The sequence below is a fragment of the Nonomuraea sp. NPDC050478 genome (assembly GCF_044458265.1).
Lineage (GTDB): Bacteria > Actinomycetota > Actinomycetes > Streptosporangiales > Streptosporangiaceae > Nonomuraea > Nonomuraea ferruginea.
On the sequence record NZ_JBITHT010000009.1, the window covers coordinates 284,074 to 339,289 of the forward strand.

The following is a 55,216-nucleotide window of genomic DNA, read 5'->3' on the forward strand; positions in this document are numbered from 1 at the left end:
CCACCTCCGCCGCCGCGGCGGCGGTGAACGGCGCGACGAACACCGACACCCGGCGCAGCAGCGCCCGGTCGGCCGGCTCCAGCAGCGCGTGGCTCCAGTCCAGCGCCCCCCGCACCGAACGATGCCGCTCGTCGGCGCGGGAGCCGCCCGTCAGCATCCGCAGCGGGTGGGACAGGGCGGCGGCGATGCCGTCCAGCCCGAGCGTGGAACACCGGGCGGCGGCCAGCTCGATCGCCAGCGCCATCCCGTCCAGCCGCTCGCAGACGGAGGCGATCTGGTCGCGCAGCGCGGGATCCAGCGGCCGGCCCGCCGCCGCGGCCCGCTCCATGAACAGCGCGACCGCGTCGGACCCTCCGTCGGCGGACAGCGACAGCGGCGGAACCGTGTACACGCGTTCGAACGGCACCATGAGCCGGGCTCTGCTGGTCGCCAGCACCGTCACACGGGGGCACGCCGCCAGCAGCCGCTCGGTGAACAGCGCCACCCCGTCCAGCACGTGCTCGCAGTTGTCCAGCACCAGCAGCGCGTGGCGGTCGGCCAGCGCGGCGGCCACCGACTCGGTCAGGTCGCGGCCGGGCTCCTCGCCGAGGCCGACGGCCCCGGCGACGGCGGTGGCGACCAGGCCGGGATCGGTGACCGGGACCAGGTCGGCGAACCACACGCCGTCGGCGTACTCGCCGGCCGCCCGCGCGGCCACGGCCAGCGACAGCCGGGTCTTGCCGACTCCGCCGGGACCGACCGCGGTCACCTGGCGGTTCGTCTTGATCAGCTCGGCCAGCTCGGCCCGCTCGCTCGCCCGTCCGACGAACGAGGTCAGCGGGGCCGGCAGGACCGGCGCCGGCGACGGGGCGGCGCCGGCCGGTTCTGGCGCGCGCCGGGCGAGCGCCCGGCGGTCCGGCACCTCCAGCTTGCGCAGCAGCGAGGAGACGTGACTCTCCACCGTGCGCACCGAGATGCACAGCCGTGCCGCGATCTCGGCGTTGCTGAGATGGGCCCCGACCAGGTCCAGCACCTCGGCTTCCCGAGCCGAGATATCCACTTCTGTCGCCACTGTCCCAGTTTGGCGCATCCGCTCCGTGCGTGGTCCGTGCCGTCGATCCGTGGCCGGATTCCGTGGTGAGCACGGATGTGGACCGGCCGGGCCGGGCGGCAGGCTTTACCCAGCGACGAACCACGAGGAGCGACCATGACCATCTCCATCAAGACCGTGCTGCACCCGGTGACCGACCTGGCCAAGGCCAAGGCCGTGTACGCGGCCCTGCTCGGCGTCGAGCCGCAGACCGACTCGTCCTACTACGTCGGCTTCGAGGCCGGGGGCCAGCACATCGGGCTGGTGCCCGGCGGCGGGCCGCAGGGCATGACCTCGCCGGTGGCGTACTGGCACGTGCCCGACATCGAGGCGAAGGTGGCCGAGATGACGGCCGCGGGGGCCACCGTGCGGGAGGCCGCGCACGAGGTCGGCGCCGGCCGCCTGGTGGCCACCGTCACCGACCCCGACGGCAACGTCCTCGGACTGATCCAGGACCGATGAGCCCCCTGATCGACCACGACCCCGACTCTCCCAAAGGAACCGCCATGACCTCCTTCGCATCCGTCACCCTGGAAGTCCCCGACCCCGCCGCCGCGGACGCCTTCTACCGGGCCTTCGGCCTCGACCCGTACGTGCACGTCCGCGCCTCCGACGCGCCGGCGACCGGCTTCCGCGGCTTCGCGCTGTCACTCGTGGCGGCCCAGCCGGGCGACGTCGACGCCCTCATCGGCGCCGCGCTCGACGCCGGCGCCACGACGCTGAAGCCGGCCGCGAAGGGGTTCTGGGGCTACGGCGGCGTCGTACGCGCCCCGGACGGGACGATCTGCAAGATCGCGACCTCGAAGAAGAAGGACACCGGCCCCGCCGCCCGGCGCATCGAGCAGGTCGCCCTCCTGCTGGGGGTGGCGGACGTCAAGGCGAGCAAGCGGTTCTACGTCGAGCGCGGCCTGGCCGTGGCCAAGAGCTTCGGCGGCAAGTACGTCGAGTTCGACACCCCGTCGTCGGCCGTCACGCTGGCGCTCTACCCGCGCCGCGCGCTGGCCAAGGACACCGGAGTCGCCCAGGAGGGCGCCGGGTCGCACCGGCTCGTGATCGGCGGCGACGCCGGGCCCTTCACCGACCCGGACGGGTTCGTCTGGGAGCCCGCAGCCGTCTGAGCCGTTCCGCACATCTTCGAAAGATTCGAAAGAGAGGTCCTGTCATGAGCAGCACGTACGAGGGATTCACGGCCGAGGAGCGGGCCGCGATGAAGGAGCACGCCACCGAGCGGAAGAAGGCGGCACGGCGCGGCACGCGCGCGGACAAGGCGGCGGAAGCGGCGCGAGACGTTCTCGCCAAGATCGCCGAGATGCCGGACCAGGACCGGATCATGGCCGAGCGCGTGCACGCCGCCGTCATGGCCGGCGCTCCGGCCCTGGCGCCGAGGCTCTGGTACGGCATGCCCGCCTACGCGCTGGACGGCAAGATCGTCTGCCACTTCCAGCCCTCGGGGAAGTTCAAGACCCGCTACGCGACGCTCGGGTTCAGCGACCGGGCGAACCTGGACGACGGCCCCATGTGGCCGGTCGCGTTCGCCCTGACCGAGGTGACGCCCGAGGTCGAGGCGCGGATCAGCGCACTGGTGAAGCAGGCGGCGAGCTGAGGCCCGGCGCACGGGGACGGTCAGTCTCCGATGTCGGTGGTCACCTTCCCGGGATCGGGCGCCTTGATGGACACCTTGGCGCCCCACCCGGTGAAGCGGCTGTCGATCACGATCGTCTTGCCTTCGTGCTGGTTGGTGTCGAACACGCCCGTGGCCGCGTACGACGACTTCACCCTGCTCACGAGCCCGGCCGAGGTCAGCGTGAGCGTGTAGGAGACCTTCGTGTCGTTGTGCATGCGCAGCGGGATCGACGCGTCGAACCAGCGTGACACCTTCTCCAGCTCCTTGAAGGTGATCTTCCCGGTGAGGCTGCTCCCGCGCAGTCTGCCCTTCTTGACCAGCGCCGCGAGGGTCTTCGGCTCGGCCGGGTTGATGACCTGCCCGTAGAAGCCGCTGCCGCCGCCGAGGATGGCGTTGCCCTTGAGCCAGGTCTTGCCCTCCGGGAAGCGGCCTTCCCACATGCCGCCCGAGGTGTAGCTGACCTTGCCGACGCTGATCGTACGCTCGCGGGGGCGGGTCGGGGAGGTCGCGGTGATGTCGGAGGCCGCCACGCCCTTGGCGTTGAACTGGAAGGTCCCCTTGCGGCTCTGGATCTTCTTCTTGCCGCCGCCGGAGAGCGTGGTCGTCTCGGTGAACCGCACGCCGTGGCCGGCGGTGAGCTTGCTCTTGAGCGCGCGTACGGGGTCCTTGGGGGCGGCCTGAGCGGGCGCGCCCGCCGCCAGCAGGCAGCCGCAGGCCACCAGTGCGGTGATCGTGGTCTTCTTCACGATCGGTGATCTTGCCGCGGGCGGATCACGGCCGAGGATCGGTGGACGATCGGAAGGGCAACGGCCCGCGCCGTCAGGTCTCTCACGGACACCCCTCGCCCCCGCGAACACGTCGAACCGGTCGATCCCCCCTCTCAGTCGGACTGCGGTGAGACATGGGACGCCGTGCGATTGTTCGGGTGGACCTCCCGGATCGGCGGGGTCGCCACCACTCTGTCCCTTGCTCCAGGGCGGACGGATCTTCTCCTGCCGGACGAGAGGAGCGTGGGCGGACGTGCAGGAGAGCCGGTGCGGGGGGTGGTCATGGAGAGTCTCCTTGCCGGAGAAGCCGCGATGCGATGAGATGCCTGCCGGCCGGAGATCGGCCCGCCGCCACGAGGGGCGGTGCCTGAGCCGCTCAATCCGGCCGGCAGGCGGCACGTGGGTGACCTCACGCCAGGGCTGAGGCTCGATCGTCTGCGGCTGTCGCCTACTGTGCGATGACCGATCCGCCCTCGTTCTCCCAGCGAGCGGGGCTGTCGCCGGTCCCCGCGCGGAACGCGGGATCGGGTGGCGGGCCCGCCCGGGTGAGAATGTCGTCGGTGGTCAGGCCGGCGATGTCCCGGGCGGTGAGCTTGAGCGTGGTCTCGGCGGCGTCGGGGGCGGTGTCGGGCGGGATGATCAGCAGGACGATCGGCTCGCCGGCGGCGAGGACAAGAGTGATCACCCGCGGGTCGGTGTGGCGGAACCAGCCGACGCGGACCTGCCGCCCACGGGCGAGGATGCGGCGTGGAATGCCCTGCCAGGCGTCATGGTGCAGGCCTATCCTCAGCGTGGTCCGGCCCAGTCGCTGGTCGGCGGCGGCGATGAGTTCGGGCAGTTCGGCGGCGGCGTCGCGGGAGTGGGGCCACCAGGCTCCGTCCACGACGGCTCGGCGATCCAGCACGGGGTGAAGGCTGAGTCGTAGCGCGGAATCGAAGCGAGGGATCGCGGAGGAGGCGGTGCTGAGGGGTGCGGATTGAGGAGTCAGTGTCGGCATCATGGTCGGCTGACCTGTCCAGGCCCTGGTGAAGGGGCCGGTATTGGTTCGCCGGGGGCGACGCAGACCTGAATGCCGACGCTCGAAATGTCCTCGGTGTCTCCACACTACCTCATGACCTCTTCAGCGGGGCGGGGCAGGCGCAGCGGCCCCTCACACGGCGTGCCCCCATCCACGGCAGCCGAGCCCACAGATGCGGCCACTCGATCGCAGCCGGATCAGTCGACATCGTGACACGCCTTCGGCGTAGAGACCCAGCCAGGACGACAAGCATTGCGATCTTCAGGCGGCCGGGTGGAGCTATTCACTCTGCAAAATTCCCGGATCGAAGCTGGGAAGCGCGCCTGTCTCCCCCCGGTGGGGAAGTCTCCATGCATGGATTCACGCCAGGAACGCCTGCTGCGGTTAGTCCCTCCGACCTTGGCCAGGATGGCCGCGTGGTGCGCGTGTCTGATCGTCATCGGCATCGTGGCCAACTATGTGTTCGGCTTCGTGGCGACGATGCGCCTCATCGCCCTGCCCGTGGCGATCGCGCTGCTCCTGACCGCGCTGCTCTTCCCGCTCACCCGGCAACTGCGGATGTCGGGCCTGCGGTCGATCTACGCCACCTGGATCACCATGATCGTCGCGTTCGCGGTGCTGAGCGGGACGGGCTGGATCATCGGCGTCCGGGCCAACCAGGAGTTCCCCGGGCTGGTGACACAGGTCAGGCAGACGGCGAAGTCGGTGGAGGAGTGGCTCTACACCGGCCCTCTGGGACTGGAGCCCATCCAGCTCAGCGGCTTGGTGGACGAGATCGCCAAGCTGATCAGCGAGCGGCAGCAGCAGATCACCACGACGGTTCTCGCCGGCACCGTGGTGGTGGTGGAAGTGCTGGCCTCGATCGTGCTCCTGCTGTTCGTGACGTTCTTCCTGCTCAAGGACGGTGACCAGATCTGGTCCTGGTTCCTCAAGGGGTTCGGCCGGATGGCGCCGCGGGTCGACCGCGCCGGGCGGACCGCCTGGGCCACGCTGTCCCACTACGTGCAGGGCACGGTGGCCGTGGCCGCGGTGCACGGCGTGCTCATGGGCCTGGTGCTGGCCATCATGGGCGTCCCGCTCTGGGCGGCGCTCGCCGTGCTGATCTTCCTGGCCAGCTTCATCCCGATCGTCGGCATCCTCTTCGCCGGCGCGGTCGCGACGCTGGTCACGCTCGGCGCCAAAGGCCCGATCTACGCGCTGATCTTCATCGGCATCCTGATCGTCGAGCAGCAACTGGAGAACCACGTGCTCCAGCCGCTGATCGTCGGCCGGGTGCTGCACTTCCACCCGCTGGCGATCATCATCGTGCTGGCCGTCGGCGGCATCCTGGCCGGGATCGCGGGCGCGGTCGTGGCCGTGCCGATCACGGCCATCCTCTACAGGGCCGTGCCCGAGCTCTTCAAGGAAGATCCGATCCCCCTCCCGCCGTCTCCGAAACCACCGACCCAACCCGTGCCTCCCGGGAAGGACTGAGGGCGATCGTCCGCTCGGCCGGTGTTCTCACCTGGAGATGAGCAGGGCGCGGATTGCTGCTTTCCGCCTGGCCGGGGCTGTTGGACGATCACATCACCACACCTGACCGTTCTCTCAGCCAGGTTTCCCGTACCCCCGCCGGCAGGAGCCAGCATGAACACCGCAGACCCGGCCGGCGAGCTCTCACCCAGCACGGCTGTCGGCCGACTTTTACGGATCACGCCGCTCGCCGATCACGTGGGCCTGCGGATCGAGGGCGAACTCGACCGCGCCACGCTGCCCGCCCTGTCCTCCGCGCTGGACTCGATGGCGAGCCGCGGCAGCTTCTCGGTCGATCTCAGTGGCCTGGTGTTCTGCGACGTCGGCGGGTTACGCGCCCTGGTCACCGCCGCGGCCGGTCTCCGGAGCGGCCACACCCTGACCTTGCGGTCGCCCTCCCCGCAGGTACGACGCCTGCTCGAGCTCACCGGCCGGCCCCGGACGACCGGCTTTCGCCTGCAGGTGCCGTCGCGCCGCTGCCCGGCCCGCCCGCGCCGGGCACGGGCCCGATAGACGCCTCGCCGATGTGCCGGTGACCACCTTCTGGTGATCACGGTACGAGATGAGCTCTTCTCTCTTTCACGATTGTCCGGAAGGGAGGACCGGACTTGAATGTGAACCCGAAGGAGTGATGGCGTCCATGTCAGACGATCGTGTTCCGGTGCGGCGGACCCCAGCCACCGTCTCGTGAGAGTGGCGCTGCTGGGACCGGTCGCCTGGCGTACGCCTCCGCGTCATTACGGCCCGTGGGAGCAGGTCACGAGCCTGCTCGCCGAGGGCCTCGCCGCCGCCGGTGTCGACGTGACGCTCTTCGCCACGCTGGACTCCGTCACTTCTGGATCCCTGGACGGGGTCTGCCCGCGCGGGTACGCCGACGATCGATCGCTCGACGGGCGGGTGTGGGAGGCGATGCATGTCGCGCACGCGTTGAGCCGTTCGCATGAGTTCGATCTCGTCCACAACCATCTCGACTGGCTGCCGCTGGCCTTCGCCGATCATTGCCGGGCTCCGTTGCTCACCACGGTTCACGGATTCTCCGGAAAGGGGATACTCCCGGCCTACGCCCATGCCCGGTCCACCTACGTGTCCATCTCGGACGCGGACCGTGCCCCCGAACTGGACTACGTCGCCACGGTGCACCACGGCATCGATTTCGACGCGTTTCCCTTCGATCCGGTGGGCGGCCGGCGGCTGATCGCGTTCGGCCGCATCCATCCCGACAAGGGGACGCACACCGCCATCGAAATCGCCCGGCGGGCCGGCATGCCGCTGACCATCTGCGGGATCGTCCAGGACGAGCAGTACTTCGAGAAGCGGGTCGCTCCGGAGGTCGACGGAAGGCAGGTCAGGTTCCTCGGATCGGTGGGACCCGCGCAGCGTGGCGAGATCCTCGGCGGCGCCGCCGCCCTGCTGCATCCCATCGCGTTCGACGAGCCCTTCGGCCTGTCGGTGGTCGAGTCGATGGCCTGCGGCACGCCCGTCGTCGCCTACCGGCGCGGATCGATGACCGAAGTCGTGGACCAGGGGGTGACGGGTTTCCTGGTGGACTCCCTCGACGAGGCGGTCACCGCCCTGACCCGCGTCACCACGGTCGATCGCGCGGGCTGCCGCGCGCGGGCCGAACTCAGGTTCAGCGCCGATCGGATGGTGGCGGGCTACTTGGGTGTCTACCGCGAGATGCTGGGGGAAGGTTGAGCGAAGAACATTGTCAGGTGTACGAAGACCAGGCCATCGGCTGAGGGTCTCGGCAGCCGGGCCCCCGTATGTGGGCGGGCCCCCGGTGAAGGCTCCAAGGTTCCACCACACAGGCAGACGGGGGTAGCCGTCTTCACCGATCGAGCCGCATCGGCGTCCGCTCTGGTGCGGGCCGAGTGACCGAAAGGCATGGCAGTTGGCCTTCACATACGGCTTTCTCAGCACCCATCCGCCCACCCAGTGCGGGCTGGCGACCTTCAACTCCGCCCTGGCCGCCCATCTCACCAGCGGCGGTGAGCTGCTCGGCGGCATCGTCCGTGTCACCGCGGCAGGCGACGACGAACGACCGCAGCCCGGGGTCGTGCACACCTGGACCCCGGGCGGACCCGGCGGCTGGAAGGCGGCGGCCACCGCTCTGGAGAGATTCGACGTGGCCATCGTCCAACACGAGTACGGCATCTACCCCGGTCCGGACGGCCAGGACGTCCTGCCGCTGCTCCGTCGCCTCACCGTGCCGAGCATCGTGGTCCTGCACACCGTCCTGACCAGACCCACTCCGCGGCAGAAGGCCCTGCTCGAGGAGATCGGAGCCGCCGCCGGCGCGATCGTGACCATGACCGGCACCGCGCGTGACCGGTTGGCCGCCGGCTACCGGGTCGACACCGGCAAGGTGTTCGTCATCCCGCACGGAGCCGCCGACCACATGCGGGTCCCGGCCCAGTTCCGACCCCGTCCGCACCTGCTCACCTGGGGACTGCTCGGGCCGGGCAAAGGCATCGAGTGGGCGTTGCGCGCGCTCGCGCTTCTGAGGGGCCTCGACCCGTCGCCGATCTACACTATCGCCGGGAAGACCCACCCCAAAGTGCTGGAGCAGCAGGGCGAGGCCTATCGTGACGAGCTCCATGAGCTCGCCGCCCGGCTCGGGGTGTCTTCGGACGTCCGACATGATGCTCTCTATCGAGATCAGGACTCGCTGAGCCGGCTGGTCCGCTCAGCGGACGTGGTCGTCCTGCCCTACGACTCCGCGGAGCAGGTCACCTCCGGTGTCCTCATCGAGGCCGTGGCCGCGGGCGTGCCGGTCGTCGCCACCTCTTTCCCGCATGCCGTGGAACTGCTCACCGGCGGCCCAGGACTCCTCGTCCCACACGGTGACCCCACCGGGCTCGCCTCCGCCATACGCAGGGTCCTCATCCAGCCGGGGCTGGCCGACAGTCTCACCAGGCGTACCCGCGCCCTGATCCCGACCCTGCTGTGGCCCGCGGTCGCGGCCCGGTACGACGACCTCGTCCGCTCGCTCGTCGCCGAGCGGCCGGCCACAGCGGTCGCGGTGCTGCCGTGAGCACCGCCACCCCCGGCTTCAGGCACCTGATCCGGCTCAGCGACGACACCGGTCTGTTCGAGCATGCCCGGCACGCCCTCGTCCGCCGCCAACATGGCTACTGCACCGACGACGTCGCCCGCGGGCTGGTCGTCGCCACCCGCGAACCGCGCCCCGCCCACCGGCTGACCCGGCTGGCGGAGAGCTACCTGGCCTTCCTCACGCACGCTCAGGACCGTTCCGGGGCGTTCCACAACCGGCTCTCCTTCGACCGGCGCTGGGACGACCAGCCGGGCGTCGGCGACTGGTGGGGACGGGCGATGTGGGGTCTGGGCACCGCGGCGGCCCGCAGCCCTGTCCCGTGGATCCGGGACGAAGCGCTGCTCGCCTTCACTGCCGGCGCCGAACAGCGCTCCCCGCATCCGCGCGCGATGGCCTTCGCCGGGCTCGGCGCTGCCGAGGTCCTGCGGGCCGACTCGGACAGCAGCGTGGCCGCCGGCCTGCTGATGGACGCCGCGGAGGCGATCGGCGCTCCCTCGGAGAACCCCTCCTGGCCGTGGCCGCAGCCGCGCCTGACCTACGCCAACGCCGCTCTCGCCGAGGTGCTCATCGCCGTCGGCGAGCTGAGCGACGACCGGCTACGGCTCGCCACCGGCCTGCGCATGCTCACCTGGCTGTGGGATGTCCAGACGAGGCACGGCCGGCTCGCGGTCGTGCCCGCCGCCGGCTGGCGCCTGGACGCGCCGCGACCCCGCTTCGACCAGCAGCCGATCGAGGTGGCGGCACTCGCCGACGCCTGTGCCACCGCTGCCCGCGTGAGCGGCGACCAGGCGTGGCAGGAGAGGGTACGGCGGTCGGTGGCGTGGTTCCAGGGCGCCAACGACGCCGATGCTCTCATGTGGGATCCGGCGACCGGCGGAGGCTACGACGGCCTGACCGAGCACGGCCCGAACCTCAACCAGGGCGCGGAGTCGACCATCGCGCTGATCTCCACCATGCAGCATGCCAGGCGGCTCCCATGACCAGCGGAGACCTCGCCACACGGCTCGGCCCGACGCTCACTCCCGACCCGCGAAGAGTGATCATCAAATTCTTCGTGCCCGGCGAGGACGCCGCGCTCACCCGTACCCGGGCCGCAGCCCTGATCGACCGCGTCATGCTTCTTGACGACGACGAGACGACCGAGATGCTTCAGATGACACTGCGGCGATTCGGCGGTCGGCACCACGACCTCGAAGCGACGTTCGCCCATCACCACGACCTGGTCCGCCATCGCGTCCCGCGCGACGTCGACCTGTCCCCGCGGGCCCGCCTCCTCGTGGGCGCCTACTTCAGCCACGAGTACGCCGTGGAGGCCGCGGCGGTGTGCAATCCCTCGATGGTCCCCCATCCCGACCAGTCCGGTCTGCGCCCTGGACAGCTCCGCGTGGTGATCAGTCTGCGGCAGATCGGCGAAGGCCACCTGTCCTCCATCGGCTTCACCACGGCGCTGCTCGGCCCCGGCTCGGACCTGATCGTCTCCGATCGCTCCGGGACCCTGTCCATCGGGCGCCGGCACCGGACCCACCATCGGCGGGACCTGCTCGCCGCGGGGCTCTCCGACGAAGCCTGGGACAACGAGGTGACCGCCACCATGCTGGCGTCCCTGCCGGAACGCTTCGACGACGACGATTTCGAGCAGGTGCTCGGCCAGTTGCCGGTCGACCTGCTCACTCGTACCACCACCCAGCGGACCGTGGAGGAGATGCGCCGCGCGACGCGCCCCGACTCCGCCGTGGCTTTCCCCGCCGATCTCCCCCTCCACCGGCGGGTGCTCTGGCCGGGGACCGCGGCCGAGAGCAACGGCATGGAGGACGCCAGGTTCGTCCAGGTCGTCGGCGATGACGGCCGGCCGTCGTATCGCGCGACCTACACCGCGTACGACGGGCGGCACATCCGTTCCCACCTGATCGAAAGCGATGATCTGCGGCATTTCACATTCACCCCCATGCGCGGCCCCGCCGCCGTCAACAAGGGCATGGCGTTGTTCCCGCGATCGGTCGGGGAGCGCAGCCTGGCGCTGTGCCGTTCGGACGGCGAGACCATCGGTCTCACGACCCTCGACGGGCACAACAGATGGCAACGGCCGGTACCTCTGTACGTCCCCCGCCGCGGCTGGGAACTGATCCAGGTGGGCAACTGCGGATCCCCCATCGAGACCGGGTTCGGCTGGCTCGTTCTGATGCATGGCGTCGGCCCCATGCGCGACTACGCCATGGGCGCCTTCCTGCTCGACTCCGACGAGCCGCATCGGGTCATCGCCGAGCTCCCCGGCGCGCTTCTCGCCTCCGGCGACGGCGAACGTGACGGCTACGTGCCCAACGTCGTATATTCCTGCGGCGGCCTGCTGCATGACGACGCCGTGTGGCTGGCCTACGGAGCGAGCGACACGCGCATCGGATTCGCTCGCGTGCCGGTCGCCTCTCTCATCGGGGCGATGCGTCCACCGCGCTGACGCGTTCGGCCGGTGGCTGAATAGGGGGCGATCGACGCGCCGGCATCCTCAAGCCGATGCCGGCCCGCGGCGAGCCGCAGACGCCCACCACGCCGTCTCGATCACCGACGGCGCGCTGATGGCCGGCCGCGGCTACGACCCGGTCATGGGCGCCCGGCCGCTGCGCCGTACGATCCAGCGCGAGCTGGAAGACTCGGCTCCTCTACGGCGAGCTCCGTCCGGCCGATCGTCAAGGTCTCCGTCGACGGCCTCGGGCTGGTCTTCACCAGCGAGGACGCCCCCAGCGACCTGCGTCAGGACGCGGCGGCGCCCGTGTGAGACTCGCGCCTGAAGCCCCGGCGCCGCGATCATCCCGCTGATCGCCGCACTGACGAAGGCCATCAAGGTCGCGCAAGAACCCTGCCGGCATCAGCAGTCACTTCCGTAGGCGCGCGGGCTCTCTCCGCCGGGCTCAGGTCACATGGCGGGGCTGACCGGTTCGAGCCAGCCGAGCCGCTCGGCCAGGTGCTGGGCGCTGTCGATGACGGTGGCGATGTGCGGGGACGGGTTGTCCTGATGCCACAGCAGGGACCAGGGGTAGTGCGTGGTGGGTTCGGTCAGGGGCCGCCAGGTGGTGCCCGGCCGGTTGGAGGTGCGGAACGAGGAGGGGACGCAGTGCAGGCAGCGGTGCTGCAGGACGAGGTCGGCGGCGGCGCGGCTGCTCTGCACGGTGCCCTCGTAGATGGTGGGCGCGAACCCGGCCGAGCGGCACAGCGTGATGACGAACCGGTTGAGCTCAGGGGTCTGTGATTCCTCGCCGACCAGCAGGGGTTCGTCGGCGAGGGCGGCGACGGGGACACCGTCGAGCTCGGCGAAGCGATGGCCGTCGGGCACCAGCACGCCGAGCGGGTCGAGCCTGATCAGCTTGGAGGTCACCTCGGCCGGGACCTGCGAGGCGTGTCCGATGCCGATGTCGAGACGGCCGTCGGACAGTTGTCGGTACTGCTCGGGGGTGCCGGCCTCGACCTGGTGGATCGTGAGGTCGGGATGGGTGTGCTGGAGCTCGCGCAGGACCTGCGGCATGGTGTCGTAGCCGGCGTCGATGATGCCGGCGCGCAGCGTGGGCGCCGGCGTGACGGCGTTGCGCGCGGCGTGCCCGGCCCGGCCCACGTGATCGAGGATCTGGCGCGCCTCGACGAGGAAGGCCGCGCCCGCCGGGGTCAGGTCGACGTGGTGGGTGCTGCGGTCCAGGAGGCGCACGCCGAGCTCGCGTTCCAGCCGCTGGATCTGCTGGCTCAGCGCGGACTGCACGATGTGCTCGCGCGCGGCGGCCCGGCCGAAATGCAGCTCTTCGGCCAGTGTCACGAAATAGCGCAGCTGACGCATCTCCACGCCGGCCACCCCTTCCGTCCGGACGGTGCCCATGCGGGGCCGTCTCTCCCACTCTAGGCTCCACGTGATGGTGCGGAACCCTGTGAGGAGTGCCGGAGCAATCGAGGGATGCCCGTGACCGGTGGCGAAGCCGGCGCGCCCTTGGGACATTCATCGATCATCGGCCGTGTGACGGCCGGCCGACGCGACGGCGTTCAGTGCGCTCGTGATCGGGCCAGTGCACGTTGCTCGCCCAGCCGAGCCGCTCGAACAGGCCGATCACGGTGGCGGAGGGGTCGATCTGGCCACGATCGAGGCCGTGGCGGGCGCAGCTTGGCTCGCTGTGGTGGCCGTTGTGCCAGCTTTCGCCGAAGGACAGCAGCGCCAGCGGCCACAGGTTGGAGGAGCGGTCGTGGCGGCGGGTCTTGAAGGGCCTGGCGCCGATGACGTGGCACAGGGAGTTGACGCTCCAGGTGACGTGCTGGAGCAGCGCGACGCGGATGAGGCCGGCCCACAGGAAAGCGGTCAGGGCACCGTACAGGGTGCCGGTGATCGCCCATCCGGCCAGGAACGGCAGCGCCAGCGACAGCGCGCACAGCGCGGGAAAGGCGCGGGCCACCCGTCGCATGGCCAGATCGGCCAGCAGGTCCGGGGCGTACCGCTCGGCCGGGGTCCGGTCCTCGGCGAACAGCCAGCCCAGGTGGGCGTGGGCAAGCCCCCGAAGCTGCCCGCGCAGGCCCGAGCCGTACCGGTAAGGGGAGTGCGGGTCCCCCGGCCGGTCGGTGAAGGCGTGATGGCGGCGATGCACCGCCACCCAGTCGATCACGTTCCCCTGAAAGCCCATCGACCCGGCGACCGCCAGCACCACCCGCAGCCGCGGCGAGGCGATGAAGGAGGCATGGGTGAGCAACCGATGGAACCCGACCGTTACGCCCAGGCCGGTCAGCACGTACAGGACCGCGGCCAGCAGCAGATCGGTGAGCGTGACCCCCTGCCCCCATGCCAGGAAGATCGCGACGGCCAGCGCGACGAACGGCAGGACCACGATCGCCGCCGTGAGGCCGATATGTACCCACCCGGCCGGAACATGCTCTTTCGCCTCGGGGAACGGCGAGGTGCCGTCGTAGTCCTGACGGCATCCCGCCGCCTGCTCGGAAATCGTCATGATCTCTCGTCTCGTTCATACGTTTCGGCGGTGCACGTAGCACCAACGCCAGGTCGAGCTCGGTTCCAGGGCGGCGACGACCGGGTGGTCGGTCTCCTGGTAGTGGGCCTTGGCGTGGCCGCCCCGCGAGTCGTCGGAACAGGCGACCCATCCGCAGCTCAGGCACACCAGCAACCATGTCCAGGACTGTCCGAGTGCCAGGCACGCCCGGCACTCGGGTGGACCGTGCTCCACGACCGGACACCGATCGATGTGCTCGCAGCGCGGGATCTGGCCGTTCAGGCCCATGCGGCCGGGCGTGCTCGTTTCTCGTGCGTCCAGGGTCATGACGACCCCCTCACGATGACAGCGACGCAAGCTGCGCCGTCTGGTCTGTGACCAGTCAACGCGGTCGGCGAACCGATGGAAACGCGCAATCCCAGCTAGCCTCATCAGCTACGGCGATAGCGAGTCCCGGCCCGGTCAGCGTCCGATCTTGGAGACGGCGCCCGAACGCCGGGTCTGCCGCGCTACCCCTTGGCACGTACGAAACACGGATATCCGGCGATGTCCACCGCCGCCCGCCGCCGCCCGGCCGTCAGGTGAGAGCCGCGCCGTAGCGGTCGACGAGACCGGCCAGCCGGGAGACCTGTCCGGCCTCGGGCGACCAGCAGTAGAGGATGACCTCGTCCGCCCCGAGTTCCTCGAAGCCGCGCAGCGCCGTGCGGATCTGGTCCTCCGTGGTGAGCATGCCCTCGACCATCCAGTGGGAGGCCCCCACGATCGCGTAGCACTCGCTGATCGCCGCCTTGGCCGTGGCCACGGTCTCCGCCGAGCCGAAGGCCACGTTGAGCTGGCCGACGTTGCGCGGGCGCCCGGCCCGACCGGCCTGGGACCACTCCTTGTCCACGGCGCGGAAGAGGTCGCCGGCCCACGGCGGAGGAGCGGCGCACAGCAGCCCGTGGCCGAACCGGGCCACCCTGGCCAGCGCGGCCGGCGCGAACGCGCCGAAAAGGATCTCCGGGCCTCCGGGGGTCAGCGGCGCGGGCCCCACCGGCCCGAGCCCGCCCGCCGTGCGCTCGCCGGCCCACAACTGGCGCATCTCGGACAGCTGGTCGTCGAGCCGTCGTCCTCGCCCCTTGAGCGGCATTCCGGCCGCGGCGAAGTCATCGGTCCGGCTGCCGACCCCCATTCCCAGCGTGAACCTGCCCTGTGCGAGCCGATCGAGGGTGGCCACCTGCTTGGCCAGCAGGGCGGTGTCACGCAGCGGGCCGATCAGCACTTCGGTCTGGACGCGGATGCGGCGGGTGACGGCGGCGATGGCCGCCAGCATCACCAGCGGCTCGGGGTTGCGCCAGATGAAGCGGTCGAGCAGTCCCAGCGTGCTGAACGGTCCCGCGTCCGCCTGCCGGGCCCAGTCGAGCAGGAGGTCCGGTTCGTCACCCGGCAACCCTATTCCGATCTTCATCGGTGTCTCCTTCGCAAGTGCGCCTTCTTATCTGCGGCGATAGACTCGCTCTGGTTCTTCAGTCGCTGATCGAGAGCTGACACACATGACGGACGACCCCCGCGCGATCAGGCTGGACGAGTTCGTGCCCTACCCTCCCGACCGCGTGTGGCGGGCGTTCGTGGAGCCCCGGCTGGTGACGAAATGGCTGGGGCCGGAGGATTTCCAGCCGGTCGTCGGCCACCGGTTCACCATCGTGACGCAGGCCGTGCCGACGACGAAGTTCGACGGCGTGATCCACTGCCAGGTGCTGGCCATCGAGCCCGAGCGGATGCTGCGCATCAGCTGGGACGACCACGGCCCGAGCGGAGCGCGGTGCACGGCGACCTGGCGGCTGGTCGCCGAGGGCCACGGCACCCGCCTGTTCTTCGACCACGAGGGCTTCGACCCGGACGACGAGCTGCAGCAGCGAGCGCGCCGGATCATGGGCGGCGGCTGGCGCTCGTGGTTGTTCAGCCGGTTGGAGACGGTCCTCGCCGGCGACACGGCCGGGCAGGACGCGACCGGCGAAGGGCTCCCCTACCGCCCCCGCTGATCGGCCTCCTCCTCCACCACCGTGTCGCGCAGGAGCCTCAGCCGGTCCTGCCAGTAGACCTCGTACGGGTGCAGCCAGTTGGAGATCTCCTCCAGAGGCGCCCGGCACAGCGAGTAGTGGCGTTCCCTGCCCACTCTCCGCTCGGTCACCAGGCCGGCGTCGCGCAGCACCTTCAGGTGCTCCGACACACTCGGGCGGGCCATGTCGAAGTGCGCCGCGAGGTTGTTGACCGAATGCGGCCCGGCGAGCAGGAGCTGGAGTATGCGGCGCCTGACCGGGTTGGCCAGCGCCGGGAACACGTCGTCGAGCAGGGTGGGGACGCCGTCTGGCGTCGTCGTCTTCCCGCTCCGCGGCATGATGAGCAACCCTTGATCGCACTGTCGCCGGCGGCCCGGTATGCGCCGACCCGCCTACATTATCAGTAGGCGCTATCCTACCTGTCAATGCGGCCGGCGGGAGCGAGGACAGGACGGGCGCGCCGGGCCAGGCGAATCCTCCCGCCGGACCGCTCACCACGTCACCGGGAGCGCCTCGGGCCCTCGCACCAGCCGGTCGGCTTTCCAGACGATCTCCTCGGGCTCGACGGCGAGCCGCAGGCCCGGGACCCTGCGCAGCAGACCGCCGACGGCCGCCTCGATCTCCATCTTCGCCAGCGCCGCGCCCATGCACCGGTGCGGGCCGAACCCGAACGTCAGGTGCGGCTCCCGCTCGGCCTCGGCGTCGATCTCGTCCGGCTCGGTGAAGACCTCCGGGTCCCGGTTGGCCGCCGACAGCTGGGTGTACACGGCCTCGCCCTTGGCGATGAGGGTTCCGCCGACGACGACGTCCTCGGTGGCGACGCGGGCGAATCCGCCGGGGCTCTCCAGCGGGACGAAGCGCAGCAGCTCCTCGACGAGGCGGGGCAGCGGCGGACCATCGCCCCGCGCCAGCTCGGCGTAGAGGCCGTCGCGGAGCATGACGAACATCATGTCGGCGATCTCGTTGACGGTCGTCTCGTGACCGACCACGAGCAGGGTGACGCCGAACGTGATCAGCTCCTCCTCGCTCATCACCGCCTCGACGTCCCGCGCCCGTACCATGACGCTGAACAGGTCGGCCGCCGGCGCGACGCGGCGCTGCCCGACCAGCCACCGCAGGTATTCGGTGAGGCTCAGGAACGCCGCCTGGATCTCGTCCGGGGTGAACGCCGTGACCGACATGACGATGTCCGACCAGTCGCGGAACTTCTCCCGGTCGGCGAACGGAACGCCCAGGATCTCGCAGATCACCGAAACGGGCAGCGGCAGCGCGAGATCCCGCACGAGGTCCGCGGGCGGCCCCTGCCCGGTCATCCGGTCGAGCAGGCCGTCGACCTGCTCGTCGATCCACGGCCGCAGCTTCTCCACCCTGCGGGGCGTGAACGCGCGGGCGGCCACCTGGCGGACCCGCGTGTGGTCGGGCGGGTCCATGCTCATGATCATGCCGGGGTTCTGGACGATGTGCGGCTGCAGCCGGGGCAGGTCCATCGTCAGGGTGACCGCACGGCTGAACCTCGGGTCGGAGAGCACGAACTTGGTGTCCTCGTACCCGGTGACCAGCCACGCGTCCCCGCCGAAGGGCATGCGGACGCGGGCGACGCGCTCGGATTCCTGCAGCTTGCGGTACTTCCCGTCCAGCTCCAGCCCGGTGGTGGGGCCGAACGGGAATCGGTGCACGGTGCGCTCGTCCATCACGCGCTCCCGGCGGGCGTCGTCCCGGCCGGGGCCAGTTCCAGGATGGCCAGGCCGAAGGAGGTCGGGTGCGAGCCGGTGATGGTCAGCCCGGCCCGCGCGGCGAGCTCGTCGTACTGCGGGCGGCTGCGTTCCTTTCCTCCGCAGAACAGCAGCATCATCATGTCCAGCCGGGCCAGGCTCCGCTGGTCGCCCGCGCCGCCGACGACCGTCTCGACGACCAGGAGGCGGCCGGTGGGCCCGAGGGCTTCGGCGCCGCGCCGCAGCAACCGCACCACCTGGTCGTCGGGCCAGTTGTGCAGCACGTTCATCAGGACATAGGTGTCGGCGCCTGCGGGCCACGGGCCGAAGAAGTCCCCCTCGGCGAAGGCGATGCGGCCGGCGACCGGCGAGCCGGCCAGGTGGGCCCGTGCCGTGGCGACGCCCGCCGGCGTGTCGAACACCGTTCCGCGGGCTTGCGGGGAGATCTTCAGGATGGCCTGCAGCAGCAGCCCATGGCCGCCGCCCACGTCCACCACGTCTCCGCGGGTCCGCCAGTCGACGGCCGCGATGACGCTGTCCAGGGATATGCGGGTCTTGTGGGCCATCGCCTGCTCGAACGACGCCGCCAGCGGCGGGTGCTGGGCGAGGTCCGCCCAGACGTCCCTGCCGAAGATCCGCTCGTACACCGGCTCGCCGGTCCTGATCGCCTCCATCATGAGGGTGGGCGTCCGGTCGAGCCGGCACATCGCGCTGTCCATGCGCCACCAGTCGCGCATGCTGACGGGGCTGTCCTCCGTCATCAGCTCCGACAGCCGCGTCGGGCGGTACAGCTCGGAAGCCGCGTCGTACTCGAAGACACCCAGGGACGCGAGGTAGCGCAGCAGGCGGCGCACCGCTTCCTGATCCACCCTCTCGCCCGCGGCCTCGAGTCCTTTGAGTATCGCGTCAGCAGGGGCGCCGCCGGGCGCGACCAGGTCGGCCAGGCGCAGCGTCGCCGCCACGCGGACGGCCCAGGGCGCGACCGTGTCGGTCAGGGCCAGCATGGTGCCGAACGCGTCGTCGGCCTGGATGTCGGGCATGGCATCGGACACCTTTACTCCGTTCGGGAGCGCGCGGCGGTCAGTTGAGGAACTCGCGTGCCGGATTGGCACGGGGATAGGTGCGCATGTAGTCCAGGAACATCGCCAGGGTCTTGTCACGGGCGGTGAGCAGGCCGGGCTGGAAGTGGATGGTGTCGAAGATGTCGGAGTCATCGGAGTAGAACTGCATCTGCGCCTTGAACACCCGCTGCAGCGCTTCTTCCGCGGCTTCCTCAGTCTCCGACCCGTCCTTGCGGATCCCGTACACGAAGAACGAGTCCGTCCGGCCGGGAGCGGGCAGGCTGGGCGAGGTCATCCAGAAGTACCAGCGCCCGTTGAGCAACCCTGTCTGCAGGAACAGGTTGGGGCCGTGGATGTCGATCCGGACGTCGTACGCGGTGCCGTCGGGCAGCGAGCCCACGAGGTCGTAGCCGTGGCTGTGCTCGGTGCGCCGCACGGTGTCGGCGGGCGGCACCTTCAGGTCGAAGCCGTGCGGCAGGGACAGGTGCTGCAGGTCGAGGGTGTGGGCCGAGACCATCCAGGGCTCCATGGCCAGGTGCCCGAAGCGTCCGCGCCGGGCCCTGATCTCCTCCTCGGGGCAGGGCAGCCCGGGGATCCGGAAGATCGGTTCGGTGCCGTTGAAGGCCCACACGACGCCGAACCTCTCCTCGGTGGGGAACCTGAACAGCCGCGCGCCCTCGGGCACCGCGTCGCCGCTGCCGGTCCGGCGGCACACCCCCTGCTCGTCGTAGGTCCAGCCGTGGAAGCGGCATCTCAGCAGCCCGCCGGCGGCCGTCCCCACGCTGAGGTCGGCCCCGAGGTGCATGCAGTACGCGGACAGCACCGACGGCCGCCCTGACCGGTCGCGGAACGCCACCACGCGCCCGCCCAGGAACTCCGCGCCGACGACCGCGCCCGGCGTCAGATCCTCGGCCATGCAGATGGGGTACCAGCTCTGTGTGTAGAGTCCGTCGTCGCCTTCGTGGGGAAGGTGCGGGCTCGTCGGCCGGGGCACCGGGGCGTCGAGACTGGTCACGGTCACCTCCGCTGGGGGAATAACGCGGTGGCCCAAACGCTAGGTCAGGCCGGTCGCCGGTACTTCTTCGAGCCTGCGCAACGGCCGTCAGGTGCCGACCGTCGAGTCCAGCAGGCTTTCCTGCGCCGCCAGCAGCGGGGAGACGAAGACGATGGGGGGATCGCTCGGCCGGCGCGGGCGCAGGTCGATGACGATGCTGCTCTGGGTGACGTGCCCGCCTCTGACCTGTATGTGCCCGTACGAGCCGACCAGGCAGAGGCCGGGCACGTCGCTGGTCATCAGGTCCTCGACGTCGACGTCCGGCGGGAAGCTCATCGCCAGGGCCATGTAGGAGCCGTCGGGTCCGACCGCCAGATCGGCCTCGCTGGTGCCCCGCGCCATGGCGCAGGCCGCCGGCCAGCCCTGGGGGATGCCGGACTCGAAGAGCCCGATCAGCGCGAAGTCGCCCGGCCGCAGGTTGTTGAGCCGCACCCGGAGCGTCCGGGCCGGCTCCGGCTCCGGTGGCGGGGGCGCCGCGGCGTCGAGCACCGCTTCCCAGGACTGGTCGGCCATCTCGCTGATCAGCCGCCGGAACTTGCGCGGGGACACCCCGACGTGCCGCGCGAACTGGTGGGAGAACGTGCCGAGACTCGTGTACCCCACCTGCATGCAGATCGTGGTGATGTCCAGGTTCGTGACGGCGAGCAGCCGTTTCGCCTCGGCGATCCGCAGCGCCGCCAGGAACCGCGCGGGGGTGGTGGCGGTGATGCCGCGGAACACGCGCAGGAAGTGGAACGGGCTGAAGCACGCGGTCTGCGCCAGGTCGTCGAGCGAGTGGGTGCGTGACAGGTCACGCCGGATCTTGCTGAGGACCTGTTCGACGGCCCGGAGCCGATGATCGTCTGACATGCCGGGCTTGTCCGTTGCGCTGCTTCCGCGGATCCGCACGCTTACCTCCAGCTCCCAGTAGCATCCGCTGACGGGGTCGGGGTTGTCCACGCCGCCCGGCCGTCGTTCAGGCCGGCCTGGAGGGCTCCGGCCACATCGACGCCCAGCCGCCCTGGGCGCCGTGCGTCTCCCGCAGCAGATCCGGGATCTTGGCGACGTCGAAGACCCCCCAGTGCTCCACGATCTGCCTGCCGTCGAAGCGGAACGTGTTCGATCCGCCGATCGCGAAGGACCGGCCCGTGGCCGGGATGCCCATGAACTCGCCGGTGTGCGCGAAATGCAGCTCGATGGCCTGGGACAGGAACTCCCCCTCGCACACCGAGACCAGGACCTCCACCTTGGTCGTGGTCAGGGCGTCGGCGGCCTGGCCGAACCGGTGCGCGACGCCGTCGCGGCCGGGCGGATCCCACGGAGGCGCGAAGTGGTCCACGAACTCCGGGGCCAGCACCTCCTCTATCGCCGACAGATCCCTGGAGAAGAGGACGGCCCCGCGGAAACGCCGGACGACCTCTTCCCGTTCAGCCTTGACTGTCGCCAGTTCGTCGTTCACACGCCCTCCCAGGTCATGCGGTCGCCTCCAGCAGCTCGCCGTCGATGAGCCCGAGCTGCTCCAGGAGATGGACGGTGTCGGCGACCCCCCAGTGCTCGACCACCTTGCCGCCGACGATGCGCAGCTGGCCCATCAGGGCGCAGCGGACGGCCCGGCCGGTGGGTTCGATGTTCAGATAAGGGCCGGAATGGGTGGCCGAGACCGTGAGCCGGGTGCTGACGAGGTCACGCTCGGCGATCATCTCCTCGACGTGGATGTGGATGTCCGGGAACGCGGCGATGAAACGCTGCATCTCCCCGCCCACCTCACTGGCGGGCATGGCCCCGTCCCGCCCGTGGTGCACCATGTCGGGCGACCAGTACTGCATCATCTGCGAGACGTCGCGGACGTTCCACGCGTCGACGAGCTTCCCCACGACGGCCTTGTTCGCGGCGAGCTGGTCCGTATCGACGTGCACGGTTCCTCCCAGTCGGATGACACCTCCTTAGGCAAACACATCGACGTATGCCGGGTTTCTTCGAGATTGTCGTTCTGACGGGCTCGATTGACCCCGCCGTCAGGCGGCGGTGAGACTGAACGCGATTCAGCTCCCCCCGCCAGGAAGGTCGGAACCCGTCATGACGATCACGGACGACGTACGACACCGGCCCCGCTCCGAGCCGATCCCCTCCGAGGGCGAGGACGGGTTGTTCACCCAGACCTGGCACCCGGTGTGCCTGAGCGACGCCCTGCCCGAGACCGGCGGCATCGTGGGCGCCGACCTGCTGGGCGGCAGGGTGGTGGCCGTGCGCTGGCCCTCCGGTGAGGTGGCGGTGTTCAGCTCCTACTGCGTCCACCTGGGCGCCGACCTCGCGGTGGGCAGCCTTGAGAGCGACGCCATCCGCTGCGCCTTCCACGGCTGGCGGTACGGGATGGACGGGCGGTGCGTCTCCGCCGGAGGCACCCCGGTCGATCCGCGGGCGCGGTTGTTCCGCTTCCCCACGGTCGAGGCCCACGGCATCGTGTGGGCGTTCAACGGCTCCGCGCCGCTGTTCGAGCTGCCCCGTGCGGACCCGCCCGTGCCCGGGGCGCGCGTCGCGACCCGGGCCATGGCCTTCGACCAGCAGCTCGCGGTGGATCCGTGGGTGGTCGCGGCCCAGACCATGGATCTGCAGCACTTCGCGCTCCCGCACGAGGGGAAGTTCGTCGAGGACCCCAACGAGTCGGTCACCTGGGACGAGTTCTCCGTCGGCTACCGCTACCACGCGCTGATGCCGGGCGGCGAGGAGTACCGCGTGTGGGCGTCGATCCACGGCAGCAACATCTTCTGGCAGCAGGGCACGCTCGACGGCCGCTGGTTCTACTGGATCACCGGCATGGCGGCGCCCCGGGCGCGGACGACCGCCTCGTTCTTCAGCTGGGGCACCCACGTGCTGCCCGGCGAGCCCGCGGAGAAGGCCGAGGAGTTCCTCACCAAGGCACAGGCCTTCATGTTCAACCTGCTGGCGGAGGACGCGCCGGTGCTGATGACGATTCACTACACGCCCGGGTTGCTGACCCGCGGCGACGCCGCGCTCGCCGACTTCTTCGCGTACCTGCGCAGGTATCCGCGGGCCAACCCGGCTCGGCACTATCTGCGGTGACCCGGCGTGCCGGGGCCGCGAATCAGGCGTTCTGCTCGTACGCCTGCCGCAGCAGCGCCCTGACCTCGTCGTCGACCTGTTCGACGGCGGTCAAGCCCAGCTTGTGGGTGGACTGGCCCGGCGCCGTGGCCTGCTTGAGCCGCTGGTCCGCCGGCGGGTCGGTGAAGCGCAGGCCGAGATCCATCCGGCTGGCGGTGGCCGGCTGGATGGCGGCGAACTGCCGCTTGCGGTTCACCGCGACGAAGCCGGCGCGCACCTCCAGGGTCACGTCACCGCCGAGCCCGGTGGCCGCCTCCACCAGCGCTTCGTAGATCGGCTTCAGCGCCTGCCTGGATCCGTCGTACTGCGCGGCGAGATGATCGTCGGCGGTGGGCTCGGACCAGCCGGCTTCCTTGGCCGCGGCTGTGGCGACCGCCTCCTGCTGCGGTTTGGTCAGCCCGTGCTCGGACTTCAGCCACTGCCGCACGGCGCGCTGGTCGAGCGGGTCGAGTCCGGACTCGCCTACCGAGGCGACCCACTCCTCAAGCGACTTGCCGGTCTTGTCGGGTAGAGAGGCCGCCACGCGGACCAGCATCTCCGCTCCTGAGAGCGCCATGGCCAGGTTTCCTTTCACTGGATTGCGGAAGTCAGCCCCAGGCTCCGCCCGGGTCCTGCTCGGGCGCCCGCACGCGGCTCGCGACCACGGCGGCCACCACCATCAGGACGGCGCCCACGATCAGCGCGGTGTTCAGGCCGCTGGTGAAGCTCTGCCCCACCGCCATCTCGATCCGGGCGCCGACCTCGGGTGTCACCCCGCCGACCTGCGGCAGAACGCCCTGGGCCGCCACCGAGGTCTGCTCCACCGCCTTGCCTGCGGCATCCTGCGGGACCCCGGCCGCCGTGAGGCGCCCGGGAAGGTCGGCGGCGACGCGCAGGCTGATGACGGTGCCGATGATGGCCGTGCCGAGAACCGCGCCCAGCATGAGGGCGGTCTGCTGCATGCCCGACGCCGTCCCCGCAAGGTTGGCGGGGCTGTGGCCGAGGATCACCCCGACGGCCACCGGCACGATCGCGCCGATCCCGACGCCCATCAGCCCCAGCGACGGGCCGAGCAGCGCGTACGAGGAATCGGCCTGCAGCAGCGCGATCCCCACCGAGCCGAGGGCGACCAGGACGGCGCCGAGCATCATCGGCACGCGCGGGCCCCGGTCGCTGCTCAGCTTGCCGCCGACCGCGGCGCCGACGCCGAACAGGACCGTCTGCGGAAGCAGCAGCAATCCGGCGGTCAACGGCGCGTGGCCCTGCACCTGTTCGAGGTAGAGGCCGAAGTAGAAGTAGCTGCCGAAGGCGACGAAGGCGGCCATCGCGATGACCACGACGGCGGCCGAGAGCGACGTGGAGTGGAACAGGCGCAACGGCAGCACCGCGTTCGCCGAGGTCTGCTGCCGCCACAGGAACAGCCCGCCGAACAGCGCGAAGGCCACGAAGAGCAGCCCGGTGAACAGGTCGAGGCCGTCCACGGGGATGCGGACGATCCCCCACACCAGCGCCAGCAGCGCACCCGACAGCAGGATCACGCCCGGGATGTCGATCGGTGCGACGAGCCGCCGCTCGCGCCCCTTGTCGATCAGCAGCAGGCCGGCGATCACCACGACCACGCAGATCGGCACATTGAGGAAGAAGATCCCCCGCCAGCCGAACTGACCGACCACCAGGCCCCCGACGAAGGGGCCCGCCGCCATGGCCAGCGCGCCGAACCCGGCCCAGATCCCGATGGCGGTCTTCATGCGATCGTACGGGAACAGGTTCCGGATGATCGCCAGGGAGTTGGGCGCGAGCACCGCGCCGAACAGGCCCTGCGCGACGCGGGCGGCGATGAGCACTTCCACGGAGCCGGCGAGTCCGGCCGCGACGGAGCTGGCGGCGAAGCCGACCATGCCGACGAGGAAGGTGTTGCGGTGGCCGAACCGGTCACCGATCTTCCCGGCCGTGATCAGGAAGACGACCACCGCGAACATGTAGCCGTTGCTGACCCATTGGAGCTGGGTGAGCCGGGTGCCGAGTTCGACGGCGATCATCGGGTTCCCGATCGCCATCACGGTGGAGTCCAGCGCCTCCATCATGGCTCCGAGAGAGACCAGCACCAGGGTGATCCACATCCGGGTCGAGACGGTGCCTGCGGGCGCGTGGTCGTCCGCATCGGATGGTGACCACGTTTCGTCGCGGGGTGGTTGCGTCATGGTTTCTCCCACCTCAGTACGCCCTTCGGGCGAGGCGCGTACCGGGCGCTAGACGATGGGCGGGCCACCACGCGGGCCGGGCCGCGCGGTGGTGACGGTCGGGTCAGGCGCCGCCGCCGTCGGTGATGATGAACGTGTTGCCGTCAGGGTCGGTGATCGTCGCCTGCTTGCCCCAGGGCGTCGGGGTGGGGTCGTCGATGGAGAGACCGGCCCCGCGGAGGGCGGCCACGGCCTCGTCGGTGTTCTTGGTCTCGAGCATGGCGTTCTGGACCTGCGGCGTGTTCGGGATCCAGTTGCACAGCACCAGCGTGGTCTGCCCGCCCTTGGGCGCCACCTCGATCCAGCGCAGGTTGTCGCCCATCGGCATGGGCTGCTCGGTGCGGACCTCGAAGCCGAGTTTGTCGACGTAGAAGGCCTTGGCGGCGTCCTGGTCGGTGACGGGAACGGTGAGTTTCTGAAGATGCGTGATTTCCATGCGGCAATCGTAGGTAGGGAAGATCCTACCCGTCAAGGGTCGGCTGCTTCCTACGCGTCGGCGTCGCGCGCCCGGTACGAGGGGCCGCAATGTGGGAGAAAAGTCGCGCCCTCCTGTCGGGCATGCTCGGAGGATGGACGCGACGAGACGAGGCCGGATCCTCGTGGCGGGCGGCGGCATCGCCGGGCTGGCCCTGGGCATCGCGCTGCGCCACCGCGGGCTGGACGCGGTCGTCCTGGAGCGTTCGGCCGAACCCGAGCGGGCCGGCGGCGGGCTGGTGCTGGCCCCCAACGCCGTCAAGGCGCTGGCCGCGATCGCGCCCGATCTCGCCCGTCGCGTCCGGGAGGCGGGCCACCCCGCGGGCGCCCGCGGTTCGGCCCCGCACCGCAGCGCGTTCCTCGACCATCGCGGGCGGGTGCTCGGGTGGGTGTCGTTCGACGGGTACGAGGACCGCTGGGGCATGCCCTCGGTCACCGTCCTGCGCGCCGACCTGCACCGGCTGCTCCGCGACGAGGCTCAGGCGGCCGGGGCGGAACTCATCGAGGGCCGCGCCGCCACCCGTTACCTCCACGGTGACTCGGGCGTCGGACTGGTCACCGGCACCGAGGAGGTCCTGAGCGGGGACGTCCTCGTCGGCGCGGACGGCATCCACTCGGCCGTCCGCGCCCAGTTGCTGGGCGACGGCCCACCGCGCTACCGGGGGTTCACCGCGGTGAGAGGCATCGGGCCGGCGCCCGCCGCGTACCCGGACGGCTTCATCGCCTACGGGCGGGGCCTGGTCCTGTTCACCGCGGCCATCGGCGGCGGCGAACTCTACTGGGTCGCGTCCATGACCGCCCCGCGCGGCGTCATGCCGTCCCTGCCGGTCGCCGAGGCCCTGTCCCGGGTGCACGAGCGCGTCGGCGGCTGGCACCCGGACCTGCGGAAGGTGACGACCTCGGCGGACCCGGCCGGGTGTGTGGCGCACGACGTCTTCGACCGCCCGCCACCGCGCACGTGGGCCCGGGGCCGCGTCGTGCTCGCCGGTGACGCCGCGCATCCCATGGTCTACACCCTCGGTCAGGGTGCCGGGATGGCCCTGGAGGACGCCGTCGTGCTGGCCGGCGTGCTGGCCGGCGGCGTCTCGACGACCGCGGCGGTCGAGGCGGCGCTGCGTCGCTACGCGGCGGAACGAGGGCCGCGGGTGCGCAAGGTCGTGCGCCAGTCGCGGATGCTGGGCCGCGTCGCGCACGTGCGCTCGCCGCTGCTGGCCGTCATCCGCGACGCGATGCTGAGGGCGATAACCCGGGGAGGCGATACCGGCGGGCAGAGCTCCGACCTGTTCGGGTGGGCGCCCCCGTGACCTATCGCCGCCGGTCCGCCAGGTAGGCCGCGCCGCGCGGAGAGATCCGGTAGCCGGTGCCCAGGCTGACGGTGAGGCCGAGATTCTTGAGTTTCCGCACGTCCAGCTTGAACTGGGCGGCATCGCGGCCCAGCTCTTCGGCCAGGTCGGCGGCCCGTTCGGCGGGCCGGCGGCTGATGATCTCCAGGGTCGCCGCCGTCCACGGCCCGGTCTTGCTCGCCCGGTCCAGCCGGGCCAGCCTGGCCTCGACGTCCTCCAGGTCCGCCGCGGTGAGCTCGCCGGAGGCGGCGAGCTCGTCACGGGGATCCGGCTCGTCGACGAACCGGATGCGGAGCCGGTACACGGGGTCGCCGGTGCGCCCGCGAAGGTCGCCGACCACGGCGGCGGCGGACGGGTAACCGGCCGCCGCCGCGTCGGCGTCCGTGATCTGCTCGGGGGTCACGACGTCGACCGCGTCGACCGCCACCTGTCCCAGCGCGGTGCGGTACACGTTGCCCGCGGTCGCCTGCCGCTGCCGCCAGCGGCGGAACAGGACGGTGATGGCGCCGCGCCGGATGCCGTCGTGCCGTTCCTTCTCGATCAGCATGAGAGGAAGGCTACTTCCCGGCGCCGGTCAGCCCCGGCCGGACGCAGCCGGTTCCAGGAGCCGGTCCGGGTTGGGGCAGACGTGGTCGGGGCCCGGCGTGCTCCCCGTCAGCAGGAAGTCGCAGACCAGCTCGTTCAGTCCGGTGTTGCCGTAGAACGGGAAGACCCGGTGGTGCGCCGTGTCCGCCACGGTCACGAAAGTCGAGCGCTCCCCCAGCACCTCGTGCATCCGCCGGGCGGCCGCCCAGGGAGTGGACATGTCCTCGTCGGCCGCCACCAGCAGGTAGCTGCCGCCGCCGGACTCCGTGCCGAGCCGGGTGGCGGGCTCCGCCGGCGGGACGGGCCAGAACGCCGGCGCCTTGATCCCGTTGAGCGCCGCGCCGGTCCAGGGGAACTCCCCGGCCGCCTTCAGCATGTCCTGCTCGTAGAGCGCCGGGCTGCGGGGCCAGAGCGCGTCGCCGGCCAGGATCGCCAGCTGGGCGACCGTGCCGCTCTCCTCCTTCGGCTCGCCGAACATCCGGGCGAGGAACTCCATGCTGCTCGCGTCCAGGTCCGCCTGGGTGAGCAGGTGGCGGAGGATGTCGGCGAGGACGGGATAGGCCTTCTCGCTGTTGAGTATCCCGACGGGGATCAGCCTGGCCAGGGTGCGGTCGAGGGGGAACCCCATCAGCGTGACGGGCTCCCCCCGGTCCACCGCGGCGAGGACGGAGTCGTAGGCGGCCCGGACCTCGGGGCCGGCGGTGCCGAGCCGGTAGGTGGCGTGCTGGGTGGCGGCCCACCTGCACCACCGGTTCAGCGCCCGTTCGCCGTTCGCCGGGAAGTCGGTGAACAGCCCGCGCCACACCCAGTCGGGGCTGCAGATCGCGTCCAGCACCGCGCGGTTCAGGTGCGCGCCGAACATCTCGCCGTAGACGGCGCCGAGATAGGTCCCGTACGAGTACCCCAGGTAGTCGATCCGGTCCGCGCCCAGCACGCCGCGGATGACGTCCATGTCGCGGCAGATGTTGCGGGAGTTGGCGTGGGCGAGCAGGTCGAGCGTCCCGGCCGAGCACTTGGCGGCCACCGTGGCCTGGTAGCGCATCTCGGCGTCGAAGGACTCGGGCTGGTGGAAGACCCAGAAGCGTTCCTCGGGTTCGAGGTCGCAGAAGACGGGGGTGCTGGCGCCCATGAACCGGTGGTCGAACCCCACGATGTCGAACGCCTCGGTCAGCCGTTCGGGGAGGCTGCCGAGCAGCGCCGCCAGGAGAGCCAGGCCGCTGTTGCCCAGGTCGTCGCCCGGGCCGACGAGAAGCACCCCCTGGCGGCGGCCCGTCGCACTGTGCCTGGCGATGCCGATCTCGATGTCGCGTTCCCCCGGCCGCCGGTAGTCGAGGGGCACCCGCAGCACCGCCCGGCGGGCGCCGCCCAGCGCGGGGTCCGGCTCGCCCCATGCGACCTGCTGCCGGTAATAGGACGCCGGCTGGTTCATCGACGGGCCTCCCCATCCTCGTAGGAGTCGTCGCCCACGACGACGTCGGCCTCCGGCAGCCGCCCGGTCATCAGGAACTCCTGCGCCACCGCGTCCACCCGGGGGTCGCCGGCGAAGGGGAAGATCCGGTGTTCGATCACGTCCCGCAGCATGACCAGCCGGGACCGGTCACCCAGCAGGCCGCGCAGCCGTCTCGCCCCGGCGTCGGAGGTGAACATGTCACGCTCCGCCTGGATCAGGAGCACGCCGCCCGTCTCGCGGGGGCCGAACACGGTCGGCGGCTCCAGCGGCTGGACCGGCCAGAAGGCGCCGGCCTTGACGCCGAGCAGCGCCCGGTCCATGAACCCGGACGCGTCCTGAACGGCCGCCTCGTACTCCTCCAGCGCCCGCGGCCAGGCCGCGTCCCCGCACAGGATCGCCAGTTGCGCGGCGGCGGTGCTCGCGTCGCGGGGCACCGCGAACATCGAGCCGATGAGCTGCTGGGTGCCCGGCTGGAGTGGCGCGCCGGACCTCGCCGACCGGATGACGTCCTCCAGGGCCGGATGTGAGCGCCGCGAGCTGAGCAGCATCATGGTCAGCACCCGCAGGAACTGCTCGTCCAGCGGCACCGGCACCCCCGGCAGCGTGACCCCCGCCGCCCCCGCCTTGCGGAGGACCTCGTCGAAGGCGTCGCGCACCTGCTGGGGGGTGTCACCGAGGGGACCCTGCGGGCGCGCGGTCGCCGCGCACCAGTGCCGCAGCGTGGCCTCGCAGTTGCGCGCGAAGTTCGTGAACAGGCCCTGCCACACCCAGTCGGGGCTGAGGACGCTGTCGAGGATCACCCGGTCGGCGCGGTCGCCGAACAGCTCGCAGTAGACGGCGGCGACGTAGGAGCCGTAGTTGTGCCCGAGCAGGCAGACGCGCTCCTCGCCGAGGGCACGCCGGACGGCGTCGATATCCCGGGCGATGGCGCGGGTGGTGATGTGCGGCAGCACGTCGACGGAGTGGCCGGCGGCCTTGGCGGCGAGCTCGGCCTGGAACCGGACCTCTTCGGCGAACGACTCCGACTCGTGGAACACCCAGAAGATCTCGCGCTGGTCCAGCCCCCACCGCAGCGGCGCGCTCTCGCCGCTGAAGCGGTGGTCGAACCCGATCACGTCGAAGACGGCGGCGACGGACGGCGCCAGCGCCGCCCTCACCTGCGTGGCCATCGCGATGCCGGAGCTGCCCGGGTCGTCGGGGGTGACGACCAGGACGCCCCGCCGGGCTCCGGGCCCGGCGGCGGGGTAGCGGACCAGGGCCAGGTCGATCGCCGGCCCATCCGGGTCGCGGTGGTCGACGGGTACGGGCACGCGGGCCCGCTGTGAGCCGTCGCCCGCCTCGGACCAGCGGATCGGCGCGGGCGGTGCGGGGACGTCGCCGGCCGTACGGGCTCCGCTCATGACGCCTTCCTGATCTCGTAGAGGACGTTGAAGGGGGTGGGGGCGGCGATCCGCCGGGGAGCCGTCAGGCCGGCGTCGGCGCACAGGCGGGTGAGCACCGGCTGCGGGAGCCCCAGCATGCCCGCCACCACCGGCCCCGTACGGGAGAGCGGCACCGAGTACAGGGTGCTGGTGCCGTAGAGGAAGGCGGCGACGTCTCCCACGTTCTCGTGCGGGTCGGTCGAGCAGTCCGTCTCCAGCAGCAGGAAGACGCCGGTCTCCGTCAGCGCGCGGGCCACGTCGCGCAGGACGTCGCCGGGGTCGGCCGCGAGGTGCAGCGAGTCGAAGGCCATGACCAGCTCGTACGGTCCGGACAGGCCGTCCGCGAACCCCGTCACCCGGGTGAGCGTCACCCGGTCCGCGACGCCGTACTCGGCGATCTCGCCGCGGGCCCGCTCGACGTTGAGTTCGTGCCGGTCGACCCCCGTGCAGCGCGAGGCCGGGAAGCGCCGGGCGAGCAGGGCGAGCGCGGTGCCCGACCCGCAGGCCAGGTGGGCGACCTCGGCGCCGGCCGTCAGCTTCTCCTCCAGGCCGGGGACGAGCGGCAGCCACTGGTCGAGCAACATCGCTTCGAGCCACTTGGCGCTCATCCGCCAGGTGGCCTGGTACATCGCCGGCGGATAGTCGCCCGGCGTCAGTCCCTCGCCGCTGCGGAAGCAGCCCGCCACCCGCTCGACCATCGCGGCCAGAGGAGGGACCAGGCGGGCGATCCCGCCGACGTAGAAGGGAGAGCCGGGGTCGGCCAGGAGCGCCGTGTACGCGGGCGGGAGGCGGAACTCCTCGCCGGAGCGGTCCAGCTCCAGATAGCCGGCCGCGGCCAGCGTACGCGCCCATTCGCGCACGTAACGGGCGTCGGCGCCGGCCTGCTTCGCGATGTCGTCCGCGCTGTGGCCTTCGCCGTCGGCCAGCCCCGCGAACAGGCCGAGCTGGTCCCCGACGGCGCACGACAGCACCACCATGGCGCGGCTCAGATCCGTCATGAACCGCGCGCCGGCCGCCATGGCCTCTTCGATGTCGGATGTACGGTCGAAAACGCCGGGATCGCCCATGTGCGCCACCTGTCGTCGTTTCCTGTCCAGTTCCGTCAGCGTAGGCATCGGCTCAGCCGGGCGGCTTCTTCCAGATTGCGGCCGCGGGCCGAGGCGATGAAAGAAACCGGCACGCCGGTCCGCGTCGGTGCGCGGGATCGGCGTGCCGGGTGTCTGGCCGGGTCGTCGAGGCGACTAGGCGGTCTCGCGCCGGGTGAACCAGACCGGCAGCTCGGCGAGGCCGCGGAGCACACCGGTCTCGCGGTACTCCAGCTTCTCGACCGGGCAGGCGAGGGTGATGTCGGAGAACTCGTTCAGCAACGACGTGAACGCGATCTCGGTCTCCAGCCGGGACAGCGGCGCCCCGATGCAGTAGTGGATGCCGTAGCCGAACCCCAGGTGGTTGCGGTCGCCGCGGCTCACGTCGAGCCGCTCGCCGTCCTCGAACCTGCTCTCGTCGCGGTTGGCCGCGGCGTTGGCGATCGTCACCAGCCCGCCGGCCGGGATCGTGACGTCGCCGATCGTGACGGGCTCGGTGGCCACGCGCAGCATCGCGCGCTCCACGGGGCCGTCGTAACGGGCCAGCTCCTCGACCGCCGACGTCATCAGGGACGGGTCCCGGCGCAGTCGCTCGATCTCGCCCGGGTGCTGCAGCAACGCCAGCATGCCGTTGCCGATCAGGTTCACGGTGGTCTTGTAGCCCGCGATCAGGAGCAGGCCCGCCGTGGACACGACCTCCTTCTCGCTGAACGTGTTGCCCGAGTCCGACGCCACGACCAGCGCGCTGAGCAGGTCGGGCTGCTCCTCCTCGCGCCCCGAGCCGGGCTTGAGCTCGGCGCGCTTGCGGGCGACGAGGTCGACGAAGTAGTCGCGCAGCAGCCGGTTGGCCTCGTACGGGCGGATCCGCTCGCCCGTGACGTAGGTGGGGGTGAGGGCCGCGAGCACCCAGTTGGTGAAGCTCACGGCGTCCTGGTACGGCACGCCCAGCAGCGTGCAGATGACCTTGATCGGCATCGGCGCCGCGAACTCGCGCATGAAGTCGACCTGCTTGGAGGTGTCGATCCCGGCGAGCAGCTCATCGGTGATCTGCTGAATGCCCGGGCGGAGCCGCTCCACCCGCTCGGCGGTGAACGCCTTGTTGGCCAGCTGGCGGAGCCGGGTGTGCTCGGGCGGGTCGGCGTTGAGCATGTGCGGCTCGGAGTCCTCTTCGCCCTCGTCGTAGAGTTCCGTCTGCCGCATGACCTCCCACATGTTCCGGGGATCGCGGGAGAGCCGCCGGTCCGCGAGCGCGGCCCGCGCCTCCTCGTACCGGGTGATCACCCAGTGCTCGATGCCGCGCGGCTCCTTGACGAGCTGGACGGGTCCCTCCTCCCGCATGCTCGCGTAGATCGGGAAGGGGTTGTTGCGAAGATGCGGCTGGTACAGCGGGTGAACCTCGTCCTCGGCGTGTCCCATGTCGCCGGTCCTTCCGTTGGGTGTTCGTGCGATGACTTGCGCGGGCTCACGTCATCCGGGGATGCCGTCCGGCATGTCCGGTGGCGCGGACGCGCGCCGGATGAGAGTGCCGAGACGGTCGAAGGCCGAAGCCCAGAACCGCGTGAGCAGGGTGCGGTCGTGCGGGGCGGTCTCCGTCGAGCCGAACATCTCCCAGCCGTAGTGGAAGACCTGCAGCAGGCTGCCGCCCAGGTGCGCCGGCTCGATCCACAGATGGCCGGAGAGGTGATCCGGCCATCCGCCGCGGTCGAGCCTGAAGTTCAGGCTCGGCAGGTAGGACGGGAACCGCTGCCCGGCCTCCAGGTGCTCGGTGACCGTCAGCACGCAGCTTCCGCTGGCGTCGCCGATCACGAACGCCATCGGGTCGTCGACGTTCAGCGAGCCGGAGGTGCGTCCCGTCCAGTACTGCAGCGCGGGGACGGCGGTGAGCGCCGCCCACGCCTCGTAGGCCGGCAGGGGCAGCTCGGTCTGGACGTACGGCCCCATGCGCCGCCAGGTCCAGCGCACGTCCCGTCCGGTCTGCACGTGGTCGGAGAGCTGGTCGAGGATGCCCGGCCAGCCGGTGCCGTTCCAGCTCCGCCAGTCCGACGGCCCGTTCGAGCTGATCTCCGTGACGGTCACGGTGGTGGCCGCGCCCATGGCGGTGAGCTGCCACGTCACGCGGGTGGCCGGGCCCACGCCGACCCAGCGCCAGCGATAGCTCAGCGTGGCCGTGTGACCGTCCGGGCCGGGCGGCCGCACCTCGTCGGTGTGGCACCAGAAGAACTCACCGTCGCGGAAGTCGAGCATGCTCCGCTCGCCCTCGCGCGCCCAGGACTCACCCGTGCGCGCCAGCCAGAGCCCGATCCGCCCGGGATCGGCCAGCGCCGTCCACACCGCGTCCAGATCTGCCGGTACGGTCACCGTCGTGATCAGCCTTTCCCACCGGTCGTGGGCGACCGGCTGGGCCGTCGCGCGGAAGGGAGGGAAGGGTGACGGCTCGGTCAGCGGGACGGTGAGCTCGTCGGGCAGTGGTGAGACAGTGGTCATGGCGTCCTCGGCTCGTTCAGAGGTGCTGGGAAACCGGTCAGGCGATCTTCTCCGGGGCCAGGTAGCCGCCCATGTTGAAGCGCAGGCTGGTCAGGTAGCCGACCGGCTCGGCGTCGGGGTTCTTGAGGTCGTGCAGCGGCAGCATCCGGTAGATCTGGCCCTTGCCCGGGGCGCCCGCCGGCGGGATCGAGCGGACGTCGTCGATCGTCAGGATGACGGGTTCCTTGTTGAACAGCGTCTTGCCCAGCTTGGGGATGTCGAACAGGCATCCGACGGCCATCCGGCACGCCTTGGCCGAAGGGCCCTCTCCCGCGTAGGGGTCGAAGGGGTTGCGGATCTGGCCGGCGGACAGGCAGGTCGGGTTGAGGGTGACGGTGATGGTCCCCAGTTCCTCCGACGTGCCGGTCATCTTCATCTCGATGAGGTTGGTGTACACCTCGGCGTCGGCCCACTCGTTCTCCGTGGGCTCGGACCGGACCACCCGTACGTAACCGTCGAACTCGACGTCGAACTCGCCGACTCCGGGGATGGCGAAGGTGTCCCAGGAGTGGATGCCGAGGTTGTCGATGCCGGCCTCGGGGGTGGCCCAGCGGACGACCTGCGTGCCCTCGTACAGGTTGGGCACGCCGTCCGTCTGGACCGGCCGGCCGTAGACGGTGGTCTTCTCGGGATTGGTGATCATGGCTCTTCCTTTCAGGGGGTGTGTGATCGGCCTGTGGCCGGGATCAGAGGCCCACGGCGCGGTAGTCGCAGCAGGTGCGCCCGGGCTCGTCGGCGATGCCGTCCTGGTTGCTGTCGATCTCGCCGTCGACGGTGCTGTAGACGTCCCTGGAGTTGAGGTCGATGCGGCCGTCGCCGTCCCAGTCGTTCAGCTTCCCCTTGAAGGTGCCGAGGATGAACACGTTGGTCAGGTCCCTGACCTCGGGGTCGTGCATGGTCGACAGGATGCCGTTGCCCGGCTGCAGGATCTCCTCGAGTGACTTGCCGGCGACGCTCTCGACGTTCGTGTAGCCCCAGCCCTGGAACCGGCCGCGGACGTACCTGATGGCGTCCTCGCCGCGGACCTTCAGCGTGGGGTCGAGGTGCCAGGTGCCGTAACGGGCGAAGCCGATGCGGGTGTCGTGGGTGCCCTGCGAGGGGTCGTCCGCGCGGCCGGACTTGAAGAACGTCCGCGGGACCTGCGACTCGAAGAAGAAGTTGCCGCGGTCGCGCCTGCTGCGCTCGGTGAAGCCGCGGAACAGGTAGTTGTCCATGTGCGGCGAGTCGTCGACGTGCAGGCCGCTGATCGTCTTGGCCATCAGCAGCTGCTTCTCGCGGGTCGCGACGTTCGGGCACGCGTGCGCCTGGCCGTAGACGCGCGCCAGGCCGAGCGGGCCCAGCGAGACCTTGCCCCAGTGCTGGTTGGTGCCGTCGAGGCGGACGTAGAGGTCGCAGTGGATGAGCAGGTAGATCGTCTCGTCGAAGGTCCTGCCCTCGGTGAAGACGCCGCCGCGGCCGTCGAACGCGGGGTCGCCGGTGGTGAGCTCGCTGGCGAACAGCTTCGACCACTCGGCGATCTCCGGGTCGGAGTCCTTCGCGAAGCGGCGCAGCGCGGCGATGGCGTGCGGGCCGCCGAGCTTCTCCATGGCCCAGAGGGTGTCCCAGCGGACCTCGCGGTTCTTGTCGTGCCGGATGACCTCGGCGAGCAGCTCGAACGCGTCGGGCAGGTCCCGGTCGGCGTACTCGAAGACGGCCTGCTCGCGCATGACCGGGTCGGGGTGGTGCAGCGCGTCGTGCTGGAGCTCCTCGTCGGTCCGGTTGTCGACCCGGACGGCGGCCCTGTTCAGGGCGTAGCCGAAATCGCTGCACCAGGCGGCCGGGTCGCCGGCCACGAAGCGCGGGTCCATGCTGAGCGTGGTGCGGTAGGCGAAGTTGAGCGCGTCCCGCTGCTCGTCGCGGAGCGACTCGAGCGGCGGAGCCTCGACCGGAAGCGATGACTCAGGACCGGGGTTACCCACTGATTCCGGGGACTTATTGCATAGATCGATTGCCATCTGTTGCCTCCGAAGGGCGAAGTTGTGGCTACAGCAGTCACGCTAGGAGGGACCGGATGACAAAACTTCTCCCACGTTGCCTACCGAGGCCGGGCACGGTGTTCGCGCCTGGCAGGAGAAAAAGTGATCGGATACTGTCGGCGTGACCTCAGAAAGCCGATCAGCCGGTCGAGGTGATCCATGGAAGGGTCGCGATGGGCAATCTGATCGCACCGAACACGGATTTGACGTTCGTCCCCGGCCCCTGCCCGCCACGGCCGTGCGCGCTCCCGGAAACGCGGCATTCCGGATCACGTGTGCACGCGGACGACGACGGGATCCTCGTCGAACTCGGCGCTCGCTGGCGCCCGGGTGACGCCGCTCTGCTCCTCGGCGGGATCAGGCGAGCCGCGGAGCGCGGCCTGCCGCTCACGCTCGCCCACCGCGGCGCCGGCGGCGGCAGCCTGCTCCGGGCGGCGTCGCGCGAGTGGCCGCACCTGCGTCACCGCGAGATCGTGCGCGACGGCCGGGGGTCCTTCCGTACGCGTCCGCCACGGTGGATGCGGTACCGCCTGCCCGCGCCCACCGGTCGCGGCGGCGAGCCCGCCGGGGTGGCGATCAGCGGCGGGCTCGGCGGGATCGGCCTGGCCCTGGCCGCGCGGCTGGCCGCCGCGGGGCACCCGCTGTGGCTGCTCGACCGGCGCCCGGCGGGCGGCCTGCCGGCGGCCGACCGGCGGCGGCTCGCCGCCACGATCGCGCGCACCAGCGTGGTCGTCGATCAGGCGGACGTCACCGCGGCCGTTCCCGCGGCCCCCTTCCCGATCACGCACCTGGTGCACGCCGCGGGGGAGCTGGATCTGGCGCCGCTGGCCGACCTGTCCGCCGACGACCTGGAACGGCTGGCGGGCGGCAAGGCCACGGCCCTGCGCACCCTGGTGGAGGCCCTGATACCCGCCGGGCTGCGGTCGGTGGTGGCGTTCGGCTCGACCGAGTCCCGCCACCCCCATCGGCTGTTCGGCGGGTACGCGCTGGCCAACGAGCTGCTGCGGCGGGAGGCGGCCCGGCTGCGGGAGGAACGTCCGGAGGTGCGCGTCGTCACGGCCGAGTGGTCGCTCTGGTCGGCGGTGGGGATGGGGGCCGCCAGTGCCGGGATGGCGGGCCGGGCGGGGTTCGCGGTCGTGCCGCCGGAGTGGGGCGTCCAGGTCACCGAGGGACTGCTGGACCGGCGGCGGCCGATGCCCGAGGAGATCGTGCTCGGCGGGCCCCAGCCCACGCCCGAGCGTCCGGTGGCGGCGATCTCCGGGATCGGCGGCAGCTCCCTCGTGGTGGACGACGCGTCGGTGCGGCGTCTGGTGAGGCTCTGCCTCCCGGGCGGGACCGCGCGGCATCGGGAGGTCGGTCCGCGGGATCGGATCGTCCGCGCCCAGGTCGCGGACGACACCGTCTACACCTGGGGTTCCGGCCACCGTGACTGGAACACCCGCGCGCCGGGGAGGCAGAGGTGAACGGTTCCGTCGTCGAGCACTCCGTCCGGCTGCCGTGCGACGCCGCGGCCGCGTGGCGGATGATCGTGGACGCCCGGCGCGCCCAGGCCTGGTGGGGGCGGCTGGAGGCGGACATCACCCATGTCGCCCAGGAGCTGACCGTCGCGACGGGCACGTCCTCGGTGTACCGCCTCTGGGTCGAGACGATCCTCCCGGAGCGGGTCCTCGCGTTCACCAGCGCCTATCTCGGGGTCAGCCCCGTCACCGCCGTCCGGTTCGACGTCCTCGGGTCCGGGCCGGTGCTGCTGCGCGTCAGTGAGACGCTGGAGTCGGCGGACCCGGCGACCGTCCACCAGGCCAGGCGGCTGTGGCAGCACCGGCTCGATCGCCTGGTGGCGTCGCTGCCGGGCGCTCCCCCGGCCCCTGGGGAGACGGACGACGGCCTCGCCGACATCACCGTGCGCCGGACGCTCGACAGGCCGGGCTGGCGCCCGCTGCACCGGGCCGTCCTGAGCGAGTGGCTGCCGCTCTCCGGTCCCGCGTGGCCGCCGCGCTGGTTCTACGTGATCGACTCCGAAGGGCCCCGGCCGTTTCCCGTCGTCCGCTGGCGCACGCACTTCGACGACCTGATCGCGCTCGGGATCGAAGCCGTGCCCGGGTGCCCGCCCACGGAGGCTGAGGTGGCCGTCGCGGCCACCGCGACCGCGCTGGAGCTGCGGGTGCGGCACACGGGATGGGCGGCGCTGGACCTGGACGCCGAGACGCGGGAGGTGCTGCGGGACCGGTTCCTGGCCACCTGGCGGCACACCCTCCAGCGGGCGGTCCACGCCTGAGCCCGCCCGGGCTCACCTGACTCCGGTGGCCGCGGGGATCTGCAGGCCGGGCCACCAGCGCCGGAGCGTCCCCTCCACGATCATCAGGGACATCAGGGGGAACGCGAAGTCGGCCGGCGGGTGGACGCCGTACCTGTTCTGGTGCTCGAAGACGCGGGGGCCGAAGTCGGTCATGTCGAACCGCCCTCCCGGCTCCGTCGTCGCCCGTACGAGCCCGGCGATCTCGCGGGCGAACGCGCGCCTGCGAGCCGGGGTGTGCCCGGCGGGCGGCCCCGAGGGGAACGCCGAGTCGTACATGATCTCCCCGCACCGCTGCCCGTTGCGGAGCGCCAGGTTGATGAAGAAGTCCCGGAGTGAGTCCCGGACCCTCCCGGGCATCTCCACGCAGTAGCCGGCGTCCAGGATCACGACGGTGCCGTCCGGCCGGATGTAGATGTTGCCCGGATGGAGATCGCAGTGGACGAAGCCGTCCTTGAAGATCATCGAGCCGACGGCTTCGAGCACCCGCGACGCGACGCGGTCGCGCCCGGCCAGGTCCGCGGCCGGAACGTCGTCGGCGAGCCCCGGGACGAGGTCGGTCACCAGGGCCACGGGGCAGGTGTAGTCCTCGTGCACCCGCGGCACGATGATCTCCTCGTACCGGGCCAGGTTCGCGGCGAGCCGGCGCAGGTGGCCGGCCTCGCGGAAGAAGTCGATCTGGCCGTAGAGCGCCCGGGACATGTAGCCGACGAGGTCGGCCATGGGCGCGCCGCCCGCCGCCGGCAGCTTCTCGGCCACCCGGGTGAGCGCGGTCAGCAGGGTGAGGTCGGTCGACATCGACTCCGCGACGCCCTCCCGCTGCAGCTTGACGGCCAGCAGGCGGCCGTCCGGGTCGATGGCCTCGTACACGCAGGCGATGCTGCCGCTGCCGACGCAGCGATCCGTCACGTTGAGCCGGCTCAGGCGCGGCTCCTGACGCGTGGCGAGGGCCAGTTGACGGCCGAACTCCGCGGCGCCCATCGGGGTGACGTCGTCGTGCAGGGCGGCCAGCTGCTCGGTGACGTGGGCGGGGAACAGGTCGGCGCGGCTGGCCAGCATCTGCCCGAACTTGACGTAGGTGGGGCCCATGCGTTCGACATGCCGCACGAGCCGCCTGGTGCCGCGCGTCTGCGCCCGTGTCCTGCCGCGGAGCAGCCGGTCGACCAGCCACGCCGACACCACGTGCGGCGCCGCGGCGCCCACCTGGCCGGTCAGCCGCGCCGCGCGGCCGGCCAGGCGGAGCCCGCGCACGCGTGGCAGGTGGTCCGGGCCGGCCGCGCTCTCCCGCGCGGGCTCGCCCGGTCCGGCATCGCCGGGCGCCCGCTCGGCCGTCCTGCCGAACGCGTGCGCCGCCACCATGGGGTGCACGGCGGGCAGCGTCGTGACCGGCGACAGCCCCGCCTCGGCGGCGGCGGCGACCAGGGTCTCGGGCGTCAGCCCCAGGGTGCCCAGCGGCCGGCCGCCTCGCGCGGCGGTGGCCGGGACGCAGTACAGCACGCTGGTCGCCAGCAGCATCGCCGCCGCCGGGCCGGTCAGCGGCGGAGACTCCACGACCAGCAGGGTGCCGCCGGGGCGCAGGGCGGAGGCCGCGGCGCGCAGCATGCCGGACAGGTCGCTCACGTCGTGGAGCACGCTGAGCGCGAGAATCAGGTCGTATCCGCCGCTCAGCGCCGTCGTGGCGTCCAGGTGGCACAGCGAGACGCGTCCGGTCAGGCCGCGCGCCGCCAGCCGGGCGTTGCCCGCGCTGGTCAGCCGTTCGTCGAGGTCGAAGCCCTGAGCCGTGATCCGGGGGAAGGCCGTCGCCAGGGTCTCCAGCGTCTCACCGGACGCGCAGCCGATCTCCGCCACCCTGCCGCCGGCCCGCAGGGTGTCGGTGAGCCCGGGGACGGCGGGCAACCAGATGTCCGGAAGGATGACCCCGGTCCACTGGGCGCTCATCCGCTGCATCGCCTCGGCGAGCTCCTGCGGATAGCTCGCGTCGTCGAGGGCTCCCCCGGTGTGATAGGCCTCGGCGATCGCGGGGACGCACCGGGTCAGCGCGCCGAACAACGCCACCCCCGGCTGCACGTCCATCATCCCGCCGATGAACGGCCGGACCTCGGGCGACCACGCGTAGCCCGCCTCGTCGTGGGAGACCAGCCCGGCGGCGGCCAGGCCGCGCAGCCACTCCTCGGCGAGGCGCGCGTCGCCGCCGGTGGCCCGGGCGAGCCCGGCCGCCTGAGCGGGGCCGGCGGCCAGCGCGGCGCTCAGCCCGGTCCGCGAGCCGAATTCCAGCATCGTGGCGACCATCGCGGTGGCCACGACGGCCATCGGCCGCGGCAGCTCCGGCCCGTCGCCGATCTCGTGTCGGGTCGTCCCGGCAATTCTCTCACCCATGGAAAGACACCCTTTTGGCACGACAGCAAATGTACGAATTATAGTCAGGCGTTTCCGGGGCGGCTTCTTCGAAATTGCGGTGTGCTTTCCTGCGGAATTCGGCGACCGGCCCGTTCCGCCGATGATTTGGGCGTGCTAACGTGACGCCATGTCCGTGGACAGAGATTCGTCCGCCGTTTCCATCCACCGGCATTTCGACTGCGCTTTCCCCGAGTTATGGCTGTCGGTGACCGCGCCCGAGTCGATCTCCGCCTGGTTCACGCCGTGCGCCCGGGGCTCTGACGGACGCTACCGGCTGCGGTTCACGGAGGACTCCGGCGAGTCCTATGTCAAACACGCGACGGTGCTCCGCTACCGCCTCCGGGAGGACGCGGGCGAGTATCGCTTCCTGCTGGAGGACCCGGGTCATCACCACAGCGTGGTGGAGGTGAGCGTCAGCGGGGCGCCGGGCGGCGCGGTCCTGACGCTGCGGCACCTCGATCCTCCCGCGGAGCTGGCCGACGGGTACGCCCGCGGCTGGGCCGACTACCTGGACTCCCTGGAGCGGCACCTGGCGGCCTCCCGCCAGGACGCGATCCGGCGTCCGGAGGGCGGGAGATGAGCTCCGCGGCCCGGTCGGCCGTGCGGATCGCGCAGGTCGCCGTCGTGGTGTGCGCCACGGCGGCGTCGCTGGCCTGGGCCGTGGTGCGGCACGGCCGGCGGGAGGGGACGCTCAGGAGGGCGGGCGCCGTGGTGAGCGCGGCCCTGTGGCGGCTGGGCCCGGCGTTCATCAAGGTCGGGCAGATGCTGTCGAGCCGCAGGGACATCCTCCCCGCCGCGTTCTGCGAGGAGCTGGAGGAGGGCCTGGCGCGCGGGCGGGCCGGCGCCGGCGGGGCGGACGTGGAGATCGGATCCGTGGCCACCGTGGAGCGGCGCCTGGTGGACGGCGCCGACGTGGCGGTGAAGACGGTCCACCCCACGGCCGCCGAACAGCTGCGGATCGATCTCGGCCTCATCACGGCCATGGCCCGGGTCGCGGGCGTCCTGCTCCGGCGCTCGGGGCCCACGCTGGAACGGGTCGTGCACGAGATGTGCGAGTCGGTCCGCGGGCAGACCGACCTGGTGGCGGAGGCGGCCACCCTCAGCCGGCTCGAAGACCTCGAACTCGTCCTGCCGGTGGTCTTCCCCCGGGTGCTGCCCGGGCAGAGCGGGCCGGGCGTGCTGACGATGACGTGGATACCGGGACAGGCCGGCGGCCGGCGGTTCCGCGATCCCCGGCGCACCGCCAAGCGGCTCGTCCTGACGGTGTACGAGATGCTCTTCATCACCGGCGTCGTCCACTGCGATCTGCACCCGGGCAACTGGTGGGAGCTGCCCGACGGCCGGCTGGCGATCGTGGACGCCGGGTTCACCTACGAGCTGGACGAGGAGATGCGGACGCATTTCACCGAGTTCTTCCTCGGGATGTCCAGCGGGAACGCCGAGATCTGCGCCACGCACGCGCTGGCGGCCGCGGCCCGGCCGGTGCCGCCCGAGGCCGAGAAGGCGTTCCGCCGCGACATGGAGGGCCTCATCGGCTCCGTCACGGGGCTGACGGCGGGGGCCTTCTCCCTGGCGGGGTTCGCCGCCCGCTTCTTCGCCGTGCAGCGGCGGCACCAGGCGTTCTCACGGGCCGAGTTCATCTTTCCTCTCATGGCCCTTCTGGCCATAGAAGGGCAGGTCAAGCAGCTGGATCCGGGAATCAACTTCCAATCTCTGGCGGGCCCCGTCGTGTTGCGCTCCATCGTCGCGCGGGCCCGCGCCGAGCGCGTCCGCTGAGCCCTGCCACGCGCTCACCTCGCCGGCGACGGCTTCCCGAGGCATCGCCGGAGCATCGCTATACACTTTCTTAGTATGGTGAACGAGTCGGTGGCCCGCGCCGGCGAACGCAGACGTTACGGGCAATACTGCGGTCTGGCCGCGTGCCTCGACGTGATCGGCGAGCGGTGGACCCTGCTGATCATCCGAGAGCTCCTCGTCGGCCCTCAGCGATACAACGAGCTGCTTCACAATCTTCCAGGCATCGGCACCAACCTCCTCGCCGAACGGCTCCGGTGGCTGACCCGCCAGGGCGTCGTCCGGCAGCACCCGCGGCTGAGCGGCAGGGGGCACACCTACGAGCTGACGTCCTTCGGTGAGGAGCTCCGCGAGCCGGTGCTCGGCCTGGCCCGGTGGGGGCTGAACGTCCCCCACTCCTTCAGCGCGGAAGACGAGGTGCGGCCGCAGTGGGGTGTCCTGGCCGTCGAGGCGCTGATCAGGAAGGACCAGATCCCCGACGTCGACGAGTCCTACGAGTTCCTCGTCGACGACCAGGTGTTCCACATCGCGGTGCGGGGCCGGCAGATCTCGGTCGTCCAGCAGGGCGCCGAGGACGCGGTCCTGCGGGTCTCGACCGACGCCAAGACGTTCGTGGACATCGGTTCCGGCCGGCTCTCGCCCTTCGAGGCCGTGGTGACCAAACGGCTGAGCCTGGAGGGTGACCAGGAAGCCCTCACCCGCTGTTCCCGTCTGCTGGGGCTGCTTCCCGGCCCCCGCCCGACCGCGATCTGAGCGTCTCCAGGTACGCGTCTATGTCCGCGGCCAGCGGGGGAAGGTCGACCGCCGGGTTCGGCGACCGGGCGAGCAGCATGCCGCCTTCGCAGATCAGCGAGAAGACGAGCTGCGCGCGGGCGGCCACCGTCTCCGGCGCTCCCCCGCCGGCCAGGCGCAGACCGGCCAGCAGGACCCGCAGGGTGTGGCCGTGCTCCAGCTCCCGCACGGCCTCCCAGCCCATCAACGACGGGGCGTCGAGCAGCACGATCTGCCGGAAACCCGGATCCAGGCAGTGCTCCAGGAAGGTGCGGACGCCGTTGTGCAGGGCTTCCCACGGGTCGTCCTCCTCGGCGGCGGCGTACTCCAGTCTTGCCGCGATCTTCTGCTGCTCGCGGATGAAGACGGCGCGGAACAGCTCGATCTTGCTACCGAAATGGTGGTAGACGGCGCCCTTGGTGACCCCCGCCGCCGCGGAGATCGTGTCGATCGAGGTCGCGGCATAGCCGTTGCCGCCGAACAGCTCGTGCGCGGCGCCGACCAGCCGGGCCGTCGTCACGTCCGAGCGCTCGGCCTGCGTTCGCCTGGCCATGCTTCTCCTCATCAGCTCCGGTTACCGGCCCGCCCGTCGTCCGGGCGGCCCGTCACCAGGGGATCACCGGGTACCAGGGGATGAGCTCGCGTCTGGCCAGCAGCCGTACGTCCCAGTACAGGAAGGTGAAGACCCCGACGACGATGAAAGCCGCTCCCGTGATGAGGGCGAGCCGGCCGGGCCGGGCGGCGAACCAGCCCTGCACCCGGCCGCCCATGACCACCGCGAGCAGGACGAAGAGCACCGTGAGGATCACGATGTTCCCCACGGACTGCAGCATGAACGCCAGCGCCCCGTAGAGCGGGTTGTGGCTCTCGGCGGCGTCCCGGAACAGCTGCCGGAACAGTCCGTACGGCCGTCCGATGAGGAAGCCGCCGATGAGCGCTCCCATGACCACCATGGGCGCGTTGGGGAAGCGCCGGGTGAGCCGGGCGAGCGGGTCGCGCACGATGCCGAGCGCGGCCAGCCCGAGCCAGACGAACGCCACCCCGATCACGCCGAAGGCCACCATCGACTGGACGCTCCTGGCCGACAGCTCCCCCGGGAGGGTGGGGGCGGTCGAGAACTGCGGCATGGCGGTCCCGACGATCCCGACCACGGCTCCGTACACGCCGGAGACCGTGAGCATGCCCACGGTCAGCCAGGCGAGGGGCTTGAAGACGGCCCCCACGCGGTCGGACAGCGAGCGCGGCTGTCCGACGATCGGGCAGAGCGCGCCGAGGACGGCGATGTTGCAGGCGGTGAAGGTGCCGCCCAGCCCGGTGGCGAAGGCGAAGACGATGCCGGGCAGGATGCCGTCGAGGACCGTGGCCTCCGGCTCCTGGCCGAGCACGGTGCCGGCGACGTTCTCCCCGATGACCGAGTCGACGAACTCCGCTGACCAGACGACGGTGAGCAGGAATCCGATCAGCGAGCTGATCAGGACGGCCCGCCAGGGATGGCGGATCCCGGCCCGCTCGGCGGGGCGCTGTTCGGTGAGTGCCATGTGGGTCTCCTCTTCGTACCGGCGCGACCGGCGCGCCGGTCGGATCATGGACGTTCGAGGTGCTGGACACGGCTGCGCCGCAGGTGCTGCCTGCTGCCGCGCGGCGCGGCGAAGCCCCCGGGACCCGCATGGGCAGCGGCCGATCACGGTTCCCGGGAGGTGGAGCGGTGTGCGGCAGGGCTCAGCGGCCGGCCCAGAGGCCCACGTGGTTGCCTTCCGGGTCGCGGAAGACGGCGCAGTGGCCGTGGTTCCCGCCGATGTCCATCTTCGGCCGGTCCACCTTGCCGCCGGCCTTCAGCACGGCGTCGAGCGTGCCGTCGATGTCGTCCACGAGCAGGTAGACGACGGTGGACTCACCGGTGGGCGAGGGCCGGCGCGCCGACTGGGCGAGCCCCCCGACGGGCGGCCCGCCCGCCCCGGTGACGATCATGGAGTACGCGCCCAGAGGGAACTCGGGGATCTCCTCGTAGGTCCAGCCGAACACTTCCGTGTAGAACGTACGCATTCGTCCTATGTCGTTGACGTGGATCTCGAACCAGGCGACCGCGTCTGACAGGGACACGTGATTCCTCCTCGGCTGGCTAGGGTGTGGCGGCGAACGTGATCGGCAGGCTGACCACCCCGCGGAACATCGTGCTGCGCCGGTAGACGAGCTCACCGGTGGGAACGGCCTGCCGCAGCTCGGCCAGACCGGCGAGCTGCCCCAGCGCCGCCCTCAGCTCCATGCGGGCGAGCAGGGCGCCGAGGCAGAAGCGCATGCCGGCGCCGAAGGACATGGGCGGTCGCTCCGAGCGGCGGATGTCGAACCTGTCCGGATCTGTGAACTGCGCCGGGTCGCGGTTCGCCGCCCCCGCGAGGGCGACGACGAAGGCGCCCTCGGGCAGCTTCGTGCCGGAGAGGTCGAGGTCCGCCGAGATCTGCCGGCTGTTGGACTGGACCGACGAGTCGTAGCGCAGGCACTCCTCGACGGCGCCCGCCAGCCGGTCCGGTTCGGCGCGCAGCAGTTCCAGCTGCCGAGGATGGCGCAGGAAGGCGAGGACGCCGTTGCCTATCTGGTTGGTCACGGTGTCGTGGCCGGCGAAGACCAGCGCCACGGCCGTGCCGATCAGGGCGTTGGTGGTGATGGGCCGCTGCCCGCCGGTGGCCTCGATCATGGCGCTGATGAGGTCGTCCCCCGGGCTCCTGCGCCGTTCGGCGATCAGCTCGGTGAGGTACTCGGCGAACTGTCCCATGGCGGCCTGGCCCCGGGCGATCTCCTCCGGACTGGCCAGGAGGTCCAGCGTGGGGGCGATGTCGACCGACCAGGCGCGCAGCGCGTCACGGTCGCGGGCCGGCATGCCGAGCAGCGTGGAGATCGTGGCGAGCGCGAGCGGGTAGGCGAAGTCGTCGACCAGGTCCATCTCGCCCCGCCTCCGCAGCGGCCGGAGCAGGTCGCGTGCGGTCTGCTCGATCTCCGCGCCCATCCTCCGGATCAGCCGGGGAGTGAACGCCGGGCCGATCAGGGAGCGGAGCCGCTCGTGGTCGGGGTCGTCCTGGAAGAAGATCGTGTGACGCAGCACCTCGCTGAGCGGGCCGGGGCCGACCAGCGAGGCCCAGAAGTCGCGGATGCCGGCCCGGCCGAACCGGGCCTCGCCCAGGACGGTGCGGACGTCGTCGTACCGGGTGACGTACCAGATGCCGTTCGCGCCGCGATGGACCGGATCGTGGCGCAGCAGCCAGGCGTAGTAGGGGTACGGATCGCGCAGGACCGCGGGGTCCACGGGATCGAACCCGGCGCCGATGGGGACCGTCATCCGGACCGCCCTCCCTCCGTAGCTTTAAACAGCTATACCAAATGTCCCGATATAGGTCTAGATCTGACCATTGTTCGAGGTGGATAGCTATGGTTTATTGAAGTGAAGCCGAAAGCGAGGTGGCGAGAATGTCCGTCGACGCCCGGCCGGCCCGGTTCGATCGTGCCGACCCGCTGATCATCCCGGGCAGCACGCATCACGTGGGGCTGGCCATACGAGGCGAGCTGAAGCTCTTCTTCGCCGACGGGGAGACCCTCGACTGCGACGACGTGCAGGGCATGAGCGCGGTCCGAAGCTCGGACACGGTCACCACGACCCCGGACGGGCGGCCGACCGTCGAGGTGACCCGGCTCATGACCCACTTCCACTCCAACGTCACCGGGCTGCTGATCCAGCAGAACCCCAGCCGGCTCAACCTGGGCCGGCTGACCGGGATCGCGCCGGGGGGACCGGAGCGGCTGCTGCCCGCCGACGTCACCTTCGACCAGTACCTGATCCTCGCGCTGCGCGGCCGACTCCACATCAACATCGACCCGCTGGTGATGGAGGCCAAGGAGATCACCGTGTTCCCGCCGATCGGCACCACGTTCCTGTCGCAGGGGGCCACGCTCTTCTACGACGTGGCGGACCTGCCCGGCGGGATCGCCCAGCGGGAGCCGGGGAACGCGACGCCCAGCCTGGCGCTGGCCTCCCAGAGCGTCTGCGGCAGCCACCTCACCCACTACATCGACATGCCTTCCGCGGATGGATGAGGGCGCCGCCACGTGACCTGCTGCCGCTGGTCGTCCGGGCGGCGCGGATCGGCGGGATCCTGGGGCTGGCCCTCCTGCGGGCGGTCACCGACGTGCGCGGGCTCTTGTCCGGGGTCCCGCCGGCGGCGATCGCCGGGGATCGCCTGGCCTGGGCCTGCGAGCGTCTCGGACCGGCGTTCGTCAAGATCGGCCAACTGCTGAGCACCAGGGTCGACGTGATCCCTCCGGCGGCGTGCCGGGCGCTGGCCCGGCTACGGGACCGCCTCACCCCGCTCCCGGTCGCGGAGGCGGCTCCGGCCCTGCCCGCCGGTCTCGCCGGGCGCCTCGCGGAGCCGCTCACACCGGTCGCGGCCGGCGCGGTGGCGTGCGTCTACCGCGCCAGGCTGGAGGACGGCCGGCGGATCGCCGTCAAGGTGCGCAGGCCGGGCGTCGACCGGGTGATCGCCCGCGATCTGGCCCTGTTCGGGCTCGGCGCCCGGCTGCTCCAGCGGCTGCCGGGGCTGCGGGGCGCGCCGTTCGCGGCCGTGGTCGACCAGCTGGGCGACGCGCTCACGGGGCAGCTCGACTTCCTCGCCGAGGCGGCGGCGTTGCGCAGGCTCCGGGCCGGCCTCCGGCACCATCGGGCCGTCCGGGTGCCGGAGGTGCTGACCGAGTTCTGCCGCCGGGACGTGCTGGTGATGGAGTACATGCCGGGCCTCGACCGGTCCGGCCGGGGACCGGGCAGGCGGGGGGCCGTGGTGAACGCGCTGCGGGCGATCTACCACATGCTGTTCATCGACGGGTTCGTCCACTGCGACCTGCATCCGGGCAACCTGCACCCGATGCCGGACGGTTCGGTGGTGATCGTCGACGCGGGGTTCCACCGGCAGCTGGCCGACTCGGACCGGCTCGCGTTCGCGGCGTTCTTCTACCGCATGAGCCGGGGGGAAAGGGCGGAGTGCGCCTCGATCGTCCTGTCGACGGTGCTCGGCGGCACCGCCGGCCACGACGCCTCGGGGTTCCGCGCCGACATGGAGGAGCTGGTGCGCAGCAGCACCGGCGCGCGGATCGCGGAGTTCGATCTGGTGGGTTTCGCCGTACGGCTCTTCGCCATCCAGCGCAGGCACGGCTATTACGCCGATCCGCACTTCGTGTTCCCGCTCCTGTCGCTGATCGTCATGGAGGGGACGTTGCGCGAAGCGTGCCCGGAGGTGGATTTCCAGATGGAGGCGCTGCCCTTCGTGCTGCGCGGGCTCATGCGGCCGGGCGGGGCGTAGGGGGTCGCTCACCCCTCCGCCGCGGCGACCTCCGCGAGCCGGGGCAGAACCGTGCCCTGCCAGCCCTTGCCCATCCGCTCGAACGCCGCGCGGTCGCGCTTGTCGTCGAGGTCGAAGCCCGAATGTTCGAGAAGCAGGCGGGTGCCCTTGCCCTCGACGACCAGGCGCCAGGTCAGGGTCCAGGTGGTGTTGAAGGTGTAGACGAGCCGCTCGTACGGCTCCGCCTCCAGCACCTCGCACGGCACCGAGCCCCAGCCGGGCATCTGCAGGTGGAACCGGTGGCCGACGACCGCGCTGACGTCGCCGGGCGCCCACCAGCGGGCCAGCAGTTCGGGTTTGGTCAGCGCGTCCCACACCTTGGCAGGCGGCGCGGGGATGAACTGGTCGACCGAGATGGACGCGTGGCGGGTGTCGGGCACGGTGCTCCTTGTGCATCGGAGAGCGACCCACCAGATCCTAGGACATCGAAGACACCCTCACCATCAGTGACACAGCTTGAACAGGATGTGCCTCTGTCTCATCAGTGACAATCGCCGAGCCCTTTCGTCGTGCGGCTCTGAACCTGGAGACAGTTGAGCCACTTCGCCCTACTCGGAAACGCGGGCAATTGACTATGACTGGTCGCATTACGGACAGCCGATTATCAAAGTCAACCACGCTCCTATCCGCCGGACCTGGCGCCCGACATGCCAGGTCATCTACCAACATCAGCATTTATAGTTCAAGATTCACATGCCAACCGTACGCGAATTCATGAATCTTCAATTGTCTGGATTTTGGCGTATCTGCCGACCCTTGACCCTTCGCTTGAAAATTGCTTAGTGTCTCCCCCGGAAGGTCATCCAGATCAGACGGGGGACAGCCATGGCGCTCACCCGGCTATTTCGCCTGCCCGAACGCAGACTGACGGGGTTCGTACCAAACTCCAGCCCGGCGAAAAGGCAACTCCTGGAGATTGTCGCCGCCTTTGGAGAAGGGTATAACCGGGCGCTCGACAAAGTTCCCGATGTCACCGATTTACCGCGTCATCTGCACGGATTCGCGATCGAGGGCGCGGCCATGAGCTGCACTCTGCTGGACACGATCACTTTCAGGGGAAACCGCCTGCGCGCTCTCATGGAGAACACCGGAGGCAGGTACACCCACCTGATCCATGTCGGCGCCGGTTGGGCTCTGGCACGCCTGCGCCGCACCCGCTGGCCGGGCCTGGGCGACGAGATGCTCCGCTGGCTGGCCTGGGACGGCTGGGGATTTCACCAGGCGTACTTCATGCCCCGCAAGGTCTTCCACAACCACTGGATCGAGGTGGGGGCGCGCGGCGCCACCCGCCCGATCAGAGACCAGGGAACGGGCCGTGCCCTATGGTTCTACACCGGCTCCGACCCCGAGCTGATCGCCCGGCTCATCGGCACGTATCCGCCGCACCGCAGGAGCGATCTGTGGGCGGGCATCGGCCTGGCCGCCGCCTACACCGGCGTGTCCGGCGGGACGGACGACCTGCTCGCCGTCGGCGCGGGCCACCGGGAGCATCTGGCCCAGGGCGCCGCCTTCGCGGCCAAGGCGCACGTGCTCAGCGGGCACGTCCCGCCCGGGTCGGCGAAAGCCGTCGAGACGCTGACCGGGGTCACACCCGACGTGGCCGCCGGGTGGACGGATCAGGCTCTCGCCCGGATACCCCGGCCCGGCTCCCCCGCGGACTACGAACTCTGGCGCGCCGGGATCCGGAAGACCTTCCACCACCACACCGAGGGTGTCCTGTGATGATCAATTGGTCGGCCCACGCGGTCAAGATCGGCGCCTTCCTCACGATGCTCGCCACAGGCTGGGCTGCGGCGCTGCCCGGCGACCTCCCCGCCGAGGTGGAGCGGGCCGCCGCCGCGTTCTCCTTCGCCCGGCAGCCGCTCAACGCCGCCGACGGCGGTCGCGGCGTGCGCGAGGTCGCCCCCGCCTACCAGGACATCCGGCACTGGATCTCCTCGGTCGGGGCCGCGGTCGCGCTCTCCGACCTGGACGGCAACTCCCGCTCCGACGACGTGTGCCTGGTCGATCCGAGAACCGACACCGTCACGCTCCAGCCGGCCCCCCAGACGCAGGACCGGTATCCGCCGATCTCCCTGGTCCCTTCGGGCCTGCCCTACGACCCGACGATGGCGCCGATGGGCTGCGTGCCCGCGGACTACGACGACGACGGGGCCACCGACGCCCTGGTCTACTACTGGGGCCGCTCCCCCGTGCTGTTCCTGCGCGGCGACGGGCCGCTCACCGGCCCGGCCGCGTTCACCCCGCGGGAGCTGGTCCAGCCCTTCCAGGTGTGGAACACCAACGCCCTGTCGCTGGCCGACGTGGACGGCGACGGCCGCACGGACCTGATCGTCGGCAACTACTTCCCCGACGGCGCGCGCGTCCTGGACCCGGCCGCCCGCTCCGGGCCCGAGCTGCGGATGCAGGCCTCCATGTCGAACGCCACCAACGGCGGCTCGAACCGTGTCCTGCTGTCGCGCGGCGGCGGGACGTACGCCGAGGCCGCGGGCGCCTTCGACCAGGAGGTGGCGGACGGCTGGACCCTGGCGATCGGCGCCCAGGACCTCGACGGCGACGGGCTGCCGGAGCTCTACATCGCCAACGACTTCGCCCCGGACCACCTGCTGCGCAACCGGTCCCGTCCCGGCGAGGTCTCCTTCGAGGTCACGCGAGGACCCCGCCACGTCACCACCCCGAAGTCCAAGGTGCTGGGCCAGGACTCCTTCAAGGGCATGGGCGTCGCCTTCGCGGACCTGAACGGCGACGACGTCTCCGACATCCTGGTCAGCAACATCACCCAGGAGTACGGCCTGCTGGAGAGCAACTTCGCGTGGGTCAGCGGCCGGGGACGCGTCTTCGACGACGCAGGCACCGCCTTCTACACCGACGAGAGCGAGGCGCTCGGGCTGTCGCGCAGCGGCTGGGGCTGGGACATCAAGGCCGGCGACTTCGACGGCGACGGCGTCAACGAGATCCTCCAGGCCACCGGATTCCTGCGCGGCACGGTCAACCGCTGGGCTGACCTGCAGGAACTCGCCATGACCAACGACGACCTCCTGGCGAATCCCGCCATGTGGCCCGATTTCCATCCGGACGCCGACATCTCCGGGGACAACGTCAACCCCTTCTTCGTCCGCCTCCCCGGCGGGCGCTACGCCGACGTCGGCCAGGCCGTCGGCGTGGCGGATCCGGGCGCGTCGCGCGGCATCGCCACGGCGGACGTCGACCATGACGGCCGGCTGGACTTCGCCGTCGCCAACCAATGGCGGCAGAGCCACTTCTATCGCAACACCGGACCGGGACGCCCGCCCTTCCTGGGACTTCAGCTGATGCGCCCGGCGGGCGGCTGTTCCAGCAACGCCGAAGCCCTCTCCCCCGCCATCGGCGCGACCGTCCGGCTGGCTTCGGGCGCCCAGGGCACGCGCACCGGCCAGGTCTACCCCGCGAACGGACACGCCGGCGTCGCCGCCGCGGAGCTGATGTTCGCGCTCCGCGCGGGCACCACGTCCGTGCCGGTCGAGGTGACCTGGCGCGACACCTGCGGCCGGGCCCGTACCGCCGCCGTCGACCTCGCGCCCGGCTGGCATCGCCTCCGCCTCGGCGACGACCGCTCGATCACCCCTGTCACGGAGGGAACACCATGACCTCTGCCCAGCGCGATCCGAGAACGGCGGCGCTTCGCAGATTCGCCCTGTCCATCACCGTGTTCAACCTCCTCGGGCACCTCTGGCTCGGCTTCGAGCAGGCGTACATCACCCCGATCGTGGCCGTGGCGTTCGCCTACGCGCTCGACCTCGCGCTGGAGACCGCGGAGGCGAGCGCCGAGAAGCGGACGCCCAAGTACCGGAAAGAAGGCCTGCTGGACTTCCTCCTGCCCGCCCACATCTCCGGTCTGGCCTGCGCCATGCTGCTGTACGCCAACGACCGGCTCTGGCCGGTGCTGTTCGCCGTGGCCGTCGCCATCGGCGGCAAGTACATCGTCCGGGTGCGCGTCGCCGGGAAGAAGCGGCACATACTCAACCCGTCGAACGCCGGCATCGCGATCACCCTGCTGGTGTTCCCCTGGGTCGGCATCGCGCCGCCGTACCACTTCACCGAGTGGGTCAGCGGTCCGATCGACTGGATCATCCCCGCCTTCATCCTCGTCGCCGGGACCATGCTCAACGCCAAGCTCACGGGGAAGATGCCGCTCATCCTGGGCTGGGCCGGGGCGTTCCTCGCCCAGGCCGTGATCCGCACGTGGGTCGACGGCACCGCGACGACGAGCGCGCTGGTGGTCATGACGGGCGTCGCCTTCATCCTGTTCACCAACTACATGATCACCGATCCCGGCACGACACCGGTCAAGCCGCGCAACCAGGTCGTCTTCGGAGCGTCCACGGCGGTGGTCTACGGCCTGCTCGTGCACTTCCACATCGTGTACGGCCTGTTCTTCGCGCTGGTCATCGTGTGCGTCGCCCGGGGCGTGCTGCTCGCGGCGCTGTCCGCCCGGGAGGCGCGCCTCCAGCAGAGCGCCGTGCCGGTCCCCGCCACCTCGGTGGCCGTCCCCAGTTCCAGGTGACCGCCATGACAGACGTCGCCATCGTCGGCATGGGCTGCCGCTATCCCGACGCGGCCGGCCCGGACCGCCTGTGGGAGCTGGTCATGGCCCGCAGGCGGGCGTTCCGGCCCATCCCCGCGACCCGGCTGAACCTCGCCGACTACGACACCGGCGACCCCGACTCGACCTATGTCCGGTACGCGGCGCTCCTGGAGGGCTGGTCGTTCGACCGGGCCCGGCACCGCATCCCGGGAACCACCTACCGTGTCACCGATCCGGCGCACTGGCTGGCCCTGGACGTGGCCGCCGACACCCTCGCGGCGGCGGGCTTCGCCGACGCGTCCGGACTCGACCGCGACAGGGTCGGCGTGGTCCTGGGCAACACGCTGACCGGCGAGTTCACCAGGGCCACCGCCATGCGGCTGCGATGGCCGTACGTGCGCCGCGTCCTGCAAGAGGCCATGGCCGGCGAGGACCTCGGCGAGTCCGTCCGCGACCAGCTCGTCAAGCGGGCCGAGGAGCTGTTCAAGGCGCCGTTCCCCGAGCCCACGGACGAGAGCCTCGCCGGAGCGCTGTCCAACACCATCGCCGGGCGCGTCTGCAATCACTTCGACCTGCACGGCGGGGGTTTCACCGTGGACGGCGCGTGCGCCTCGTCGCTGCTCGCGGTGATCCACGCCTGCGTGGCCCTGACCTCCGGGGATCTGGACTTCGCCCTCGCCGGAGGCGTGGACCTGAGCCTCGACCCGTTCGAGCTGGTCGGGTTCGCCAGGACCGGGGCCCTCGCGCGTACGGACATGCGGGTCTACGACGCCTCTCCCACCGGCTTCTGGCCGGGCGAGGGGTGCGGCATGGTCGCGCTGATGCGCGCCGAGGACGCGCTGGCGCTGGGGCGGCGGCCGCTCGCGCTGATCCGCGGATGGGGGGTGTCCTCCGACGGGCGCGGCGGGATCAGCAGGCCCGAGCCCGACGGGCAGCTGCTCGCCCTGCGGCGCGCCTACGAACGCGCCGGGTTCGGCGCGGACACGGTCGGCTACTTCGAGGGGCACGGCACCGGGACGGCGGTCGGCGACCACGCCGAGCTCCAGGCCATGCGGGCCGTGCGCGGGCAGGGCCGCCGCCCGGCCTTCGTCGGGTCGATCAAGGCCAACATCGGGCACACCAAGGCGGCGGCCGGCGTGGCCGGACTGATCAAGGCGACGCTGGCCGTGCACCATCAGATCGTCCCGCCGACCACCGGTTCGCACACGCCGCACGAACTCCTCGGGGACGGGCTCACCGTCGCGGAGGGGCCCGTCCCCTGGCCCTCGGCCCCCGTACGGGCAGCGGTCAGCGCGATGGGGTTCGGCGGGATCAACACCCATCTGGTGGTGGAGAGGGCAGGATCGGCCCGTCGAACCCGGTTGTCCGCCGTACAGGAGCGGATGGCGCGCACACCGACGGACACGGAGGTCTTCGCCGTGACGGCGGACAGCACCGCCGCGCTCACCGGGAAGCTCCGGCACGTCGCCCGGCTGGCGGAGACCCTGTCCTTCTCCGAACTCACCGACCTGGCCGCCCGGCTGGCCGGCGAGCCGCAGGGGAGCCACCGGGTCGCCTTCACGGCCCACCATCCTGGCCAGCTCGCCCGCCGGGCCGAGCGGGCCGCCGCCCTGGCGGGCCGCGCCGCCGCCGAGTCCGGCGTCTTCAGCGGGGTGGGCCCGCCCGGGAAGGTCGGCCTGCTGTTCACCGGCCAAGGCGGACCGGCCCGCGGCGACGCCGGCGCCCTGGGCAGGCTGTACGACGGGGCGCGGGCGTACTTCACCGGGGAAGAAGGCATCGACACGGCGATCGTGCAACCGGCCGTCTTCCGGGCCTCCATGGCCGCGCTGCGGTGGCTGGACAGCCTCGGGGTGGCCGCCGTCGCCGCGCTCGGCCACAGCGTCGGCGAGATAGCGGCGCTGACCTGGTCCGGGGCCATCGACGAGGA

General features: G+C 71.2%; 54 protein-coding genes and 1 pseudogene (2 of these 55 running past the window's edge). 24 read left to right on the plus strand and 31 right to left on the minus strand.

Going from position 1 to position 55,216, the window contains the following annotated elements; translation table 11 throughout:
• Nucleotides 1-1,051 carry the start of an ATP-binding protein gene (locus ACIBF7_RS38755; RefSeq protein ID WP_397199342.1) on the minus strand. The gene continues 1,745 nt to the left of window position 1, outside the view, so only the first 1,051 of its 2,796 coding nucleotides appear in the window; its start codon is at nt 1,049-1,051; its stop codon lies beyond the left edge, outside the window.
• A 135-nt stretch (nt 1,052-1,186) separates the two neighbouring features.
• Between ACIBF7_RS38755 and ACIBF7_RS38760 the strand changes: the two genes are divergently transcribed.
• Genes ACIBF7_RS38760 through ACIBF7_RS38770 form a run of 3 tightly spaced genes read left to right on the plus strand, consistent with a single transcriptional unit; the run spans nt 1,187 to nt 2,672 of the window.
• Nucleotides 1,187-1,531, plus strand: a complete 345-nt coding sequence (locus ACIBF7_RS38760; protein WP_148031031.1) for a VOC family protein — start codon at nt 1,187-1,189, stop codon at nt 1,529-1,531.
• A 44-nt stretch (nt 1,532-1,575) separates the two neighbouring features.
• Nucleotides 1,576-2,187, plus strand: a complete 612-nt coding sequence (locus tag ACIBF7_RS38765) for a glyoxalase (RefSeq protein ID WP_219552005.1) — start codon at nt 1,576-1,578, stop codon at nt 2,185-2,187.
• A gap of 44 nt (nt 2,188-2,231) precedes the next feature.
• Entirely contained in the window at nt 2,232-2,672 is a 441-nt protein-coding gene (locus ACIBF7_RS38770) for a DUF1801 domain-containing protein (protein WP_364236742.1), read from the plus strand.
• Nucleotides 2,673-2,692: 20 nt separating this feature from the next.
• Here the strand turns inward: ACIBF7_RS38770 and ACIBF7_RS38775 are convergent, their stop codons facing one another.
• Together ACIBF7_RS38775 and ACIBF7_RS38780 are read right to left on the minus strand one after the other, a co-directional pair.
• Nucleotides 2,693-3,439, minus strand: a complete 747-nt coding sequence (locus tag ACIBF7_RS38775; protein WP_271278005.1) for a hypothetical protein — start codon at nt 3,437-3,439, stop codon at nt 2,693-2,695.
• A gap of 469 nt (nt 3,440-3,908) precedes the next feature.
• Nucleotides 3,909-4,460, minus strand: a complete 552-nt coding sequence (locus tag ACIBF7_RS38780) for a DUF5994 family protein (RefSeq protein ID WP_345482667.1) — start codon at nt 4,458-4,460, stop codon at nt 3,909-3,911.
• A 372-nt stretch (nt 4,461-4,832) separates the two neighbouring features.
• Between ACIBF7_RS38780 and ACIBF7_RS38785 the strand changes: the two genes are divergently transcribed.
• From ACIBF7_RS38785 to ACIBF7_RS38815, 7 genes and pseudogenes are all read left to right on the plus strand, one after another.
• On the plus strand, nt 4,833-5,951 hold the full coding sequence (locus ACIBF7_RS38785) for an AI-2E family transporter (protein ID WP_271278004.1): 1,119 nt from the start codon (nt 4,833-4,835) through the stop codon (nt 5,949-5,951).
• A gap of 153 nt (nt 5,952-6,104) precedes the next feature.
• On the plus strand, nt 6,105-6,503 hold the full coding sequence (locus ACIBF7_RS38790) for an STAS domain-containing protein (protein WP_271278003.1): 399 nt from the start codon (nt 6,105-6,107) through the stop codon (nt 6,501-6,503).
• A 180-nt stretch (nt 6,504-6,683) separates the two neighbouring features.
• The gene (locus ACIBF7_RS38795) at nt 6,684-7,685 is read left to right on the plus strand and encodes a glycosyltransferase family 4 protein (RefSeq protein WP_364236737.1); all 1,002 of its coding nucleotides are present in this window, start codon (nt 6,684-6,686) and stop codon (nt 7,683-7,685) included.
• Nucleotides 7,686-7,881: 196 nt separating this feature from the next.
• Nucleotides 7,882-9,024, plus strand: coding sequence for a glycosyltransferase (locus ACIBF7_RS38800; RefSeq protein WP_397199343.1), 1,143 nt, complete (start codon nt 7,882-7,884; stop codon nt 9,022-9,024).
• Nucleotides 9,021-10,025 carry a glycosyltransferase gene (locus ACIBF7_RS38805; protein WP_271278000.1) on the plus strand — a complete coding sequence of 335 codons (1,005 nt, stop codon included), beginning with the start codon at nt 9,021-9,023 and terminating at the stop codon, nt 10,023-10,025. The genes ACIBF7_RS38800 and ACIBF7_RS38805 overlap by 4 nt, the downstream gene beginning before the upstream one ends.
• A complete protein-coding gene (locus ACIBF7_RS38810) occupies nt 10,022-11,497 on the plus strand; it encodes a glycosylase (protein ID WP_397199344.1) in 1,476 nt (491 codons plus the stop codon). The genes ACIBF7_RS38805 and ACIBF7_RS38810 overlap by 4 nt, the downstream gene beginning before the upstream one ends.
• A gap of 115 nt (nt 11,498-11,612) precedes the next feature.
• Nucleotides 11,613-11,693, plus strand: a pseudogene (locus ACIBF7_RS38815) (hypothetical protein); the annotation flags it as partial.
• A gap of 260 nt (nt 11,694-11,953) precedes the next feature.
• Here ACIBF7_RS38815 and ACIBF7_RS38820 read toward each other — a convergent pair.
• From ACIBF7_RS38820 to ACIBF7_RS38835, 4 genes are all read right to left on the minus strand, one after another.
• Entirely contained in the window at nt 11,954-12,901 is a 948-nt protein-coding gene (locus ACIBF7_RS38820; protein ID WP_397199345.1) for a LysR family transcriptional regulator, read from the minus strand.
• Nucleotides 12,902-13,025: 124 nt separating this feature from the next.
• The gene (locus tag ACIBF7_RS38825; protein WP_271277997.1) at nt 13,026-14,012 is read right to left on the minus strand and encodes a fatty acid desaturase; all 987 of its coding nucleotides are present in this window, start codon (nt 14,010-14,012) and stop codon (nt 13,026-13,028) included.
• Nucleotides 14,013-14,027: 15 nt separating this feature from the next.
• Nucleotides 14,028-14,444: a UBP-type zinc finger domain-containing protein gene (locus ACIBF7_RS38830; protein WP_345482671.1), complete on the minus strand. Its 417-nt coding sequence runs from the start codon at nt 14,442-14,444 to the stop codon at nt 14,028-14,030.
• Nucleotides 14,445-14,589: 145 nt separating this feature from the next.
• Nucleotides 14,590-15,459, minus strand: a complete 870-nt coding sequence (locus tag ACIBF7_RS38835; RefSeq protein ID WP_397199346.1) for an LLM class flavin-dependent oxidoreductase — start codon at nt 15,457-15,459, stop codon at nt 14,590-14,592.
• A gap of 85 nt (nt 15,460-15,544) precedes the next feature.
• On the opposite strand from ACIBF7_RS38835, the gene ACIBF7_RS38840 reads away from it, so the two are divergent.
• Complete coding sequence (locus ACIBF7_RS38840) at nt 15,545-16,033, plus strand: SRPBCC domain-containing protein (RefSeq protein WP_219548055.1); 489 nt, start codon at nt 15,545-15,547, stop codon at nt 16,031-16,033.
• Here the strand turns inward: ACIBF7_RS38840 and ACIBF7_RS38845 are convergent.
• The 7 genes from ACIBF7_RS38845 to ACIBF7_RS38875 form a co-directional block, all read right to left on the minus strand.
• Nucleotides 16,018-16,389: a helix-turn-helix transcriptional regulator gene (locus ACIBF7_RS38845; RefSeq protein WP_148031019.1), complete on the minus strand. Its 372-nt coding sequence runs from the start codon at nt 16,387-16,389 to the stop codon at nt 16,018-16,020. The two genes, ACIBF7_RS38840 and ACIBF7_RS38845, sit on opposite strands and share 16 nt — an antisense overlap.
• Before the next feature lie 153 nt (nt 16,390-16,542).
• On the minus strand, nt 16,543-17,742 hold the full coding sequence (locus tag ACIBF7_RS38850; RefSeq protein ID WP_397199347.1) for a cytochrome P450: 1,200 nt from the start codon (nt 17,740-17,742) through the stop codon (nt 16,543-16,545).
• On the minus strand, nt 17,742-18,803 hold the full coding sequence (locus ACIBF7_RS38855) for a methyltransferase (protein ID WP_397199348.1): 1,062 nt from the start codon (nt 18,801-18,803) through the stop codon (nt 17,742-17,744). The genes ACIBF7_RS38850 and ACIBF7_RS38855 overlap by 1 nt, the downstream gene beginning before the upstream one ends.
• 40 nt (nt 18,804-18,843) lie before the next feature.
• The gene (locus ACIBF7_RS38860; RefSeq protein ID WP_219548061.1) at nt 18,844-19,839 is read right to left on the minus strand and encodes an aromatic ring-hydroxylating dioxygenase subunit alpha; all 996 of its coding nucleotides are present in this window, start codon (nt 19,837-19,839) and stop codon (nt 18,844-18,846) included.
• 87 nt (nt 19,840-19,926) lie between these two features.
• The gene (locus ACIBF7_RS38865) at nt 19,927-20,727 is read right to left on the minus strand and encodes a helix-turn-helix domain-containing protein (RefSeq protein WP_148031015.1); all 801 of its coding nucleotides are present in this window, start codon (nt 20,725-20,727) and stop codon (nt 19,927-19,929) included.
• 106 nt (nt 20,728-20,833) lie between these two features.
• On the minus strand, nt 20,834-21,316 hold the full coding sequence (locus ACIBF7_RS38870) for an ester cyclase (protein WP_187281108.1): 483 nt from the start codon (nt 21,314-21,316) through the stop codon (nt 20,834-20,836).
• A 13-nt stretch (nt 21,317-21,329) separates the two neighbouring features.
• Nucleotides 21,330-21,773 carry an ester cyclase gene (locus tag ACIBF7_RS38875; protein ID WP_271277990.1) on the minus strand — a complete coding sequence of 148 codons (444 nt, stop codon included), beginning with the start codon at nt 21,771-21,773 and terminating at the stop codon, nt 21,330-21,332.
• Nucleotides 21,774-21,933: 160 nt separating this feature from the next.
• Here ACIBF7_RS38875 and ACIBF7_RS38880 point away from each other — a divergent pair, with 160 nt between their 5' ends.
• Nucleotides 21,934-22,938: an aromatic ring-hydroxylating dioxygenase subunit alpha gene (locus ACIBF7_RS38880; RefSeq protein ID WP_148031012.1), complete on the plus strand. Its 1,005-nt coding sequence runs from the start codon at nt 21,934-21,936 to the stop codon at nt 22,936-22,938.
• Nucleotides 22,939-22,960: 22 nt separating this feature from the next.
• Here ACIBF7_RS38880 and ACIBF7_RS38885 read toward each other — a convergent pair whose 3' ends face one another.
• The 3 genes from ACIBF7_RS38885 to ACIBF7_RS38895 form a co-directional block, all read right to left on the minus strand.
• A complete protein-coding gene (locus tag ACIBF7_RS38885; protein ID WP_271277989.1) occupies nt 22,961-23,533 on the minus strand; it encodes a DUF5655 domain-containing protein in 573 nt (190 codons plus the stop codon).
• Between the two features lie 31 nt (nt 23,534-23,564).
• Complete coding sequence (locus tag ACIBF7_RS38890; RefSeq protein WP_345482673.1) at nt 23,565-25,157, minus strand: MFS transporter; 1,593 nt, start codon at nt 25,155-25,157, stop codon at nt 23,565-23,567.
• A gap of 103 nt (nt 25,158-25,260) precedes the next feature.
• Nucleotides 25,261-25,632 carry a VOC family protein gene (locus tag ACIBF7_RS38895; RefSeq protein ID WP_187281106.1) on the minus strand — a complete coding sequence of 124 codons (372 nt, stop codon included), beginning with the start codon at nt 25,630-25,632 and terminating at the stop codon, nt 25,261-25,263.
• 133 nt (nt 25,633-25,765) lie between these two features.
• Between ACIBF7_RS38895 and ACIBF7_RS38900 the strand changes: the two genes are divergently transcribed.
• The gene (locus ACIBF7_RS38900; protein ID WP_397199349.1) at nt 25,766-26,974 is read left to right on the plus strand and encodes an FAD-dependent monooxygenase; all 1,209 of its coding nucleotides are present in this window, start codon (nt 25,766-25,768) and stop codon (nt 26,972-26,974) included.
• Between the two features lies 1 nt (nt 26,975).
• On the opposite strand, the gene ACIBF7_RS38905 is transcribed toward ACIBF7_RS38900, so the two are convergent.
• The 8 genes from ACIBF7_RS38905 to ACIBF7_RS38940 form a co-directional block, all read right to left on the minus strand.
• Complete coding sequence (locus ACIBF7_RS38905; protein ID WP_271277986.1) at nt 26,976-27,560, minus strand: hypothetical protein; 585 nt, start codon at nt 27,558-27,560, stop codon at nt 26,976-26,978.
• A 27-nt stretch (nt 27,561-27,587) separates the two neighbouring features.
• Nucleotides 27,588-29,027: an alpha/beta fold hydrolase gene (locus tag ACIBF7_RS38910; protein ID WP_271277985.1), complete on the minus strand. Its 1,440-nt coding sequence runs from the start codon at nt 29,025-29,027 to the stop codon at nt 27,588-27,590.
• Nucleotides 29,024-30,448 carry an alpha/beta fold hydrolase gene (locus tag ACIBF7_RS38915; RefSeq protein ID WP_397199350.1) on the minus strand — a complete coding sequence of 475 codons (1,425 nt, stop codon included), beginning with the start codon at nt 30,446-30,448 and terminating at the stop codon, nt 29,024-29,026. Before ACIBF7_RS38915 ends, ACIBF7_RS38910 begins: the two co-directional genes overlap by 4 nt.
• On the minus strand, nt 30,445-31,536 hold the full coding sequence (locus tag ACIBF7_RS38920; protein ID WP_397199351.1) for a class I SAM-dependent methyltransferase: 1,092 nt from the start codon (nt 31,534-31,536) through the stop codon (nt 30,445-30,447). Before ACIBF7_RS38920 ends, ACIBF7_RS38915 begins: the two co-directional genes overlap by 4 nt.
• A gap of 174 nt (nt 31,537-31,710) precedes the next feature.
• Nucleotides 31,711-32,970, minus strand: coding sequence for a cytochrome P450 (locus ACIBF7_RS38925; protein ID WP_271277981.1), 1,260 nt, complete (start codon nt 32,968-32,970; stop codon nt 31,711-31,713).
• Nucleotides 32,971-33,021: 51 nt separating this feature from the next.
• Nucleotides 33,022-34,038, minus strand: a complete 1,017-nt coding sequence (locus ACIBF7_RS38930) for an SRPBCC domain-containing protein (RefSeq protein ID WP_219548081.1) — start codon at nt 34,036-34,038, stop codon at nt 33,022-33,024.
• A 37-nt stretch (nt 34,039-34,075) separates the two neighbouring features.
• Nucleotides 34,076-34,720: a DUF6073 family protein gene (locus tag ACIBF7_RS38935; RefSeq protein ID WP_148031002.1), complete on the minus strand. Its 645-nt coding sequence runs from the start codon at nt 34,718-34,720 to the stop codon at nt 34,076-34,078.
• A 43-nt stretch (nt 34,721-34,763) separates the two neighbouring features.
• Nucleotides 34,764-36,035 (minus strand): HEAT repeat domain-containing protein, encoded by a 1,272-nt coding sequence (locus ACIBF7_RS38940; RefSeq protein ID WP_397199352.1) that lies wholly within the window; start codon nt 36,033-36,035, stop codon nt 34,764-34,766.
• Nucleotides 36,036-36,367: 332 nt separating this feature from the next.
• On the opposite strand from ACIBF7_RS38940, the gene ACIBF7_RS38945 reads away from it, so the two are divergent.
• Together ACIBF7_RS38945 and ACIBF7_RS38950 are read left to right on the plus strand one after the other, a co-directional pair.
• Nucleotides 36,368-37,555, plus strand: coding sequence for a KR domain-containing protein (locus ACIBF7_RS38945; protein ID WP_397199353.1), 1,188 nt, complete (start codon nt 36,368-36,370; stop codon nt 37,553-37,555).
• Complete coding sequence (locus ACIBF7_RS38950; RefSeq protein WP_397199354.1) at nt 37,552-38,367, plus strand: hypothetical protein; 816 nt, start codon at nt 37,552-37,554, stop codon at nt 38,365-38,367. The genes ACIBF7_RS38945 and ACIBF7_RS38950 overlap by 4 nt, the downstream gene beginning before the upstream one ends.
• 12 nt (nt 38,368-38,379) lie before the next feature.
• On the opposite strand, the gene ACIBF7_RS38955 is transcribed toward ACIBF7_RS38950, so the two are convergent.
• Entirely contained in the window at nt 38,380-40,761 is a 2,382-nt protein-coding gene (locus ACIBF7_RS38955) for an AarF/UbiB family protein (RefSeq protein WP_397199355.1), read from the minus strand.
• 148 nt (nt 40,762-40,909) lie between these two features.
• Between ACIBF7_RS38955 and ACIBF7_RS38960 the strand changes: the two genes are divergently transcribed.
• The 3 genes from ACIBF7_RS38960 to ACIBF7_RS38970 all read left to right on the plus strand — a co-directional run bounded on the left by ACIBF7_RS38960 (nt 40,910) and on the right by ACIBF7_RS38970 (nt 43,329).
• Nucleotides 40,910-41,362, plus strand: coding sequence for an SRPBCC domain-containing protein (locus ACIBF7_RS38960; RefSeq protein ID WP_397199356.1), 453 nt, complete (start codon nt 40,910-40,912; stop codon nt 41,360-41,362).
• The gene (locus tag ACIBF7_RS38965; RefSeq protein ID WP_397199357.1) at nt 41,359-42,558 is read left to right on the plus strand and encodes an AarF/UbiB family protein; all 1,200 of its coding nucleotides are present in this window, start codon (nt 41,359-41,361) and stop codon (nt 42,556-42,558) included. Before ACIBF7_RS38960 ends, ACIBF7_RS38965 begins: the two co-directional genes overlap by 4 nt.
• A gap of 75 nt (nt 42,559-42,633) precedes the next feature.
• Entirely contained in the window at nt 42,634-43,329 is a 696-nt protein-coding gene (locus ACIBF7_RS38970; RefSeq protein WP_148030995.1) for a winged helix-turn-helix transcriptional regulator, read from the plus strand.
• On the opposite strand, the gene ACIBF7_RS38975 is transcribed toward ACIBF7_RS38970, so the two are convergent.
• The 4 genes from ACIBF7_RS38975 to ACIBF7_RS38990 all read right to left on the minus strand — a co-directional run bounded on the left by ACIBF7_RS38975 (nt 43,271) and on the right by ACIBF7_RS38990 (nt 46,678).
• A complete protein-coding gene (locus ACIBF7_RS38975) occupies nt 43,271-43,900 on the minus strand; it encodes a TetR/AcrR family transcriptional regulator (RefSeq protein WP_187281103.1) in 630 nt (209 codons plus the stop codon). The two genes, ACIBF7_RS38970 and ACIBF7_RS38975, sit on opposite strands and share 59 nt — an antisense overlap.
• Nucleotides 43,901-43,952: 52 nt before the next feature.
• The gene (locus ACIBF7_RS38980) at nt 43,953-44,885 is read right to left on the minus strand and encodes a hypothetical protein (RefSeq protein ID WP_397199358.1); all 933 of its coding nucleotides are present in this window, start codon (nt 44,883-44,885) and stop codon (nt 43,953-43,955) included.
• 181 nt (nt 44,886-45,066) lie between these two features.
• A complete protein-coding gene (locus ACIBF7_RS38985) occupies nt 45,067-45,447 on the minus strand; it encodes a VOC family protein (protein WP_148030992.1) in 381 nt (126 codons plus the stop codon).
• Nucleotides 45,448-45,466: 19 nt separating this feature from the next.
• Nucleotides 45,467-46,678, minus strand: a complete 1,212-nt coding sequence (locus ACIBF7_RS38990) for a cytochrome P450 (RefSeq protein ID WP_397199359.1) — start codon at nt 46,676-46,678, stop codon at nt 45,467-45,469.
• Nucleotides 46,679-46,806: 128 nt separating this feature from the next.
• On the opposite strand from ACIBF7_RS38990, the gene ACIBF7_RS38995 reads away from it, so the two are divergent.
• Entirely contained in the window at nt 46,807-47,430 is a 624-nt protein-coding gene (locus tag ACIBF7_RS38995; protein ID WP_148030990.1) for a hypothetical protein, read from the plus strand.
• Nucleotides 47,427-48,686 (plus strand): ABC1 kinase family protein, encoded by a 1,260-nt coding sequence (locus tag ACIBF7_RS39000; protein ID WP_397199360.1) that lies wholly within the window; start codon nt 47,427-47,429, stop codon nt 48,684-48,686. The genes ACIBF7_RS38995 and ACIBF7_RS39000 overlap by 4 nt, the downstream gene beginning before the upstream one ends.
• An 8-nt stretch (nt 48,687-48,694) precedes the next feature.
• Here the strand turns inward: ACIBF7_RS39000 and ACIBF7_RS39005 are convergent, their stop codons facing one another.
• Nucleotides 48,695-49,105, minus strand: a complete 411-nt coding sequence (locus tag ACIBF7_RS39005) for an SRPBCC domain-containing protein (protein WP_148030988.1) — start codon at nt 49,103-49,105, stop codon at nt 48,695-48,697.
• Between the two features lie 445 nt (nt 49,106-49,550).
• Between ACIBF7_RS39005 and ACIBF7_RS39010 the strand changes: the two genes are divergently transcribed.
• The 4 genes in view from ACIBF7_RS39010 to ACIBF7_RS39025 are tightly spaced (at most 5 nt apart) and all read left to right on the plus strand, a layout consistent with a single transcriptional unit that may run on beyond the window.
• A complete protein-coding gene (locus tag ACIBF7_RS39010) occupies nt 49,551-50,447 on the plus strand; it encodes a DUF1702 family protein (protein ID WP_148030987.1) in 897 nt (298 codons plus the stop codon).
• A complete protein-coding gene (locus ACIBF7_RS39015) occupies nt 50,447-52,351 on the plus strand; it encodes a CRTAC1 family protein (RefSeq protein WP_397199361.1) in 1,905 nt (634 codons plus the stop codon). The genes ACIBF7_RS39010 and ACIBF7_RS39015 overlap by 1 nt, the downstream gene beginning before the upstream one ends.
• The gene (locus ACIBF7_RS39020; protein WP_148030985.1) at nt 52,348-53,268 is read left to right on the plus strand and encodes an RnfABCDGE type electron transport complex subunit D; all 921 of its coding nucleotides are present in this window, start codon (nt 52,348-52,350) and stop codon (nt 53,266-53,268) included. Before ACIBF7_RS39015 ends, ACIBF7_RS39020 begins: the two co-directional genes overlap by 4 nt.
• A 5-nt stretch (nt 53,269-53,273) precedes the next feature.
• Nucleotides 53,274-55,216, plus strand: partial view of a type I polyketide synthase gene (locus tag ACIBF7_RS39025; RefSeq protein WP_397199362.1) — the beginning only. It continues 3,265 nt past the right edge of the window; only the first 1,943 of its 5,208 coding nucleotides appear in the window; the start codon lies at nt 53,274-53,276; its stop codon lies off the right edge, out of view.

Bases quoted from the DNA above. Each gene is read 5' to 3' on its own strand.
- ACIBF7_RS38760 (WP_148031031.1), top strand. From the start codon at position 1,187: ATGACCATCTCCATCAAGACCGTGCTGCACCCGGTGACCGACCTGGCC.
- ACIBF7_RS38980 (WP_397199358.1), bottom strand. From the start codon at position 44,885: ATGGCACTCACCGAACAGCGCCCCGCCGAGCGGGCCGGGATCCGCCAT.
- ACIBF7_RS39015 (WP_397199361.1), top strand. From the start codon at position 50,447: ATGATCAATTGGTCGGCCCACGCGGTCAAGATCGGCGCCTTCCTCACG.
- ACIBF7_RS38765 (WP_219552005.1), top strand. From the start codon at position 1,576: ATGACCTCCTTCGCATCCGTCACCCTGGAAGTCCCCGACCCCGCCGCC.
- ACIBF7_RS38850 (WP_397199347.1), bottom strand. From the start codon at position 17,742: ATGGACGAGCGCACCGTGCACCGATTCCCGTTCGGCCCCACCACCGGG.
- ACIBF7_RS39000 (WP_397199360.1), top strand. From the start codon at position 47,427: ATGAGGGCGCCGCCACGTGACCTGCTGCCGCTGGTCGTCCGGGCGGCG.
- ACIBF7_RS38770 (WP_364236742.1), top strand. From the start codon at position 2,232: ATGAGCAGCACGTACGAGGGATTCACGGCCGAGGAGCGGGCCGCGATG.
- ACIBF7_RS38970 (WP_148030995.1), top strand. From the start codon at position 42,634: ATGGTGAACGAGTCGGTGGCCCGCGCCGGCGAACGCAGACGTTACGGG.
- ACIBF7_RS38840 (WP_219548055.1), top strand. From the start codon at position 15,545: ATGACGGACGACCCCCGCGCGATCAGGCTGGACGAGTTCGTGCCCTAC.
- ACIBF7_RS38935 (WP_148031002.1), bottom strand. From the start codon at position 34,720: ATGATCACCAATCCCGAGAAGACCACCGTCTACGGCCGGCCGGTCCAG.
- ACIBF7_RS38785 (WP_271278004.1), top strand. From the start codon at position 4,833: ATGGATTCACGCCAGGAACGCCTGCTGCGGTTAGTCCCTCCGACCTTG.
- ACIBF7_RS38865 (WP_148031015.1), bottom strand. From the start codon at position 20,727: ATGTCAGACGATCATCGGCTCCGGGCCGTCGAACAGGTCCTCAGCAAG.
- ACIBF7_RS38880 (WP_148031012.1), top strand. From the start codon at position 21,934: ATGACGATCACGGACGACGTACGACACCGGCCCCGCTCCGAGCCGATC.
- ACIBF7_RS38905 (WP_271277986.1), bottom strand. From the start codon at position 27,560: ATGCTGATCGAGAAGGAACGGCACGACGGCATCCGGCGCGGCGCCATC.
- ACIBF7_RS38855 (WP_397199348.1), bottom strand. From the start codon at position 18,803: ATGCCCGACATCCAGGCCGACGACGCGTTCGGCACCATGCTGGCCCTG.
- ACIBF7_RS38895 (WP_187281106.1), bottom strand. From the start codon at position 25,632: ATGGAAATCACGCATCTTCAGAAACTCACCGTTCCCGTCACCGACCAG.
- ACIBF7_RS39020 (WP_148030985.1), top strand. From the start codon at position 52,348: ATGACCTCTGCCCAGCGCGATCCGAGAACGGCGGCGCTTCGCAGATTC.
- ACIBF7_RS38790 (WP_271278003.1), top strand. From the start codon at position 6,105: ATGAACACCGCAGACCCGGCCGGCGAGCTCTCACCCAGCACGGCTGTC.
- ACIBF7_RS38930 (WP_219548081.1), bottom strand. From the start codon at position 34,038: ATGACCACTGTCTCACCACTGCCCGACGAGCTCACCGTCCCGCTGACC.
- ACIBF7_RS38920 (WP_397199351.1), bottom strand. From the start codon at position 31,536: ATGGGCGATCCCGGCGTTTTCGACCGTACATCCGACATCGAAGAGGCC.
- ACIBF7_RS38965 (WP_397199357.1), top strand. From the start codon at position 41,359: ATGAGCTCCGCGGCCCGGTCGGCCGTGCGGATCGCGCAGGTCGCCGTC.
- ACIBF7_RS38960 (WP_397199356.1), top strand. From the start codon at position 40,910: ATGTCCGTGGACAGAGATTCGTCCGCCGTTTCCATCCACCGGCATTTC.
- ACIBF7_RS38835 (WP_397199346.1), bottom strand. From the start codon at position 15,459: ATGAAGATCGGAATAGGGTTGCCGGGTGACGAACCGGACCTCCTGCTC.
- ACIBF7_RS38925 (WP_271277981.1), bottom strand. From the start codon at position 32,970: ATGGGACACGCCGAGGACGAGGTTCACCCGCTGTACCAGCCGCATCTT.
- ACIBF7_RS38810 (WP_397199344.1), top strand. From the start codon at position 10,022: ATGACCAGCGGAGACCTCGCCACACGGCTCGGCCCGACGCTCACTCCC.
- ACIBF7_RS38830 (WP_345482671.1), bottom strand. From the start codon at position 14,444: ATGAGGCTAGCTGGGATTGCGCGTTTCCATCGGTTCGCCGACCGCGTT.
- ACIBF7_RS38820 (WP_397199345.1), bottom strand. From the start codon at position 12,901: ATGGGCACCGTCCGGACGGAAGGGGTGGCCGGCGTGGAGATGCGTCAG.
- ACIBF7_RS38910 (WP_271277985.1), bottom strand. From the start codon at position 29,027: ATGAACCAGCCGGCGTCCTATTACCGGCAGCAGGTCGCATGGGGCGAG.
- ACIBF7_RS38900 (WP_397199349.1), top strand. From the start codon at position 25,766: ATGGACGCGACGAGACGAGGCCGGATCCTCGTGGCGGGCGGCGGCATC.
- ACIBF7_RS38780 (WP_345482667.1), bottom strand. From the start codon at position 4,460: ATGATGCCGACACTGACTCCTCAATCCGCACCCCTCAGCACCGCCTCC.
- ACIBF7_RS38890 (WP_345482673.1), bottom strand. From the start codon at position 25,157: ATGACGCAACCACCCCGCGACGAAACGTGGTCACCATCCGATGCGGAC.
- ACIBF7_RS38990 (WP_397199359.1), bottom strand. From the start codon at position 46,678: ATGACGGTCCCCATCGGCGCCGGGTTCGATCCCGTGGACCCCGCGGTC.
- ACIBF7_RS38915 (WP_397199350.1), bottom strand. From the start codon at position 30,448: ATGAGCGGAGCCCGTACGGCCGGCGACGTCCCCGCACCGCCCGCGCCG.
- ACIBF7_RS38845 (WP_148031019.1), bottom strand. From the start codon at position 16,389: ATGCCGCGGAGCGGGAAGACGACGACGCCAGACGGCGTCCCCACCCTG.
- ACIBF7_RS38885 (WP_271277989.1), bottom strand. From the start codon at position 23,533: ATGGCGCTCTCAGGAGCGGAGATGCTGGTCCGCGTGGCGGCCTCTCTA.
- ACIBF7_RS38995 (WP_148030990.1), top strand. From the start codon at position 46,807: ATGTCCGTCGACGCCCGGCCGGCCCGGTTCGATCGTGCCGACCCGCTG.
- ACIBF7_RS38975 (WP_187281103.1), bottom strand. From the start codon at position 43,900: ATGGCCAGGCGAACGCAGGCCGAGCGCTCGGACGTGACGACGGCCCGG.
- ACIBF7_RS39010 (WP_148030987.1), top strand. From the start codon at position 49,551: ATGGCGCTCACCCGGCTATTTCGCCTGCCCGAACGCAGACTGACGGGG.
- ACIBF7_RS38825 (WP_271277997.1), bottom strand. From the start codon at position 14,012: ATGACGATTTCCGAGCAGGCGGCGGGATGCCGTCAGGACTACGACGGC.
- ACIBF7_RS38955 (WP_397199355.1), bottom strand. From the start codon at position 40,761: ATGGGTGAGAGAATTGCCGGGACGACCCGACACGAGATCGGCGACGGG.